This is a genomic window from Mucilaginibacter gossypii, from assembly GCF_900100945.1.
GTDB classification, from domain to species: Bacteria; Bacteroidota; Bacteroidia; order Sphingobacteriales; family Sphingobacteriaceae; genus Mucilaginibacter; species Mucilaginibacter gossypii.
On sequence record NZ_FNCG01000020.1, the window covers coordinates 57,672 to 115,168 of the forward strand.

General features: G+C 42.1%; 56 protein-coding genes and 1 tRNA gene (2 of these 57 cut by a window edge). 27 read left to right on the plus strand and 30 right to left on the minus strand.

From position 1 onward, the window contains the following. A protein-coding gene (locus BLS28_RS26385; protein WP_091174826.1) for a gamma carbonic anhydrase family protein crosses the window boundary here: on the plus strand, positions 1 to 70 show its 3' portion. Its footprint begins 443 nt before the window's first position; only the last 70 of its 513 coding nucleotides appear in the window; the start codon falls outside the window, past its left edge; the stop codon is at positions 68 to 70. Here BLS28_RS26385 and BLS28_RS26390 read toward each other — a convergent pair. The 5 genes from BLS28_RS26390 to BLS28_RS26410 form a co-directional block, all read right to left on the minus strand. Beyond that, on the minus strand, positions 60 to 1,700 hold the full coding sequence (locus BLS28_RS26390) for an Ig-like domain-containing domain (protein ID WP_091174828.1): 1,641 nt from the start codon (positions 1,698 to 1,700) through the stop codon (positions 60 to 62). The two genes, BLS28_RS26385 and BLS28_RS26390, sit on opposite strands and share 11 nt — an antisense overlap. A gap of 115 nt (positions 1,701 to 1,815) precedes the next feature. Next, positions 1,816 to 3,678 (minus strand): tRNA uridine-5-carboxymethylaminomethyl(34) synthesis enzyme MnmG, encoded by a 1,863-nt coding sequence (gene mnmG / locus BLS28_RS26395; RefSeq protein WP_091174830.1) that lies wholly within the window; start codon positions 3,676 to 3,678, stop codon positions 1,816 to 1,818. Between the two features lie 185 nt (positions 3,679 to 3,863). Beyond that, on the minus strand, positions 3,864 to 4,109 hold the full coding sequence (locus BLS28_RS26400; protein ID WP_208057695.1) for a CBU_0592 family membrane protein: 246 nt from the start codon (positions 4,107 to 4,109) through the stop codon (positions 3,864 to 3,866). Further along, positions 4,109 to 5,974 carry an ABC-F family ATP-binding cassette domain-containing protein gene (locus tag BLS28_RS26405; protein ID WP_091174832.1) on the minus strand — a complete coding sequence of 622 codons (1,866 nt, stop codon included), beginning with the start codon at positions 5,972 to 5,974 and terminating at the stop codon, positions 4,109 to 4,111. Before BLS28_RS26405 ends, BLS28_RS26400 begins: the two co-directional genes overlap by 1 nt. Further along, positions 5,971 to 6,627, minus strand: coding sequence for an oxidoreductase (locus BLS28_RS26410; RefSeq protein WP_091174834.1), 657 nt, complete (start codon positions 6,625 to 6,627; stop codon positions 5,971 to 5,973). Before BLS28_RS26410 ends, BLS28_RS26405 begins: the two co-directional genes overlap by 4 nt. An 83-nt stretch (positions 6,628 to 6,710) precedes the next feature. Here BLS28_RS26410 and BLS28_RS26415 point away from each other — a divergent pair, with 83 nt between their 5' ends. The 4 genes from BLS28_RS26415 to BLS28_RS26430 all read left to right on the plus strand — a co-directional run bounded on the left by BLS28_RS26415 (position 6,711) and on the right by BLS28_RS26430 (position 9,919). After that, positions 6,711 to 7,421 (plus strand): pirin family protein, encoded by a 711-nt coding sequence (locus tag BLS28_RS26415; protein ID WP_091174836.1) that lies wholly within the window; start codon positions 6,711 to 6,713, stop codon positions 7,419 to 7,421. Positions 7,422 to 7,519: 98 nt separating this feature from the next. Beyond that, positions 7,520 to 8,299: an MlaE family ABC transporter permease gene (locus tag BLS28_RS26420; RefSeq protein WP_091174839.1), complete on the plus strand. Its 780-nt coding sequence runs from the start codon at positions 7,520 to 7,522 to the stop codon at positions 8,297 to 8,299. A 1-nt stretch (position 8,300) separates the two neighbouring features. Continuing rightward, on the plus strand, positions 8,301 to 9,092 hold the full coding sequence (locus BLS28_RS26425) for an ABC transporter ATP-binding protein (protein WP_091174841.1): 792 nt from the start codon (positions 8,301 to 8,303) through the stop codon (positions 9,090 to 9,092). Next, entirely contained in the window at positions 9,089 to 9,919 is an 831-nt protein-coding gene (locus tag BLS28_RS26430; protein ID WP_091174844.1) for an MlaD family protein, read from the plus strand. The genes BLS28_RS26425 and BLS28_RS26430 overlap by 4 nt, the downstream gene beginning before the upstream one ends. 307 nt (positions 9,920 to 10,226) lie before the next feature. Here BLS28_RS26430 and BLS28_RS26435 read toward each other — a convergent pair whose 3' ends face one another. The 4 genes from BLS28_RS26435 to BLS28_RS26450 form a co-directional block, all read right to left on the minus strand. Continuing rightward, entirely contained in the window at positions 10,227 to 11,120 is an 894-nt protein-coding gene (locus BLS28_RS26435; RefSeq protein WP_091174847.1) for a hypothetical protein, read from the minus strand. A 65-nt stretch (positions 11,121 to 11,185) separates the two neighbouring features. Then, on the minus strand, positions 11,186 to 12,415 hold the full coding sequence (locus BLS28_RS26440) for a family 16 glycosylhydrolase (RefSeq protein WP_218134513.1): 1,230 nt from the start codon (positions 12,413 to 12,415) through the stop codon (positions 11,186 to 11,188). Positions 12,416 to 12,456: 41 nt separating this feature from the next. Next, positions 12,457 to 14,334, minus strand: a complete 1,878-nt coding sequence (locus tag BLS28_RS26445) for a glycoside hydrolase family 30 beta sandwich domain-containing protein (RefSeq protein ID WP_091174850.1) — start codon at positions 14,332 to 14,334, stop codon at positions 12,457 to 12,459. 858 nt (positions 14,335 to 15,192) lie between these two features. Continuing rightward, a complete protein-coding gene (locus BLS28_RS26450; RefSeq protein WP_091174852.1) occupies positions 15,193 to 17,445 on the minus strand; it encodes a transglycosylase domain-containing protein in 2,253 nt (750 codons plus the stop codon). 115 nt (positions 17,446 to 17,560) lie between these two features. Here BLS28_RS26450 and BLS28_RS26455 point away from each other — a divergent pair, with 115 nt between their 5' ends. The 3 genes from BLS28_RS26455 to BLS28_RS26465 all read left to right on the plus strand — a co-directional run bounded on the left by BLS28_RS26455 (position 17,561) and on the right by BLS28_RS26465 (position 19,709). Then, positions 17,561 to 18,649: an Mrp/NBP35 family ATP-binding protein gene (locus tag BLS28_RS26455; protein WP_090532765.1), complete on the plus strand. Its 1,089-nt coding sequence runs from the start codon at positions 17,561 to 17,563 to the stop codon at positions 18,647 to 18,649. A 31-nt stretch (positions 18,650 to 18,680) separates the two neighbouring features. Beyond that, complete coding sequence (locus BLS28_RS26460) at positions 18,681 to 18,959, plus strand: NifU family protein (RefSeq protein ID WP_090532767.1); 279 nt, start codon at positions 18,681 to 18,683, stop codon at positions 18,957 to 18,959. Between the two features lie 120 nt (positions 18,960 to 19,079). Beyond that, positions 19,080 to 19,709, plus strand: coding sequence for a hypothetical protein (locus BLS28_RS26465; RefSeq protein ID WP_091174856.1), 630 nt, complete (start codon positions 19,080 to 19,082; stop codon positions 19,707 to 19,709). 78 nt (positions 19,710 to 19,787) lie between these two features. Here BLS28_RS26465 and BLS28_RS26470 read toward each other — a convergent pair whose 3' ends face one another. The 4 genes from BLS28_RS26470 to modA form a co-directional block, all read right to left on the minus strand. Continuing rightward, a complete protein-coding gene (locus BLS28_RS26470) occupies positions 19,788 to 20,273 on the minus strand; it encodes a hypothetical protein (protein ID WP_091174859.1) in 486 nt (161 codons plus the stop codon). A 146-nt stretch (positions 20,274 to 20,419) separates the two neighbouring features. Beyond that, entirely contained in the window at positions 20,420 to 21,046 is a 627-nt protein-coding gene (locus tag BLS28_RS26475) for a sulfate/molybdate ABC transporter ATP-binding protein (RefSeq protein WP_091174862.1), read from the minus strand. Then, the gene (modB, locus tag BLS28_RS26480) at positions 21,043 to 21,714 is read right to left on the minus strand and encodes a molybdate ABC transporter permease subunit (protein ID WP_091174864.1); all 672 of its coding nucleotides are present in this window, start codon (positions 21,712 to 21,714) and stop codon (positions 21,043 to 21,045) included. Before modB ends, BLS28_RS26475 begins: the two co-directional genes overlap by 4 nt. Positions 21,715 to 21,729: 15 nt before the next feature. Then, complete coding sequence (modA, locus tag BLS28_RS26485; RefSeq protein WP_091174955.1) at positions 21,730 to 22,506, minus strand: molybdate ABC transporter substrate-binding protein; 777 nt, start codon at positions 22,504 to 22,506, stop codon at positions 21,730 to 21,732. Between the two features lie 522 nt (positions 22,507 to 23,028). On the opposite strand from modA, the gene BLS28_RS26490 reads away from it, so the two are divergent. Continuing rightward, complete coding sequence (locus BLS28_RS26490; protein ID WP_091174867.1) at positions 23,029 to 24,930, plus strand: 7TM diverse intracellular signaling domain-containing protein; 1,902 nt, start codon at positions 23,029 to 23,031, stop codon at positions 24,928 to 24,930. Positions 24,931 to 24,993: 63 nt separating this feature from the next. On the opposite strand, the gene BLS28_RS26495 is transcribed toward BLS28_RS26490, so the two are convergent. Then, positions 24,994 to 26,004: a LacI family DNA-binding transcriptional regulator gene (locus BLS28_RS26495; protein ID WP_091174870.1), complete on the minus strand. Its 1,011-nt coding sequence runs from the start codon at positions 26,002 to 26,004 to the stop codon at positions 24,994 to 24,996. Between the two features lie 208 nt (positions 26,005 to 26,212). Between BLS28_RS26495 and BLS28_RS26500 the strand changes: the two genes are divergently transcribed. Then, the gene (locus tag BLS28_RS26500; protein WP_091174872.1) at positions 26,213 to 26,578 is read left to right on the plus strand and encodes a response regulator; all 366 of its coding nucleotides are present in this window, start codon (positions 26,213 to 26,215) and stop codon (positions 26,576 to 26,578) included. A 96-nt stretch (positions 26,579 to 26,674) separates the two neighbouring features. After that, complete coding sequence (locus tag BLS28_RS26505) at positions 26,675 to 26,929, plus strand: hypothetical protein (protein WP_223266306.1); 255 nt, start codon at positions 26,675 to 26,677, stop codon at positions 26,927 to 26,929. A 192-nt stretch (positions 26,930 to 27,121) separates the two neighbouring features. Here BLS28_RS26505 and BLS28_RS26510 read toward each other — a convergent pair whose 3' ends face one another. From BLS28_RS26510 to BLS28_RS26550, 9 genes are all read right to left on the minus strand, one after another. Then, positions 27,122 to 27,856 carry a heavy metal translocating P-type ATPase gene (locus BLS28_RS26510; RefSeq protein WP_091174874.1) on the minus strand — a complete coding sequence of 245 codons (735 nt, stop codon included), beginning with the start codon at positions 27,854 to 27,856 and terminating at the stop codon, positions 27,122 to 27,124. Between the two features lie 727 nt (positions 27,857 to 28,583). Further along, complete coding sequence (locus BLS28_RS26515; RefSeq protein ID WP_091174877.1) at positions 28,584 to 29,144, minus strand: helix-turn-helix domain-containing protein; 561 nt, start codon at positions 29,142 to 29,144, stop codon at positions 28,584 to 28,586. A 13-nt stretch (positions 29,145 to 29,157) separates the two neighbouring features. After that, the gene (locus tag BLS28_RS26520) at positions 29,158 to 30,228 is read right to left on the minus strand and encodes a serine hydrolase domain-containing protein (RefSeq protein WP_091174879.1); all 1,071 of its coding nucleotides are present in this window, start codon (positions 30,226 to 30,228) and stop codon (positions 29,158 to 29,160) included. Between the two features lie 55 nt (positions 30,229 to 30,283). Continuing rightward, complete coding sequence (locus BLS28_RS26525) at positions 30,284 to 30,670, minus strand: DUF4890 domain-containing protein (protein ID WP_143020883.1); 387 nt, start codon at positions 30,668 to 30,670, stop codon at positions 30,284 to 30,286. A 5-nt stretch (positions 30,671 to 30,675) separates the two neighbouring features. Beyond that, positions 30,676 to 31,410 (minus strand): hypothetical protein, encoded by a 735-nt coding sequence (locus BLS28_RS26530; RefSeq protein ID WP_091174885.1) that lies wholly within the window; start codon positions 31,408 to 31,410, stop codon positions 30,676 to 30,678. Between the two features lie 44 nt (positions 31,411 to 31,454). After that, a complete protein-coding gene (locus BLS28_RS26535) occupies positions 31,455 to 31,655 on the minus strand; it encodes a hypothetical protein (RefSeq protein WP_091174887.1) in 201 nt (66 codons plus the stop codon). 59 nt (positions 31,656 to 31,714) lie between these two features. Further along, positions 31,715 to 32,530, minus strand: a complete 816-nt coding sequence (locus BLS28_RS26540) for a sterol desaturase family protein (RefSeq protein WP_091174889.1) — start codon at positions 32,528 to 32,530, stop codon at positions 31,715 to 31,717. Positions 32,531 to 32,693: 163 nt separating this feature from the next. After that, complete coding sequence (locus BLS28_RS26545; protein WP_091174892.1) at positions 32,694 to 33,473, minus strand: LytR/AlgR family response regulator transcription factor; 780 nt, start codon at positions 33,471 to 33,473, stop codon at positions 32,694 to 32,696. Next, positions 33,470 to 34,492, minus strand: coding sequence for a sensor histidine kinase (locus BLS28_RS26550; RefSeq protein WP_091174895.1), 1,023 nt, complete (start codon positions 34,490 to 34,492; stop codon positions 33,470 to 33,472). Before BLS28_RS26550 ends, BLS28_RS26545 begins: the two co-directional genes overlap by 4 nt. Before the next feature lie 203 nt (positions 34,493 to 34,695). Between BLS28_RS26550 and BLS28_RS26555 the strand changes: the two genes are divergently transcribed. Together BLS28_RS26555 and BLS28_RS26560 are read left to right on the plus strand one after the other, a co-directional pair. Beyond that, the gene (locus tag BLS28_RS26555; protein WP_091174958.1) at positions 34,696 to 35,658 is read left to right on the plus strand and encodes a heme-binding domain-containing protein; all 963 of its coding nucleotides are present in this window, start codon (positions 34,696 to 34,698) and stop codon (positions 35,656 to 35,658) included. Positions 35,659 to 35,662: 4 nt separating this feature from the next. Further along, complete coding sequence (locus BLS28_RS26560; RefSeq protein WP_091174897.1) at positions 35,663 to 36,139, plus strand: hypothetical protein; 477 nt, start codon at positions 35,663 to 35,665, stop codon at positions 36,137 to 36,139. Between the two features lie 112 nt (positions 36,140 to 36,251). Here the strand turns inward: BLS28_RS26560 and BLS28_RS26565 are convergent, their stop codons facing one another. Then, the gene (locus BLS28_RS26565) at positions 36,252 to 37,745 is read right to left on the minus strand and encodes a nicotinate-nucleotide adenylyltransferase (RefSeq protein ID WP_091174899.1); all 1,494 of its coding nucleotides are present in this window, start codon (positions 37,743 to 37,745) and stop codon (positions 36,252 to 36,254) included. A 274-nt stretch (positions 37,746 to 38,019) separates the two neighbouring features. On the opposite strand from BLS28_RS26565, the gene BLS28_RS26570 reads away from it, so the two are divergent. The 6 genes from BLS28_RS26570 to BLS28_RS26590 all read left to right on the plus strand — a co-directional run bounded on the left by BLS28_RS26570 (position 38,020) and on the right by BLS28_RS26590 (position 40,541). Beyond that, a complete protein-coding gene (locus BLS28_RS26570) occupies positions 38,020 to 38,340 on the plus strand; it encodes an ArsR/SmtB family transcription factor (RefSeq protein ID WP_090532792.1) in 321 nt (106 codons plus the stop codon). Between the two features lies 1 nt (position 38,341). Beyond that, on the plus strand, positions 38,342 to 38,668 hold the full coding sequence (locus BLS28_RS26575) for an SRPBCC family protein (RefSeq protein WP_256337543.1): 327 nt from the start codon (positions 38,342 to 38,344) through the stop codon (positions 38,666 to 38,668). Beyond that, positions 38,614 to 38,808 carry a hypothetical protein gene (locus BLS28_RS31430; protein ID WP_256337544.1) on the plus strand — a complete coding sequence of 65 codons (195 nt, stop codon included), beginning with the start codon at positions 38,614 to 38,616 and terminating at the stop codon, positions 38,806 to 38,808. Before BLS28_RS26575 ends, BLS28_RS31430 begins: the two co-directional genes overlap by 55 nt. Positions 38,809 to 38,816: 8 nt before the next feature. Next, the gene (locus tag BLS28_RS26580; RefSeq protein ID WP_256337545.1) at positions 38,817 to 39,206 is read left to right on the plus strand and encodes a DoxX family protein; all 390 of its coding nucleotides are present in this window, start codon (positions 38,817 to 38,819) and stop codon (positions 39,204 to 39,206) included. A gap of 9 nt (positions 39,207 to 39,215) precedes the next feature. Continuing rightward, on the plus strand, positions 39,216 to 39,797 hold the full coding sequence (locus tag BLS28_RS26585; protein WP_176844573.1) for a YdeI/OmpD-associated family protein: 582 nt from the start codon (positions 39,216 to 39,218) through the stop codon (positions 39,795 to 39,797). A 192-nt stretch (positions 39,798 to 39,989) separates the two neighbouring features. Then, a complete protein-coding gene (locus BLS28_RS26590; protein ID WP_091174907.1) occupies positions 39,990 to 40,541 on the plus strand; it encodes a DUF4256 domain-containing protein in 552 nt (183 codons plus the stop codon). 56 nt (positions 40,542 to 40,597) lie between these two features. Here the strand turns inward: BLS28_RS26590 and BLS28_RS26595 are convergent, their stop codons facing one another. From BLS28_RS26595 to BLS28_RS26605, 3 genes are all read right to left on the minus strand, one after another. Next, a complete protein-coding gene (locus BLS28_RS26595; RefSeq protein WP_091174909.1) occupies positions 40,598 to 41,107 on the minus strand; it encodes a DUF695 domain-containing protein in 510 nt (169 codons plus the stop codon). A gap of 293 nt (positions 41,108 to 41,400) precedes the next feature. Further along, entirely contained in the window at positions 41,401 to 41,844 is a 444-nt protein-coding gene (locus BLS28_RS26600) for a hypothetical protein (protein ID WP_091174911.1), read from the minus strand. A gap of 816 nt (positions 41,845 to 42,660) precedes the next feature. Continuing rightward, a complete protein-coding gene (locus BLS28_RS26605) occupies positions 42,661 to 45,084 on the minus strand; it encodes a TonB-dependent receptor (RefSeq protein ID WP_091174913.1) in 2,424 nt (807 codons plus the stop codon). Positions 45,085 to 46,285: 1,201 nt separating this feature from the next. On the opposite strand from BLS28_RS26605, the gene BLS28_RS26615 reads away from it, so the two are divergent. Next, a complete protein-coding gene (locus tag BLS28_RS26615) occupies positions 46,286 to 47,020 on the plus strand; it encodes a polysaccharide deacetylase family protein (RefSeq protein WP_091174918.1) in 735 nt (244 codons plus the stop codon). 375 nt (positions 47,021 to 47,395) lie between these two features. Here the strand turns inward: BLS28_RS26615 and BLS28_RS26620 are convergent. Beyond that, positions 47,396 to 47,469 (minus strand) — tRNA-Pro (locus BLS28_RS26620). 374 nt (positions 47,470 to 47,843) lie between these two features. Between BLS28_RS26620 and BLS28_RS26625 the strand changes: the two genes are divergently transcribed. Together BLS28_RS26625 and BLS28_RS26630 are read left to right on the plus strand one after the other, a co-directional pair. Beyond that, entirely contained in the window at positions 47,844 to 49,577 is a 1,734-nt protein-coding gene (locus tag BLS28_RS26625; protein ID WP_143020884.1) for a SprT-like domain-containing protein, read from the plus strand. Positions 49,578 to 49,584: 7 nt separating this feature from the next. Continuing rightward, complete coding sequence (locus BLS28_RS26630; RefSeq protein ID WP_091174922.1) at positions 49,585 to 50,064, plus strand: hypothetical protein; 480 nt, start codon at positions 49,585 to 49,587, stop codon at positions 50,062 to 50,064. A 408-nt stretch (positions 50,065 to 50,472) separates the two neighbouring features. Here BLS28_RS26630 and BLS28_RS26635 read toward each other — a convergent pair whose 3' ends face one another. Then, positions 50,473 to 51,186: a hypothetical protein gene (locus BLS28_RS26635; protein ID WP_091174927.1), complete on the minus strand. Its 714-nt coding sequence runs from the start codon at positions 51,184 to 51,186 to the stop codon at positions 50,473 to 50,475. Positions 51,187 to 51,675: 489 nt separating this feature from the next. Between BLS28_RS26635 and BLS28_RS26640 the strand changes: the two genes are divergently transcribed. The 5 genes from BLS28_RS26640 to BLS28_RS26660 all read left to right on the plus strand — a co-directional run bounded on the left by BLS28_RS26640 (position 51,676) and on the right by BLS28_RS26660 (position 57,051). Beyond that, positions 51,676 to 52,113: a hypothetical protein gene (locus BLS28_RS26640; protein WP_091174930.1), complete on the plus strand. Its 438-nt coding sequence runs from the start codon at positions 51,676 to 51,678 to the stop codon at positions 52,111 to 52,113. A gap of 201 nt (positions 52,114 to 52,314) precedes the next feature. Next, complete coding sequence (locus tag BLS28_RS26645; RefSeq protein ID WP_091174933.1) at positions 52,315 to 55,644, plus strand: coiled-coil domain-containing protein; 3,330 nt, start codon at positions 52,315 to 52,317, stop codon at positions 55,642 to 55,644. 1 nt (position 55,645) lies between these two features. Then, a complete protein-coding gene (locus BLS28_RS26650) occupies positions 55,646 to 56,068 on the plus strand; it encodes an ATP-binding protein (protein WP_091174936.1) in 423 nt (140 codons plus the stop codon). After that, positions 56,068 to 56,493 carry an rRNA maturation RNase YbeY gene (gene ybeY / locus BLS28_RS26655; RefSeq protein WP_091174938.1) on the plus strand — a complete coding sequence of 142 codons (426 nt, stop codon included), beginning with the start codon at positions 56,068 to 56,070 and terminating at the stop codon, positions 56,491 to 56,493. Before BLS28_RS26650 ends, ybeY begins: the two co-directional genes overlap by 1 nt. A 42-nt stretch (positions 56,494 to 56,535) precedes the next feature. After that, positions 56,536 to 57,051, plus strand: coding sequence for a glutathione peroxidase (locus tag BLS28_RS26660; protein ID WP_091174940.1), 516 nt, complete (start codon positions 56,536 to 56,538; stop codon positions 57,049 to 57,051). Between the two features lie 394 nt (positions 57,052 to 57,445). Here BLS28_RS26660 and BLS28_RS26665 read toward each other — a convergent pair. Next, positions 57,446 to 57,497, minus strand: part of the annotated coding region (locus BLS28_RS26665) for a sensor histidine kinase (RefSeq protein ID WP_143020885.1) (this coding region is incomplete at its 5' end). The annotated region continues 755 nt past the right edge of the window; 52 of its 807 annotated nt are in view.

Below are 57,497 nucleotides of genomic sequence, written 5' to 3' on the forward strand. Positions count from 1 at the left end.
TGAGCAAAGGGCTATGTTGAAGCAGTTGCCTCAAAATTATATCATGTATTCGGGCTGGTTTAAGGAGTAACCCTTTCTTTTGGAATAGTCACCGGCTCCTCCGCTTCCCAGTTTGGCCTCAGGGTGATGAGCTTTTCATTTAGCCAGATATTTTCGGGTTGTCGCTTCAACCTCACGTTCCCGCTATCCCATTTACCGTTTTTATTTTCGTCGTAAATAATCCTCACATAGTATTTAGCGGCCAGAATTCCTTTATATACCAATGAAGTGTTTTTGGTTATAGGGTCGCTTTGAATTAACTTTTTGTCTTCGCTTAACAACTCAACTACATATGCTTTGGCCGTGTCGGGTACAGTTAGTTTTACTGTGAGCTGGCTGTAATTATCCAGTTTATTGATCTGGAATTTTTTGGACAGGCGTTTGTTTTTATCGCCATAAATATCCGTCAATGCGCCTTCATTCAATACCAACTCATATTTACTGCTTTCCCGCCATCTGTATTTTAAATTAAGCAATTTGTAATTGCCCGTATCTTTTTGGATGGTGTAATCGCTTGTAGCTACAGAATCTTCGTTTAAGGTAATTTGCGATTGGTCGAAGTTTTCGATAGGGATGCTTGCCGTGATCATCAAATTGCCGCCGGGTTTTAATTTACTGTCATTACCCATGTTATAGCTTGTTGTTACAACACGTGTAAAGCTTTCATTTTTACGTTTAAGCTGATAGATGGTATCTATAGGCTTGCCCTTGTCAAATATGGCTACACGCAGGGAGTCGAAGTTCATATTACGCAGATAAACAGATGCTGTATCTTTTGTACGTGAAAACGATACCTGTTTTCTATCATCCACATTGGCAGGGTAAATCACTTTAATGGCCGGCTGTGTTAGCCCCTTGTTAAATACCAATAATAGCTTACCATCAGTATCAAAACGTTTTTCGGATACCCTGAATTTTTCAGGATCCTGTTTGAATAAGTTTAACTGGACATTAGAAGTATCCGCCCGAAGATGAATGGGTTTTTTCAGGAAAGCGATCAACTCTTCGTCGCGGTTAAAAATTTTATCCGGACTTGCTTCTTTTAGGGCATAGATGCGATAGTCATCTTCCCTTAAATTATTCAAAGCGAAATTTCCTGATGAATCGGTGAGGGCAAAAATAGACGGCTTCTTTTTTCCGAAGAGAGTGTCCTGCTTCACCGGGAAAATAAATACCAGTACATCTTTCTCTTTTTCCTGGGTGAGCGTATTGGTTACCGTACCGCTGATGCTTAATGAATCGATATGGCTGCCGGTAGAAAAAACATAAGTGAAATTTTTCAGGATGTTACTTTCATTCACATCTTGTATTGACTTTCCAAAGTTGATAACGTAGGTAGTATTTTTTTGAAGGCTGTCTTTAAACTCAATTTTTAGTTTTCTTTTGTTTGATGAATACTCGGGGGGCTTCTCCATGGCCGGGCTCATGCTGATCTCCTGGTAAGCGTTAGTAAGTTTGATGAATTCGTCAAATTCCAGGTCGATTTGTTTGGCGACAAAATTCCGGGTTTTATTTCCGGGAATTGCCTTCACCAATTTTGGCGGGGTTTGGTCGCGTGGCCCTCCTTGCGGTGGTTGTTGGGCTGCGCATCCAAAAATGAATAAAACAATAAAAATCAGTATTGAATTTTTGTAAAAAATAGCCGTTTTTGTGTTTAACATAGTTTTTAGGCGATATAAGCGATTTTTATGTTTTTATGAGAAGTACTATTAAAAATTAAAAATAATTGATTTTAAAGGACTTTTTATAATTAATTAATTATCAGATATTTACGTTTTATCTCGATACATGAACCATCAAAACTGAAATATCGGAGGGTGAAACGCCCGAAATTCTTGAAGCCTGGCCCAAAGTGCGTGGTTTTATCCTCATCAATTTTTCGCGTGCTTCTTTGGAGAGCGATACCAACGTGTGATAATCAAAATTTGGATTGATCTCGCGGTCTTCCATTTTTTTCATCCGGTCTACTATCTCCATCTCCTTGATGAAATAACTCTCATATTTGATTTTTATTTCAGCCTGCTCAATAGTTTCTTTATCGTAGGCCGAAAGTAACTCGGCTAAAGGGGCGTCGGCTTTTTTAAGATCATTAAAGGTTACCTGTGGGCGGCTCAGCAAATTGAATAGTTTGGTGCTTTGCGCAAGCGGACTCGTACCCAACTCTTCCATCAGGGTATTAACTGTTGATGGATCGATGGACTTGCTTTTGGTATAAGCCACAATATCATCAGAGTTTTTTATCTTTTGATTTACTTTTTCTAAACGCTCGTCGCTGATCAATCCTAATTCATGACCCATAGGAGAGAGCCTGATATCTGCATTATCCTGGCGCAATAACAGGCGATGTTCTGCCCTTGATGTAAACATGCGGTAAGGTTCTTCGGTACCTTTAGTTACCAGGTCATCTATTAAAACACCGATGTACGATTCTGCTCTTTTCAGGATCAATTCATGTTTATCATTAATTTTTTGGTGAGCGTTGATGCCTGCAATGAAGCCTTGAGACGCCGCTTCTTCGTAACCGGTAGTGCCGTTGATCTGGCCGGCGAAGTAAAGGTTGCTGATCTGTTTAGTTTCTAAGGTTAAACCTAATTGTGTAGGAGGGAAGAAATCGTACTCAATGGCGTAACCCGGCCTGAACATTTTAGCGTTCTCAAAACCCGGAATCTTGGTGAGTGCTTTGTATTGTACATCCTCAGGCAAGGAGGTGGAGAAACCATTTACGTAGATCTCAACAGTATTTAAACCTTCCGGTTCAACAAAAATCTGGTGGCGATCTCGCTCGGCAAACCTGTTAATTTTATCTTCAATTGAAGGGCAATAACGGGGACCTAAACCTTTGATCCGACCGGTAAACATCGGTGATCTTTCAAAGCCTTCTTTCAACGTTTCGTGTACATCGGTATTGGTATAGGTGATCCAGCAGCAGCGCTGTTCTTCTATACAAGGTACATCGGTAAAGGAAAATTTGCCTCTTACTGGGTCGCCCCACTGCTCTTCCATCAAGCTGTAGTTAAGGCTTCGGCCATCCACGCGGGGTGGGGTACCGGTCTTCATTCTACCTGCTTCAAAGCCCAACTCAACCAATTGCTCGGTTAAACCGGTAGCAGCTTTTTCACCTGTACGGCCTCCGCCAAATCTTTTTTCGCCTATATGGATCACGCCATTCAGGAAGGTTCCATTAGTTAATACAACAGCATCCGCTTCAATTTCGATACCGATAGAGGTACGAACACCTGCTACGGTATTGTTTTTTACAAGCAGAGAGGTTACGGTGTCCTGCCAAAAATCAACATTAGGGGTGCGTTCTAATGATAAACGCCACTCTTCGGCAAACCGCATACGGTCGCTTTGAGCACGCGGGCTCCACATTGCGGGGCCTTTTGATTGATTAAGCATCCTGAACTGGATAGATGTTTTATCAGTTATAATGCCCGAATATCCACCCAAAGCATCTATCTCCCGCACTATTTGTCCCTTAGCAACACCACCCATGGCGGGGTTACAACTCATCTGTGCAATGGTACCCATATTCATGGTTATCAGCAAAACTGATGAACCCAAATTAGCAGCGGCAGCGGCAGCTTCACAGCCTGCGTGCCCGGCACCTACTACTATTACATTATATTTCTTAAACATTTTATCCTCCTTGTTCCACTTTTGGTAAGTCTTGAGTCGCAGATTTTAAGTATTATGTTGACTTAATGGTTCTTCAATTCAAGATTTGTTCCACGTGGAACTTTAATTTTATTTTCGCCGATTTTCTCGTTGGCGCTTTTAACTTACTGCTTAGAATTTTAGACTTAGATACAAAATTACCTTAATTAAACAGATGTTCCACGTGGAACTCTGAATAATGATATTAAAGCCACAAACCCCCAAACGCCCTCTAATACCACGAAAGGGTAGAAGTTTACTATGTATGATGCATAGCAACAGGTGCCTGCGCCAATAAGGTTTAAAAGGCTGTAAAGCTTGCTTTCGGTAGGTAGTTTCTTAGTTAAATTTAACAGAAACGCTATTAAAAGTATAATTACACCTATTGATGCTATAATATCCGATGCTTTCATTATCCTTCGTTTAGCTCCGTTAATTCCATCCAACGGGCGCTTTTATCGTCCAGTTGTTTATTTAAAATATCTATTTGCTTTAATAAATCATCAAGCTTTTTAGGATCGATGCCTGAAGCGTTTAATTGTTCGTTTTTGTCTTTGATTGTTGCTTCAATAGTGTTGATTTCGCCTTCAATACTCTCCAGTTCCTTTGTTTCTTTAAAGCTCAGTTTACTTTTTTTAGCTACGGGAGTTTGAGTTTGTGCAACAGGAGCGGGTTTTTTTGCTTGTTGTTTTGCTTCTTCCAGTTCAAGCCTGTATGACGAATAATTACCATTAAAGATGCGTACATGGCCCTTTTCTTCCATAATGAAAAGCTGGTCGGTTAGCTTATCTAACAAATACCTGTCGTGCGATACCATCATCAATACACCTCCGTAGTTGGTTAAAAATTCTTCCAATACGTTTAAGGTATCGATATCCAGGTCATTGGTAGGCTCATCCAGTATGAGGAAGTTAGGGTTCTTCATCAGGATGCTCATCAATTGCAGGCGTTTCTTTTCACCGCCGCTTAGTTTGGATATAAAACCATACTGCTTGGCAGGAGGGAAGAGGAACAACGTAAGTAATGCGGAAGCCGAAATAGTTTTACCGTCGGCCATGGTAATAAATTCTGCTACGTTTTTTACAATATCAATTACACGCTCATCTTCCTTAAAAGTAATCCCTGCCTGGTGGAAATAGCCTATTACTGTGGTTTCTCCTTTAACTACAGTTCCTTTATCTGGTTGTAAGGCACCGGTAATGATATTTAACAGGGTAGATTTACCGCTGCCATTTTTCCCGGCCAAACCAATTCTGTCGCCTTTTTTAAATATATAACTGAAATTATTGATATAAGTGTTACCGTTGAATGATTTATACAGGTGATCCATTTCCATGATCTTATTACCCTGGCGCGCTGTTTTAACGCTCAGCTCGACTTTGTCACGGATTCCGCCCTTCTTTGTTTTTTCTTCCAGGTCGTAATAAGCATCAATACGTGCTTTAGACTTAGTACCACGTGCCTGGGGCTGGCGGCGCATCCATTCCAGCTCCTTCCTCAAAAGGTTGGAGTTTCTTTGAAATGCTGCTTCGTCTGCCGCTTCACGCTCGGCTTTCTTTTCAAGATAATAGCCGTAGCTGCCATTGTACGGTTGAATTTTGCCCCTATCAATCTCTAATATCTCATTACATACGTTATCCAGGAAATACCTGTCGTGCGTAACCATCAATATGGTTTTGTTGCCTTCGGTCAGTAATTTCTCCAGCCATTCTATCGTATCAATATCCAGGTGGTTGGTAGGCTCATCCAGTATATAAACCTCTGGGTCTTCAATAAGCAGCTTGGCTAAAGCTAAGCGTTTCTTTTGCCCGCCCGATAGGGTAGTGATATGCTGATTGAGATGATGTATATCTAACCTGCCTAAAATAGTTTTGATCTTGTACTCATACTCCCAGGCATCAACCTCGCTCATCTCTTCCATTACCTTTTCAATGGCTTTGGTATTTTCCGGATCGTTCTCCATCAGTTCCTCATACCTGCGGATGAGCTGCTGCTGTACATCATCAGCATGAAATATATAATCGCTGATAGTAACCGCGTTTTTAAAGTTTGGGTCCTGCTCCAGGTAACCCATATTAAGGTCACGGGCTTGCACTACTTTACCTTCGGTAGGCTTTATAGTGCCTCCTAATATTTTTAGAAGGGTAGATTTGCCGGCACCATTAACGCCTACAAGCGCAACCTTACGGCCACGGTTAATACCTATGGTTACATTTTTAAATAACCAGTTGTCATGAAATTGATGGCCAAGGTTCTCGGCAGAAAGATAAGTACTCACGATAGTTGTTTTATTTTATCCGACTCGTATATAAATACACCAGTCGTTTGTTTTTTTGATTGTAGATACATGGCCATGGCAACGGTTGAGGCATCAATGCTGTGGTATTTTTTCCAGCTTCCAAAAAGCAATGGATTTATAACTTTCATTAAGCCGTTTAAAAACTTTTCCATTGGTCGGCTTTCCTGCCTGTCGCCGGCTAAAAAAGATGGCCTGTAAATATGAATAGCGGGGATACCCGTAGCTGTGATATCAGCTTCAGTTTCTCCTTTAGTTTTCGTATAAAAATTAGCACCATTTATATCGGCTCCAATGGAGGATACCAAATGATATTGTTCAAGCCCGTTTTGCTTAGCCAATTGTGCCAGTAATAACGGATAATCATGATCTATCTTACGATAGACAGCTAAATCAGGAGTTTTCTTTTTAGTTGATCCTAAACAGCAGAACAAAGCATGGCCGTTCAGCTCGTTTTTATAGGTTTCGGGCTGTTCAAAGTCGATAACAAGCTGTTTTAATTTATGATGCTGTAGTGGTAGTTTTTTTCTTACCAGGATCAATACTTCATCATAATAGGCTTGTTCCAATAAAATTTGCAGGAGATGACTGCCAATAAGTCCGCTTGAGCCTGCAATAACAGCTTTTTTTGCCATTACTTATTGATTTTTTGCAAAATTACGCATAATTAAATTGTGGAATAAATATTGTGTGTTTAAACATATAATTATATAGTGACATGAAAACAATATTTTATCCAGAATCAGAACGGGGACATAACGATATAGGCTGGTTAAAGGCCAATTTTTCCTTCAGTTTTGCATCTTATTATAATCCCGAAAAAATGAATTTCGGAGCGCTGCGCGTTTTGAATGATGATATTATTGCTGCGGGCCGCGGTTTTGGAAGCCATCCGCATGATAATATGGAAATTATCACTATTCCTTTAAAAGGAGGGTTACAGCATAAAGATAGTATGGGTAATACCGGGGTAGTGAATGCGGGAGAGGTGCAGGTAATGTCAGCCGGTACCGGTGTATATCATTCAGAGTATAATGCATCGCATAAAGAAGCGGCAAATACGCTGCAGATCTGGCTTTTTCCTAAAGAAAGAAATATCCAGCCCCGTTACGATCAGATGAGTTTTAAAGACCGTTTTAAATTGAATGAGCTCACTACGCTGATCTCGCCGCATAAAAGTGAAGACACCCTTTGGATAAACCAGGATGCCACATTTTCGATGGGCGAGTTTGAGGCAGGGCAAACAATAAATTATGATATTAAAACAAAAGGCAATGGCGCTTACGTTTTTGTGTTGGATGGGGCGGCTAAAATAAACAGCCAGGTTTTAAACAAAAAAGATGCGCTGGGCGTTTATGATACAAGTTCACTTACAATTATAACCGAAGAGCCCTCCCGTTTCCTGGTCATTGATGTACCGATGTCATAATCAGTATTTAGCCTGAATCCATGAAGTGAATATTATTGAAAGTTCAAAAACAATTGAGCGTTGCTTTGTTGTTGTTTACTATAATTTAAGATTCACTGATGGAAGCACAGCAGGAACTAAGCGGATGGAGGAAATGGCTGGAAGGCATGGGCGACTATGTATTGTTCTTCACACGCTTTTTCCGCAATATATTTACCGGCGGCTTTGAATGGTCGGAATTTGTAAGGCAATGCTACGAAATAGGCTACCGGTCTATGATGCTGGTGGGTATCACCTCCTTTATTATGGGTCTGGTGCTTATTTTGCAGCTCAGACCGTCGCTGGTAGATCTTGGCGCCGAAAGCATGTTGCCTAAAACATTGTCGGTAGCCCTTGTACGCGAAATTGGGCCTGTTATTACGGCTATTATCTGTGCCGGCAAAATAGCATCGAGTATTGGGGCCGAGCTGGGCAGTATGAAAGTTACCGAACAGATTGATGCCATGGAAGTATCGGGCGCAAACCCCGTCCAATATCTGGTAGTAACGCGCATACTGGCAACCAGCTTTATGATTCCACTATTAACCGTTATAGGCGACGCCATTGGGCTTTTTGGTGGTTTCCTGGCGCTTAACTTCACCGATAGCATTAGTTTTTCCCTCTATTTCAATAAATGTATAGCCTCGCTCGATTTTTCGGATCTGCTGCCTGCAGTTGCCAAAACGGTGCTTTTTGGGTTTGCGGTTGGTTTTGTGGGATGTTATAAAGGTTATCACTCTGATAAAGGCACTGAAAGTGTAGGCATAGCTGCAAACTCGGCCGTGGTAACTGCTTCGTTGTGGATTTTTATTATTGATGCTATAGCCGTTCAGATCACCAGTTTGTTATTTTATAAATGAGATGAAAGAAACAAACCAACATAATGAAGCCGAAAAGGAACTATCCCCTCAAAAAAAAGAAGTGGTGATCCGCGCTAAGGGGATCAAAAAATCCTTTGGCAAAAAGCAGGTGCTTAAGGATATCAGTTTTGACTTAAAAAAGGGTGAAAATATCGTTGTACTGGGGAAATCAGGACAGGGAAAATCGGTTACTATTCAGTGCGTTGTGGGTATGTTACAGCCCGATGGCGGCAGCCTGGAAGTATTTGGTGAAGATATTACCACGATGGACGATGATGAGCTTAAACAGCTTAGGATAAAGATAGGCTTCCTTTTTCAGGGCGGTGCCTTGTATGATTCCATGACGGTTAGGGATAACCTGGAGTTTCCGCTTACCAGGGTGTTGAAGCTAAAAGACCAGAAAGAAATTAATAAAAAGGTTGAAGGTGTATTGGACGCTGTTGGTTTGTTAGATGCGATAGATAAAATGCCGTCCGATTTATCAGGAGGGATGCGGAAAAGGGTAGGCCTTGCCCGTACCCTGATTGTTAACCCCGAAATTATGTTGTACGATGAGCCTACTACGGGGCTTGACCCCATTACATCACGCGAGATCAGTGAACTGATTAACCGGCTGCAACGGAAATATGAAATTTCATCTGTCATTATTACCCACGATATGGAATGCGCCCGCATTACGGCCGACCGGATCCTGGTAATGGATGATGGTAAATATATAGCCGAGGGCTCGTACAAAGAGCTCGAAAAATCAGACAACGAAATGGTCAGATCATTTTTTAACGTATCAGCATGAAAACCACATCATCTCAAAAAATAAAAATAGGCCTGTTCACCTTTTTAGGATTGGCAGTGCTGTTGGTAGCTATTTTTTTAATAGGTAACCAAAAAAGCCTGTTCAATTCTACCTTTCATGTTTATGGCCGGTTTAAAAACGTAAGTGGCCTGCAGGTGGGTAATAATGTACGCTTTGCGGGTATTAATGTGGGAGTGGTACAATCTATTAATATAGTAACCGATAGCTCGGTACGGGTTGACCTTACACTGAATAAAAGCGTTAAAAAGTTTATAAAAAAAGATTCGAAGCTGAGCATAGGCAGTGATGGTTTGATGGGGGATAAGCTGGTAGTAATAGCACCCGGTGGTATTGTTAGCCACGAGGAGATTGAAGACGGCGGCCGTTTAAGTTCGATAAATCCGGTTGACGTAGACAAGATCATTAATAAACTTACCCGCGTGGCCGATAATGCCGAATCGTTAACCGAAAATTTAACCGGCATAGTCGCCAAGATTAATAATGGACAGGGTAGTATTGGCCGTTTGTTGAACAGCGATAAAATGGCGCGTGACCTGGAAGGCACTGTTAAACAGGCCCGTACTACTATCAAAACAGTCCATACTACAACCAACACGCTTAATGAGGACCTTACCGCAGCTCAGCATAACTTTTTGTTGAGAGGTTTCTTTAACAAGAAGAAGAAACGCGAACAGCAAAGACAAGACAGTATTAAGAAAGCGCAGGAACAGATTAAAGAAGATAAAGAAAAGGCAGCCAAAGAAGCCCAAAAGCAAAAGGAGAAAGCAGCTAAGGATGCTGCTGATAAGCAGAAGGATAATAATTAAGTTATTGATAATAAGGTAATTAAATTAAAATTGTCATCGAGATAGCGTGATGCGGATGTCATTTGTTTAGTTCATCCGCCGCCACCACCTATGCCATTTAGATGATAAATACCATCCTTACCAAAAGCAAAATAAATATTTAATTTATGCCCGTAATTGCACCAATGTGCCACGTGGAACCTTTTCGGCGGTCTATAGCCGCGCCGGCGATATAAACCGGGGGGAGGTAGTTGTATGTAACATTTAATTAACTGTAATATAGATATTTATATTAATTCAGCACCGAACGACGACGATTTTTAAATAATTAAAAAGAAATTTTCAAGCCCCCAAATGCCCTAAAGCCATTTCTGTACGCCCCGTTCATCTGCGTTTTATCCACCTCGCCACTATTGAGATAAAGTTCATCGGTACCATTACCTGTTTGCCAGTGCAGATATCCACCACCGGCCTGAATGGCTATGTGATTTGTGATTGAATAAGCCAATGAGCCGTTCATATTTAACCCATACCCGTTGGCATGGTGCCGGTAGCTAACCGGGTGTTGAAAAGTGGTAATGAGGTTCCAGTTGCCCCAGGCATTATAACCTACCTGGTTGTAGGTGATATCGGCATTAACTTTCAGCTTTTCAGTAAGTTTTAAAGATGCAATGGCTTTAATGAATACGCCTTTCCATTTAGTTTGGTAGCTGCTGTTCAAGTTCGGAAAGCGGTTACCGATACCATATAAATAAAGGGACTGCCGATTATAGCTGTATCCTGCATAAGGACTAAATCTAAATAGCTCATTATCAATTAGCTTGTACCCGACACCAAGCGCCAGGCTCTGTGTATTCCCTTTGCCAGCATCAAATGTTTCATTATAGGTATTACCGGTACGGTTATCAGTGCTATAGTCCGAATCATTTACCGAACCCGAGGTGATAAATTGCCGGGCGTAATCTGAATAAATGTTAAATCGTTGATATACATTATATTGTAATGAAGCTCCAACACTTTGCCCGCTCAGCTTTGTCCATTTCAGTTCTGAAAAAACATTGGGGCTTTGACCATTGCTATTGCCAGCTATCGACCAGTGAAAATTCTCGCGCTGATAGCCATCGGTAAGATTAAACTCCAATTTGCTCCCGGCCGACTGAGCATATAACTTATGCAAGCCTATTATTAACCACAGAAAGCAAAAGCCGGTGAATTTTTTCATGGCAGGTTTATATAGCAAGTAAGCCTGCCCTTTTAAAAAGAGCAGGCTAAATATATCATTTTAAATTATTGATTTACACCGAAAGCCTCCCAGCCCGATGCTGTTGCACGGTTACACGTCATGGGCTGTGTGCCGTTTTCGCTGGAAATAAACTTGCCGTTGTTGCCCCTGAAAGTAATTTTACCATCGGTGGTAGGCACCCAGTCAAATTTTTCCCAATCGCCTATGGTAGTGCGGTTACAGGTAATGGCTTGTGTACCGTTTTCGCTTGATACGTATTTACCCATCGCCTGAAGAGCTACCTTACCGCCCCCGGCATCAACTACAGTAAATTGCTCCCATGCTGATGCAGTGGCGCGGTTACAATTCATGGGTTGTGTGCCATTTTCGCTGCTAACATATTGGTTATTAAAACCTTTTAAAGTGATAGTTTGACCAATAGGAGGGTTTGTGCTGCTGCCCGACAGGTCATAAACCCGTACATAATCAACCACCATGTTGCAAGGCAATGCACTATCATTGATGGTATTACCCGGCAAATCTCCGCCTATGGCGAGGTTAAGGATAATAAAGAACGGATTATGAAATGCGCCGGTATTGTTGATATTATTGGCAATATTACCGGTTACATACAGCGTATTATCCACATACCAGCGGATAGAATTGGTATCCCACTCAACCGCGTAGGTATGGAAACCTGTTGGCGTGGTGGTAGTGCTGCCTCCATATTGTACGTGGCCGCCGTTGTTGTACCAGTGCATAGTGCCTAAAATAGTACTGGAGGTGTTTACCTGCTCCATGATATCTATTTCGCCGCATTGTGGCCAGCCTACGGTTCCGATGTTTGCGCCCAGCATCCAAAATGCCGGCCATGTACCTTGTACCGCCGGCAGCTTAATACTTGCCTCAATACGACCATAGGTAGGCTGGAATTTGCCTGCTGTAGTCAATTTGGCTGATGTATAGGGCTGGCCTCCAACGGATTGCTTGCGGGCAGTAATGGTAAGGAAACCGCCTGATACCGTGGCGTTTGCCGACTGGTAATATTCTTTTTCGTTATTGACATTGGGGTTGCCGTTATCAATGTTCCAGTTGTTGGTGTTAACGCCGGTGCCGTTAAACTCATCGCTCCATACCAGTGTGCCTGCCCTTGGCGTGGTTGTTGATCCTGCCGTTTCATCGGCTGTTTTAATGGTAGGTGAGGTTTTGTTCAGGTCCTTGCTGCAGGACGAAATTAAAAGCATTAATGCCGATGCAGTAGCGGCACTCTTCGCAAAATTTAAAAGTTGTTTCATAATGATAGTATTGGTAAATAATTGATTGGTTTCGTAAGTAATTATTGGTTTACACCAAAAGCTTCCCAACCTGATGCTGTTGCACGGGTACAGGTCATGGGTTGTGTACCGTTCTCGCTGGATATAAATTTGCCGTTATTGCCGCGGAGGGTAACCTTGCCATCGGTTGTGGGGATCCAGTCAAATTTTTCCCAGTCGCCAAAGGTTGTGCGGTTGCAGGTTATGGCCTGTGTACCGTTTTCTGACGATACGTATTTATTCATGGCCATCAAGGCTATTTTGCCCCCACCGGCATCAACCACTGTAAATTGTTCCCATGCTGAGGCGGTAGACCGGTTGCAATTCATGGCCTGCGTGCCGTTTTCGCTGCTTACGTACAGGTTATTAAAGCCTTTAAAAGTGATGATTGAACCTATGGGCGGGCCTGATGCTGAACTTTGGGTGCCGGTCCATTTAAAGGTTGCTACAGCGCCCGCGGCTAAAGTGTAAGTAAAAGATTCCGCACCCCATTTAACTTTAAAGCTTACGCTTGATGAACCATTGTTAAGCGCGATGAGTACCTTGCTGCCATCGGAATTTTTGAAGGCCACGGTTTGGATACTGCCTGATAAATTGGAAGAAATCCGCACAGCTCCGGGCCGTACAAAACGCGATGCGTGACCAATAATGTAATAACCAACATTACGGGTGATAGAAGTACCGCTAATAGTGATACCACCCAAACAGGTACTGCAACCACCCGGTGTATGCGGATTGTTGTTTGGGTCGGAGGCCAGGTTCCACTCTAAAACATTGCGGCTCCAGTTGCGGGTAGCGCCAATAATGAGTGTATTAATATGCCATGACAAATCGCCGCCAAAATTGCTTGGTGCGCCAACCCATTGCTCGGTGAAATAAACGTTTTTGTTGGGATAGGAGTTGTGTACATCAGTCAGGGCGCTGATATTGCCCGCATACAGGTGAAAAGCTGAACCGTCAACATAAGGATTTGCGCCGCCATCAGCTAACACGGTTTCGGGATAATCAATCCTGTCGGTATTGTGGTCATAGGCAATGATTTTGGTTTGAAAGCCTGCCGCCCTGATTTGCGGGCCGAGGTTGTTTTTAATAAAATTGGCCTGCTCATCCGGCTGCATTACCATACTTGGGTTGTTGTATGGGTTAAGCGGTTCATTTTGAGGGGTAATGGCATCAATGGTAATCCCCTGTGCCTGCATGGCCTGCAGGTATTTTACAAAATAGCGGGCATAGGCGTCATAATAACCTGCTGCTGTATTGAGGCTGCCGCCGGTATAGCCGTTATTGCCCGTGGTGTTTACCTTCATCCAGGTAGGGGCTGTCCATGGAGTGGCTATAATTTTAATAGACGGATTTATGGCTATGATCTTTTTCAGGATCGGTAGCAGGTCCTGGTTTTCGGCGCTGATACTGAAGTTGTTCATGTTAAAATCGCCGGCCGTTTGGTTGTAGGTGAAATCGCTTGAGCTAAGATCGGAGGCACCGATGCTGATCCGGATATAGCTGATCCCGATCTGGCCGTTAGCCGTGCCGAAAAGCTCGTTAAGCACATTGGTTTGGTTGGCGCCAAGGCCGTTAAGTAGTCCGGCACTGCCCCCGGTTAAAGTAAAGCCGAAACCGTCTATTCCCTGGTAGGTTTGGTTTTCGTCTACTGTAATGGTTGTTGCATTAGTGCCGGCATCGGCAGCGAAATTGAAACTGGCTTGTGCCTGTAAAAGCTTTGACTGATCGGCTGTGGTAACCCAGGCATTCACTACTTCGTTAGCGGCCCGTGCTACGGTGCCGATTGTTTTTTGATTGGGTGCTTCGTTGTTGTTCACATTCTTTTTACAAGAGTAAAAAGCAGCGGTGGAGAGCAGGGTGAGGACTGCGAACCGCTTTAATTGGTAATTGATTTTCATTGAGTTGTTTATTTAGTTGATTGATATTCAAAAAAATATCACATAAGCCCCCTATGCAACAATTCAATATTTGTAACAATATTTAACTGTTGCTTAAGAATATCAAAGCATTGGTCAGGGTAAATACGCCCGACCGTTACTGTTTCACATGAAGCAGGTTTATGCGTAGCTTAAAATTGGCATTACAAATCTACAGTAATTTAAACGGATCAATCAAGAAAAATGTTCATAATTAATTGATTTATAGTATATTATGTTTAATTTAATACGCTTGCATCACAGTGTTTAAAAGGACAAAAATTAGTTTAAATGGCCTGTGCAACGTTTCTGTTGCGATGAATTTTTTTTGGTGATACGCTTATTTCGCAATTAATTTTAAGGAAAAAATAGAGGAGGGTAGCCCCGGGCTATATATGCGCGTATATATTTAGACACGAATAGATTTAAAACGATGATATTATCGTTTTGTGAATGTTATTTATGTGCCTATTAAAATAAAAACTATGGGCCTTAATATAGGCTAAAAGCGAAGGCGCTTTACGGCAGCGAGCACTATATATGCGCGGATATATTTAGATTGAATTAATCTGTAAACTTTTTTAGTACGGTACCAGGTGTGGAGGGATTGGCATTCTGAGTGATTAATCCATGGACTCTGAAGGTGAAATGACAAAAGAGGGGCTGTCAGTCTGAGCTTGTCGAAGACTCGCGCGCAGAGGCCTACCCACCATGCTTCGACGGGCTACCCATTTTTTAATTATGTTATGGGTAGCTCAACGCGGCAATCGCATACGATACAGGACGAATATGCTTCCGTGCGATTGCCGCGCTGCGCAATGACATCTTGTTTACTGTCTCCTACGGCATCTTATCTTTCAATTCTTTTTCCTTTTCCCGTTCTTCATCCTTCAGCCGCCGTTTTTCCTGCCGTACGTCTTTTCGTGTCCGGCCGCCGGTGGTATCAACAGCGTCAATCTTGAGTTTATATTCAGCTTTAAGTGCTTCTATCTGGGCTTTGATCTGCTCTTTTATCGTTTGTTCTTTTTGTTTCAATTTTTCCTCGGCCTTTTCTTCGGTGGTATCTTTTTTACCAAAAAGGCGCTGGAAAAAGTTAGGCCTTTTTACAGGCTCTTCAACAACTGGCAAAATACCATCGTCATCTGCTCCGCCTTGTTTCATAAGGCTATCAGCAGTAGCAGTATCAACAGGGGCAATCTGCCGGCGCAGACCTTCCCTTAACCGCACTTCGTAAAATCCATAAGCATTGGTATCCCGGGCGGTATATCCCTTCATCGCCATCAGTTTACCAATCAGGTTAAAGTATCCATGCAGTCCCGGTCGTAAGGTACCGTCAGGCTGAAAGGCGTATAAACCGCCTTTAGGGTAGGGGACAATGCTGGCCAGGTAAATACTTTCTCCCAAACTAAGCTCAGACGGCGATTTGCCAAAGTAATAATGCGAAGCCTCGCCAATACCGTAAATATTACGGCCCCATTCAATAATGTTAAAGTAAACTTCCAGCATCCTGTCTTTGGTCATGATGCGGTTATTTTCAATAAGCCATACAATCAGGATCTCCTCTATTTTGCGCGACAGGGTTTTCTCCCGGCTCAGGTAGGCGTTTTTAACCAACTGCTGCGATATGCCGCTGCCGCCGCGTTTGTATTTTTTTGTTTTAAAATCGGTAGCTATTGATTTACGGATGGCCTCCATTACAAAGCCATGATTGGTGTAAAAAGATGGATCTTCGGCCGTCATTACCGCGTTTCTCAAATTAGGTGAGATTTGCTGCAGCGGCGTAAACTCCGGGTTTTCGGGGCCTATCAGGTGTGGGGCCATTGGTTTGCCCTTTTCATACGGTGTATATACAAAGGGGCTGTTAAGCTTGGTTAAATCGGTGCGTCCAAATTTCAGGATCCGGAAGTTATCTTTATCCATGCCCGAATCAAATATCAAATCATCGGGTTTTGATGAATCCATGTAAAAATTCATGTGATAATTCAGCTTGCCCGCAACCTGGATGCCGTCAAGGGCGTCAAACATCCCCGTAGGAAACGAATCGAAAATATCGGCCGCATTAAGCCAGCCGGTATTGAGCTTCAGCTCATAAATTTTTACCGGGTTAAGCGTATACTTAATGTATGGGTGCGCCGTTAATTTTTTAATATGGATAAGCGAAGTACTATCGATGGATATGTAATTAGTGCCTACTTTAACATCGGCATCAATAGCAGCCGCCGGCAACACAATATCAGTAGATGAAATGCCCGGATGGCGAATAAGCAGGTTTTTAACCGACCATGAACCCGAGATCCTGGTTTCACCGCTGCTGTGGTCTTCCTCGGTTAGTTTTGTTTGCAGTGTATCAAAATTAAGCTTCAGGTTAAATTTCTTTTCAATGATAGGCAGCTCTACTTTTTTGCCATCGGCATAAAGCATTACGTCGATATCCTTATCCGAAGGGTGCATTTTGCCGGCGAAATGCCAGGTGGCTTCCCCGTCATTAACCTTTATGGTTGAGCTCAGTTGCCCGTCTTTGATCAGTGCTGTTTGCGCTAAAAGTTTAAGTTGATCGCTGTCGCTCTTAAAACTGATCCTGAAATTATGGAGCGATAAGTTATCCGGGATCTTATAAAGCAGCTGGTTGATCAGGTTATCGGCAAGATGGCTCAAATCGGCTTTGGTATCGGTGGCTGTTGAGTCCTTTTTCTTTTTGAAAAGAAAATCGAAATTCTTGACCCCGTTTTTATTAACAAGGCTAATGAAGCCATCCTGCAATACCACATCTGATAGTTTTACCTCACCAAGCACCAGCGGCATTATCCGTACACTTACCACAAAATTTTTGATGTTCAGTAAGCTATCGCGGCCATCCGGTACGATGCTGATATCCGAGAATGAAACGGTGCTGAGGCCGGTAAACTTAGCCGATCCTATTTTTACATCTAAATTATAATCCCTCTTTGCTTTTAATTTAGCTTTGTCAATGGCTTTTTCGAGCAGGGCTCCACGTTTTGAGTAGGCAACATATCCGCCGATAAGCAGAATAAGAATTAAGGGAACGAGAATGTATGCGGCTATGCGTATATATTTAGGATTAAGGCGCTTCATTTGTTAATTTTATCCAAAACTAAACTAAATCTTATCCCCTGCAAACGGTTGTTTTTGCAAATTGTTTCCTGATAAACTTAATCAACCACCTGTTTTCATAAATTTGCCTCATATTATGACAATTACTAAAGAACAAGTTTTACAGGCACTGGGCAACGTTGAAGAACCGGATCTGAAAAAAGACCTGGTAACGCTTAACATGATCCAGGATATTCATATTGATGGCAACAACGTTAGCTTCTCGGTGATATTGACTACGCCGGCCTGCCCGCTTAAAGCCATGATTGAGAATGCCTGCCGTAATGCTATCCTGCATTTTGTAAGCAAAGAGGCCGTTATCAATATCAACATGACCTCGCGTGTAACTACTCAAAAAAATACCGGGGTTCCGGGTGTAAAAAATATCATTGCCGTAGCTTCGGGCAAGGGTGGTGTTGGTAAATCAACGGTTGCGGCAAACCTTGCTTTGGGTCTGGCGAAATCTGGCGCAAAGGTGGGAATGATCGATGCCGATATTTACGGTCCATCGGTACCCATTATGTTTGGCCTGGAGGGTGCCCGCCCAATGGCCAGCCAGGTTGATGGCAAAACCCGAATTGAGCCGATTGAAAAATACGGCATCAAATTACTGTCTATCGGTTTCTTTACCGATCCTAATCAGCCGGTGCCATGGCGTGGGCCAATGGTATCTACCGCTGTAAAACAACTGTTCAATGATGCCGACTGGGGCGAGCTGGATTACCTGGTGATCGACCTGCCGCCGGGTACAGGCGATATTCACATCACGGTAACGCAAAGCTTCCCGGTAACGGGCGCTGTAATTGTTACCACGCCGCAAAATGTAGCCCTGGCCGATGCTAAAAAAGGTATTGGTATGTTTATGATGCCGGCTATTAATGTGCCTATACTGGGGGTGGTTGAAAACATGTCATACTTTACACCTGCCGAACTGCCCGAAAACAAGTATTACATATTTGGTAAAGGCGGTGGACAAAAACTGGCGGCACAGCTTGATGTTCCGTTCCTGGGCGAAATCCCGCTGATTAAAGGCATCAGTGATTCGGGCGATGCCGGTAAGCCAACGGTGCTTGAAGAAGACGGCCCAATGACCGCTGCTTTTGTGAAAATGGCCGAGCGTGTTGCCCAGCAGGTGGCCATATCAAATGCCAAAGCATTGAGTGCAGAAAATATTGTAAATAATTAATAACTTTACATAACGTTATAAATTAATAAAAATGAGTTTATTAAATCAGGTTGAAGCAGCTTTAGATACTATCCGTCCGTATTTGGAGGCTGATGGGGGGAATGTTTCTGTTGAGGAGATAACTCCTGAAAATGTCGTTAAATTAAAGCTGTTGGGTTCATGCGGATCATGCCCAATGAGTATCATGACCCTTAAAGCAGGTATTGAGCAGGCTATTAAAAAAGCTGTGCCCGAAATTACCGCCATTGAGGCCATAAACCTAACGGACATTGATGACCCCAATGCCGTGCTTCCCGAAAATTTAAGGTAGTTGTTAAGATTTGTTAAATCCCCGGTTCAATTGGGGGATATGACTTATTTTTGATGAAGTTTAAAAACTATTTTGACCCTCGCAGCGTAATATATGTTGAGCTAAGTAGTTAATGGTTTTATGAAATATTTATTTGGTTTACTGCTGTTATTTGTTTCAATGGGCGCTTTTGCACAAAGCAAAGATCGCCCCGTTGTGCAATTTACCGGTATTACACATAATGCCGATAGCGTAAAGATCACTATCCCTTATGTAACCATTACCAATACTTCGGCACATAATATTATTAACGTATCAAACTATAAGGGATACTTTTCATTTGTTGTACATGAGCGCGATACCCTTCGCTTCACCTGCGTTGGCTATGCCCCGGTTACCGTGGTTATCCCGTCCAATCTGCCAAATGAAAGTTATACTACCCAGGTATCCCTGAAAGCTCAGATCATCAACCTGCCTACATTTCACGTGTTTCCATGGGCAACTACAGATGAGTTTAAAAAAGATTTCCTGGCTATAAAACTTGCTGATGACGATTTGGAGATTGCCCGCAAAAACATCAGCAAAGCAACCCTATCGGCCTTGTATAACACTTTGCCCCGCGATGCCCAGGAAATACAATCGGCCAATGCGCAGGCTATGCACACCAGCATCCTGAATTCGCACTCGCTTACACCCAATCCGCTGTTAAACCCGTTGGCATGGGGTAGCCTCATTAAGTCGATATCTGACGGAGATAAGAGTAGTAAGTAATCAAGATTTAAACGTTACCACCCGGCTGGAGCTAAGCGGCGGCGGAATTATTCCATGACATAAAGCTCCTTTTGGTAATTATTGAGCGGGATAAAAATGATTCTTTATTTCATTCACAAAACTTTCGGCCACAGCTTTATTAATCATCGCTATTGCTTGTTTGCTTGAATAATTCCCGGTTAAAGAAACATGCCCCATGGTAGTAAGCTGCACCGGAGCTTTAGATTGTATATCATTCAGATTACCTACGGCGGTATAATCAATTGATTTATAAAAAGGTACCCATAAGGGTCCCGTTTCTAACGAATTGACGTTGATGATAATGGGTGCTGCTTTATTAATTTCTTTATAAAGTGTATCCTTTTTAAATAACACAATTACGGATAAATCGCCTTTGCTCCCTTTTGCTGATATTGCCGAATCTTTTCTAAATCCCTCCGGCCAATTAGCCATAACACTGTAGCTTCCTTCGGTCTTATTATAACTAAACGTCGTATTCTTGAATATGACAATGATCAAAAGGAATCCAATTGCTATAAAAATGTTTTTTTTACGAGATTGCATAGTAGATACGGTTTAAGTAAAAAGGGGTATCCCTTATAACTCATAGGATGGTTTGAAATAGAATTTGTTACAGGATCCTGTAGTATAATCTGAATAAAATCAGCACAAGCAATACCTGGATGATCAGAACAATTTAATCTGATATATCAAACCAATCCCTCAAAATCCATCACCTCGCCCTCAAACATTTCCAACTCCTGCAAATTATGACTTACAATAATAGTAGTGATACCCATTTGCTTAATTAAATATCTAAGCTCAGCTATCAGGCTTGTTTTTACTTTATTATCCAGTGCCGAAAATGGCTCATCCATTAAAAGCAATTTAGGTTTAATAGCCAGGGCCCTCAAAATGGCCAGTCGTTGTTGCTGTCCTCCTGAAAGATGATCTGGTTTGTGATTAGTAAACTTATCCAATTGACCTAACGACAATAACTGCTTTATCCAATCTGTATCATTTGTGGCATATTCCAGGTGTTGTTTTGCGGTCATGTTCGGAAACAGGCCATAGTTTTGAAACACAAAACCAACATTTCTTTTTTGAGGAGACAGGTTGATTTTTTCCCTCGAATCAAACCAGGTAACACCATTAGCCATGATCACCCCATTTTCAGGTGTCCCCAATCCGGCTATCATTTTTAATAAAGTGGTTTTTCCTGAACCGGACGGCCCTAAAATTTTTATGATACTTCCTGTATTAAATTGCCGGTTTATTTTCAGCAATTGTCCGCCATGATAGGCTTTCAGTTTTATTTCAATATCAATGCTGATCATGCTATGGGGCCTTTCGCCTGGTATTTATTGAATATAAAAACAGCTATCACCAAAATGAACGTAATGGAGAATAAAATCAACGAATAATTATTGGCCGAGGCATAGTCCATCTTCTCTACCGAATCATATACCGCAATAGAAGCTACACGGGTAACACCGGGGATATTGCCGCCAATCATCAGCACAACACCAAACTCGCCCAGCGTATGGGCAAAGGTTAAAACCGCGGCGGTTAATAATGATGGTTTGATGTTGGGCAGCAGTACATACCTGAACGTTTGCCATTCGGTTTTTCCCAATGTGTATGACGCTTCGGCTAATGAAACCGGCAATTGCTGCAGAGCAGATTTTACCGGCCCCACCATAAAAGGCATACTATAAATTACCGAAGCCAGGATCAGCCCCGGAAAGGAAAAAACCAGTTGTACATCAAAAGTATCATGCAGCCATTTCCCTAAACCATGCTGCGGACTAAAAGCCAGCAGCAGATAAAAGCCCAGTACCGATGGCGGCAATACCAAAGGCATAGTAATAATTGCTTCGGCAATGATCTTGATAAAAGATCGCCCCCTTGAAAGCCACCAGGCAAATGGCAGCCCGATAAGCAGTAGCAAAAGCGTGGTGATGCCTGCTAATTTTAATGTGAGCCATATGGGCGATAGGTCCATCGATAAAAATACAAATTATTGTACCCTATAACCATACGCTTTAAAAATACTTTTAGCCGCCGGGCTTAAAATGTACCGGTAAAATTTTCCGGCCGCAGGATTAACCGCTCCGTGTTTCAGGATCACGATGCCCTGCAGTATGGGGTCGTAGGTTTTGGGATCGACGACCATATAAAACAGCGGTGTTTTATTTCTCAGTTCCTTTACCAGCGATTGGGTAGTGAAACCGATATCGGCCACGCCTGTGGTAATGTAAGTATTTACCTGCGATATGCTTTCTCCATAAACGGCCTTCGATTTGGCATCATCCAAAATCCCCTTATCCCTGAGCGATTGCTCGGCGGCTCTACCATAAGGCGCTATAGCCGGGTTTGCTATGGCGATTTTTTTTATCCTTGCCGAAAGCAGCAGGCGTTCCCAGTTTTCAAAACCAATGTTTTGCGTACTGCAAATGATCAGGCTGCCCGAGGCATACACTACCGGTTTTTCCTTTGCAAAACCATTTTTAAACAGCATTTCGGGAAAAGTCATATCTGCCGATAAAAACACATCAAACGGCGCGCCGTTGCTGATCTGAGCTACCAGCTTACCCGATGAACCGATAACGACATCAATAGTAATTCCTGTTTTTTGCTTAAAATCTTTTTGTAAAACCGCCATTACCGGCTGCAGGTTAGCAGCGGCCGCCACCCGGATATTTTGGGCGTTTACGGTTAAGCTTGCTGTAAATAGCAGGGCGAATAAAAAAAGAATGCTTTTTTTAAGCCCGGCATTGTAATGTTCGCTTTGCATCTGTTTTATAGTTTTTAGCTTGCAGGCAACAGTTTTCGTTTTGGTAATGAAGCACATCGTGATTTTTAAGAAGCGATATTTTAATGCCCTAACACTACAAATATACGCTTGTTATAACCAATAGCGGTTCATATATTAGTCATGTTAAGTTATCTGATAAATCAAATTTTAACAATGATAAAACGGTCAGGCGCCGTGCGCACCGGCTTTAAAGATACGCCTGAAGAGAAATGCCATTGTTGTTTTTTAGGCGTAGCCCTTTAATATGAAATAGATGGAAAAACCGCTTCGAACACTTTAGTAAATGGGCTTATCACTATTTATGCATAGTAAATCCCGGATATTAACAACAAATAGCTAAAAATTAACATTTTAAATAACTGTTTAATGTACTTTTAATAGGAATAGAAAAATAAAAATATTATAATTGTATCCGGCCTGACGCTAACCAAACAACCATTTTTTTCGCGCCTGTAGTGAAACCACCATTACAGGTGCGGAATACATCCATTTCCCAAGCCTATGTTTAAACTTTTACTGAGATCTTTTATCGGTATTATATTGTTTTGCTTATGCTTTTCAACAGGCATAGCTCAAACCACGGTTCAAATAAACGACAAAGTAAACCAGCACATTTTTGAATATAAGCAGATAGTTTATTTTGAGGACACAACCGGAAAACTCGGCCTCGATGATACTCGCGATGCTTACTTAGCAGGCAAATTCGCAGTTAACCATGAACCTACCCCGGTTACCCATCACAACAATTCGGCTTACTGGTACCGCATAAAAATTGGCAAGGCCAATGCCACCAGCAACAACTGGATCCTGGAGTTTTTTGATCAAACTATCGACAGTATTACCGTTTATTCGCCCGTTAAAAATACTTACAGGGCAACGTCGCTTGGCAGTAGCCGTCCTTTTGCCGCGCGCTTTTACAAACACAAAAACTTTAGCTTTAATATCAACAGCAGCCAGGGGCCCGATGATGTTTATTATATCCGCATCCGTTCGGGGCATTCGGTTAATGTGATCATGGTATTGCGTACGGTAAGCCGCTTTATTGGTTACGCGCTCGACGAATATTTTTTCTTTGGTGTTTTTTACGGTATGATCCTGGTTTTTGGCCTGTACAATTTCATGATGTTCATAGCCATGCGCCAGGTACAGTACTTGTATTACATCATTTATAACTTAAGTATTGGCCTTTATGAAATGTGTGCCGATGGCATAGCTTACCAGTACATCTGGCCAAACTATCCGGGCTGGAACAATTACGCGTATGGTATCGCCCTGTTTTCGGCCAGTATTTTTGCAATCCTTTTTGCCCAAAAGCTGCTCAATTTAAAAGTTAATGCCCCGCGATTAAATAAAGTGATCAAGTGGGTGATCATTTTCAGGTGCATTTATTTCCTGGCTTGCATTGCCATTAATATGGCCTGGTTTAACTACAAGATTATCGAGTTTTTGCCGCTGTGCATTTCTTTTTATGCGGGCTGTTATGTATTGATAAAAGGGTACAAACCGGCGCGGTTCTTTGTTATCGGATATACGTTTTTACTTACCGGCTTTGTGATTAAAAGCTGTATAGCACTAAATATTTGGTGGCTGCCCGTTACCGAGTTTGATTACTACAGCCTTAGTATTTGTTTTATTATGGAGATGCTGTTCATCTCTTTTGCTATAGGAGATAAAGTGCGGATCCTTAAAAAGGAAAAGGATGTTGCCCAGCAGGATATTATAGCCCAGATGAAGCAAAACGAAGAGCTGAAAGATATCCTGAACCGCAGCCTTGAAGCCCAGGTGCAGGAACGCACCCGCGAGCTGGTTGAAAAGTCATCAATGATAGCGGAACAAAATGAGGAGCTAAAATCAGTTAATGAGCTGCTGCAACAACAGGCCGAAGAGATCTCGCGCATGAATGTGCTCCTCGAAAAAGACAACATTATCCTGCATAATGATATTGAAAAAGTAACACACGATAGGGTAATGCTCACCGAAGTTGACTTTGAAGAGTTTAGCCGTATTTATCCCGACAGGGAAACCTGCTTCAAATTCCTGTCCGATCTGAAATGGGAGCATGGTTACGCCTGCCGCAAATGCAGCAATACGCATTACGGCAGCGGGCATCTGCCTTACAGCCGCCGGTGTTCAAAATGTGGTTATGAAGAGTCGGTAATAGCTTACACCATATTGCAAAACACCCGGATCCCTATCAATAAAGCTTTTTATATGATCTTCCTGATGTATTCAACCAAGGGTAAGATCTCGTCACATAAACTTTCCGAAATTCTTTCCATCCGCCAAAGCACCTGTTGGGCTTACAGCTCGCGCATTAAAAAAGTAATGGAGCAGCGTAAAAAAGAGATCAAAAACGCGGGGAATAAAGGGTGGAGTAAATTAGTGATCGACATGACTGCTTAGCAATCATGATCTTTGAACCCAATCGGGTCTTCTTTCCATTAATCATGACCTACGAACCATGATCTATGAACCCGACGAAGACTTCCTGATAAACAGTTTTGATTTCAATACATGTTGCTTTTTAGGGGCCAGGCCGTTGTTTTCCAGCACATCGAACAATAAAGTTGCAGCCTTTACGCCCATTTCGTAAGCGGGTTGCGTTATGGTTGAAAGAGGGGGGGAAAGGAGCGGGGCTACCCTGAGGCTTGAAAAGCTAATCACTTTCAGATCGTTAGGTATCGAAATGCCAAGGTCATTACAAACGTAGTAGGTGGCAAAGGCCAAACGTTCAACCGAACTGAAAATACCATCAGGCTTGATTACCTGTAAGGCCTTTTTCAAAATCTTATAATTTTCCTTTTCATCGTTGCTGCAATCAATAACAAGGGTATCATCAAACACGATCTTGTGCTTAGCTAATGCATCCATATAGCCCTGCATTCGCACCTTACCTATCGAAATACTTTTGTTAACCACCAGGTAAGCTATCTTTTTGCACCCGGTTTTAATAAGGTGTTCGGTTGCTGCAAAACTGGCGTCATAGTCGTTAGTAGTTACTTTGGCGGCCTCAATATCCTCGTAAACGCGGTCGAAAAAAACAACAGGCACATGTTTTTTTTCCAGTTGACGCAGATAGTTGTGGTCGCTGGCTTCGCCGGATACCGACATGATAATGCCATCGGCTTTGCCATTGTTAAGGTAATTTACAAACGATACTTCCTTTTCAAAAACGTCGTCGGTGCGGTAAAGTAAAATGTAGAACCCTTTTTTACGGGCAACCTCTTCAATGCCATTGATAGCCTGCGAAAAAAAGTCATTAGCTATTTCGGGAACAATAACAGCCAGGGTGTTGGTCTTTTTATCGCGGAGGTTACTGGCATAATGGTTGGGCAAATAGTTATGTTGTTTGGCGTAGGCTAAAATCCGCTCTTTAGTGTCTTTATTAATATCAGTGTTTCCATTAAAGGCCCTCGAGATGGTTGATGTGGAGATATTGAGTTCCTTTGCCAGTTTTTTGATATTGATATTGTCCATTTTCGCTCGCTAAATCTATTTCCTATAGGCCAAATGTAATAAAACAGATCAATTGTGTTTAAACATTAAGGCTATAATTGTCAAAATATCATTACAAAACAGGGCTCTATCAGGAATGGCCCCCGGACTGGACGGCAAGTAGTTAACTGTAAGTTAATCAGTGGCATGCGGTTTGCATAATATTAGTACAGAAAGCAGGGCAGGGTTTATGGCAAAACGAATTTTGATAGTTGATGATAACGAGCTGATGATAGAGGTAATGACCTACATCTTGCTGGGCAAAGGTTACGAAGTGGCCTCATCAACCCATGCCCATGAAATTTTTAGAACGATAAAAGCATGCCACCCCGACCTGGTGATTCTGGATATTGTTAATAAAAGCATGGATGGCCGCGAGCTGTGCCGGCTCATTAAATTGAACCGGGCCACTGAAAATCTCCGTGTAATTGTTTGTTCAGAAAACGAAGAAACCGAAGCACAGGAACCGCAAAAAGGGGCGCCGGATGATGTTTTGCACAAGCCATTTGGCATGAACAGCCTGATCCATAAGGTTCAGTTACTGCTGGCGGCCTGATTAATTGTGTAAAATAATGATCTGTAAATTAGCCTGTTAAATTAGAATTTAGGGTTGTCAGCCACCCTGTTGTTGCTTTTGTAACATGGGATACGTATGTTTACCGTAGAGAAGATAAAGATGGGATTGCCACTAAGAATAACTTTTAACGATACCGACCATGTGTATCAAATTAATACCTCGCCAATTACCCCAACCACCAGCGAACTTGAGATCCTGTTAAATGGCGAGAAAATAATCCTTCAAAAAGACGCCCGCCGTGTATGGGTACAAAAAGGCGAAGGCCCGGTAATTGACCCCGAATTTGCGCAAGCTTTGGGACGCTCGGTTGCCTTGCGGTTTAGGATGTAGGAGCTTAATAATTTCTTATTAAAGTTGTCATTTCGACGAACAGACGGGGAATTGTAATGGGAGAGAGGAGAAATCCTATACACCCTGCTTGCAAACTTTTATAGCGAACTTTCACAGCGTATAAGATTTCTCTTTCGCCCCGGTGCTCATGCCTCTTCCGCTCAATCGAAATGACACCCTGTTGAAGGTCTCTTACATTAACCCCAGCATCACTAAACCCATTACAATCATCAATCCATCTTCAATAATGGTAACTGTGCTCATGGGCAAATTAAATACCGCGCCAAGACATGCACAACGGATCTGCCTTTTGCTGAAAACACTTTGCAGCACACCAATCAGGCTTATGCTCATTAACGCAACCATAATGGCGTTAACCGTTACCGGCGCAATATTAAGCGCAAAGGCAAGACCTAAGCCCAGTTCAACAAAAACATACACGTAACCCCATCCGCGCCAGCGTTTGGCCACCACATCATACATGGCATAGCTATCGGCAAAGCCCGCGAGATCCAGCAGTTTAAAAAAGGAAAATACCAGGAAAAAGCCGCTCATGAAAACGCGCATGACCGTAAAGATGTTAAATCCGCCTGTATGGCTTCCGGCAATTATTGCTGCTGCTAAAATATAACCAAAAATGAGCAGGATCGGCTTGTAGGTTTGCAGCCAGGTGCGGTTTTCAGCAGCATCTGTCGTACTCATATGGTGATGATGTGCCTCTGCTTCGCTAAGCTGGTATTTAGGATAAGCGGCAAGAGCTTGTTGAAGGTCGCCTGTTGATACGTGCTTTTTCATCGTGATGTCGGCAGTACCTTCGGCTAATGAGATCTCAACTTTTTCGATGTTGGGAACCTGCTGTAACAGGCCTTGCACTTTAGCCAGGCAACCGCTGCAGGTCATGCCGGTGATATTATATGTATGTGTCATGATAATTTGTATTTGCTGATACAAAATTACCATGAGCCGGCAGGGAAGGCATTACGGTATTATGGGTATGATTTATAAGATTTACAGGTTAGCACGAGTGCTACCCATTACAACGAAAAAAAAATGGGTGTCATACTGAGTGATTTAAATCCGGTGGCCTCTGAAGGTAAAATGACATCTGCGTCACGTCATTGCTGTAAGGAATGAAGCAACCCCCGACAGGCTGGTAACGGGCTTCATTGGTATTTGACTTACATCGTCGCGCTCCTGGCCGCGCGGGGCCAATTACTTTTGTCGCCACAAAAGTAACCAAAAAGGCTTGCAGCAGAGAGGCTTCTTTGCGCACAATCTGGCCCCATAGCCATCGGCGCGGCCTTCACCCTGCAAAACGAACAGAACCACGGGCTGCAATTATTTTGCCCCGATTCGCACGCAATGCCTCCGCTTCTGCAAAAACTTGCCATGCCCCTGCAGCCGCACCGCCCAGCATCGTTCTACTCGTTTTCACCCGAAGCTGATCTGCTGTGAAAAACCACATTTTTTATCTTGTCATGGGTAGCCCGTCGAAGTATGGCGGGCAGGCCTCTGCGCACGAGTCTTCGACAGGTTCAGACTGACAGGTGCTCTTTGTCATCTAACCTTCAGAGGCCCCGGATTTAAATCACTCAGCAAAGCCGGGCACAATTTGATCGGGTTATACAAACCATTGCAGAATAAAATTCGTGCTTTATATATCTTCCAGGTTTGTGCGTTTACTACCCTGAAGGGCTTTAAAGGCAGATGGTGTCATCCCGGTTATCTGTTTAAACTGGCTGGATAGGTAGGCAACGCTGCTATAGCTTAATTGAAATGCGATTTCGGAAAGACTAAGTTCATTATAAACCAGGAGCTCCTTCACTTTTTCAATACGCTGGGCTATGTAGTATTTTTCGATGGTTGTACCTTCTACAGCCGAAAAAAGGTTGCTCAGGTACCCATAATCATAATTAAGTTTTGAAGTAAGCAACGCCGAAAGCTTCAAGGGCGATTGTGTTTCGGCGTAGTGCACATGCTCAATGATGAGGGTTTTGATCTGTTCAATAATACGGCTCTTTTGATCATCGATGAGTTCAAACCCAAGTGCATTTAACGATGTCTCCAATTGTTTGAGCTGAGCCGGGTTAGGGCCTTCTTTAATCTCTACCTCACCAAGATCAACAGAAACAGGCTGCAGCCCGGCTTTTTCCAGCTCGGTTTTCACCATTATTTTGCAGCGGCTGCAAACCATGTTTTTTATATACAGCTTCATGGCTGCAAAACTACTATTTTACTGCTTCATCCACCAGTTGTTTCAGTTCGCGATAACGCTGTTGCCTGCCATCGCTTTTAATATAAAAAGTCATCATAAAGGCGGCGTACTTTTTATCCTTGTCTATCCACGGAAAGCTCCCGAACAACCCCGGACTGCTTACGGTATGGGCATCAAACACCCACTCGCCGTAACCGTAACCTAAACCTCCGGCCTCGGCAGGTGAATAGGCGATCTTAACGTCGGCGGTAATCCTGTTTTCCTGCATCCGGGCTATACTATTTTCGCTCAGGACACGCTTTCCGTTAAAAACGCCCCGGTTCATGATCATGGTTAAAAAGCTCAGGTAATCCTCGGTAGTACTGTAGGCCCCGCCCGCGGGCAGGGCTACTTTGGCATTTCCAAAATCAGTATGCTGCATATTAAGCGGCCTGGCAATACGTTCGGCAAATAAGGTTTCAAAATTTTTGCCGCTGATTTTTTCGATGATAGCCCCGGCAATTTGCAAGCCGGCATTGCTGTAGTGAAAAACCTTGCCGGGTGTACCTTCCATCGGTAAGGCTGCTATATCGGCTATTGCATCATCCATCGAGTTGTCCTGGCGCATATCTTCTAAACTTTCTTTTAATGGCGGCGTCTTGATCCCGGTTTGGTGCGACAGGCATTGACCAATGGTGATGCCCCCCTTGCCATGTTGCGATAGTACAGGCAAGTATTTGCCGGCTGTATCGGTCAATTTTAGCTTTCCCTCATCAACAAAGGTCATCACTAAAGCGGCACTAAGCCATTTGCTGCAGCTGGCAATAGCCACCTTTGAGGTAGACGTATAATCATCCAGATCAGCCTTTTTGCCTTGTTTGCGGGCTATCATGCGGCCAACAAATTTTTGCCTCATGTTCATATCATTAACTGCGTGATTGTAAACCACCCTGCCATCTTTATAAACAACAAGCACCACCCGGCCACCCATTTCGGATGCGTGGTCATTTAGCCAGTTATCAACTTTGGTAAAATTGTATTGAGCACTGGCCGGGATAGCGCAAAGGCTGATAAGCGTTAGAAGTAGGAAAAGTCTCGTTTTCATTTTTGGATGATTTTTAAGGTGCGTTAGGAAAAAATTGCGTCCTGCCTTTTAAACCTTACTGTTTTGCCTCTTTTTTCTCCTTCATCTTATCCCGCATCTCTGCTTCAAAGTCCTGGTACTGTTTAAACTGGTCAGCGGTGAACACGCCTTTCAGTTCGGTATCCTTTTCCTTTAACAATGCTTTCGCCTGCTTAAATTTAGAGAACCGCCCGGCATCGCTTTTAATGATCGGATCCATTTTTTGTGCGTATTTTAAATTGATGGCCTGCACTTTGGAGGTTTGATCGGGACTAAGCTCGAGCTTAGTCGTCATCATCTCGGTTTGAAATTGTGCACGCTGTTCGGGTGTTTTATTTTTCAGATCGGCACCGGTTTGCGCAAAGACAGATCCAATAAAAAGTGTGAAGGTTAAAACCGTTATTAAACTGAAGAGCTTTTTCATATTGTTTACCATTGAATGTTGTAGGATGCACCGCTGTTTAATAACAGTGTTGCTTTGTTATTGCCATTAAACGTAATAGTACCATTAAAGTTAAAGCTTTTGCCTGATGATGAAGCGCCGCTAATGGTAACCGTTGCTGTTCCGGATAAAATTTTGAGACTGGTTTTATCAACCGTGATATCTGACGATTTAATAATTAATTTGCTGCTGAAAGAATAATTGCGGCCGATCTTCGATACCTGGCTGCCATCACGGGTATAGGTAGTATTAAGCACGTAAGCAGGTGCCGTTGGGGCCAGTCCTGTTAATACAAAACCTCCGGAACAGCTATCCTCTGATGACATACGTGGCCCGTCATATTTGCTGCTGCCGGTAAAGTTGAAGGTAAGATCGTTAGGAACAACGCCCGAACAGTTGAGCAGGTAATTCCAGCTCAACGTATAATTATATGATGGGCTTACTCCTGTTGCACTTGATTTGGTAATAGATGAGTCTTTTGCAATGCCGCAGCTTAGCTTTACGGTTTTATAAACGGTTACTGAGCTGTTTACCTGTACCGCAAAGCCACCGCTTGATGGCACAATGGCATTTGTAGTCAGCTCGGCTGCATCGGCCTCGGTGACCGTTGTATTTTCTGTGGTTGATGCGTTATCCTTTTTACATGATGATATGATCACGGCCAGGCCGGCAGTTACTGCCAGGCTAAATAATATTTTTCTTGCTTTTAAAGAGGTTTTCATAACGTTGTTTTTTTGTATGGTTTATGATTTGATTTTATACTGATTTAATGGTGTACCACCACCACCCGGCGGCGGGTTACAACAACCGGGCGGGCAACAACAACACGCCTTACGGGTCTAACAATAACTGTATGTGCCGGTGTTACCACCACCCGGCGTACCGGGCGCATTACAATTACCGTTTGAGCATTTGCATTGGTGATGCCTGCGACAGCGAGGCAAAGGATTAAAATGATCTTTTTCATGATTTCAATGATTTAAATTTGATTTTTACAGGTATGACTATTGGGTCGGTAACGGGTTTTTACTTTTGGGGTGAAGCTTCCAAAGGCAGCGTTGAACTTTCTTTTACCGCGGATGAACTTGCTGGTTTAAACCAAATGACAAAACCCTGCAAAACCAGTTTAAATGGGTTATAGCTCAAAAAACCGGTCGTTAAGCCGTACTTTACAGGTTCGGTTTCGGGTTGATAAGTGTTAAACAACCTGTCCCAGATGATAAATACTCCCCCAAAGTTTTTATCGATATAGATTGGATTACTCCCATGATGTACCCGGTGCGATGAAGGCGTATCCATTACCCGCTCAATAATGCCGAGCGTGCCTACAGCTTCGGTATGTAAAAAGAACTGATAGGCCAGGTTCAGCACGTAGGAGATCACGATGAAATCGGTAGGTAAGCCCAGCAATGCAGCAGGTATGAAAAACAGCGGACTGATAATTGCCGAAAACCAGTTGAGCCGGTAAGCTGCCGTTAAGTTCATGTGCATAGCCGAGTGGTGTATAAGATGAAATGCCCAAAGCGGTTTCCAAACATGCGAGATGCGGTGGAACCAATAATAAATAAAGTCGACTGTGATGAAGGTTAATGAAAATATCCAAACGTTATGCGGCATTTTTAGAGGTGAAAGGCCGGCGAAAAACCCTAATACAGCTAACTGGTAACCGGCAAAAAGATATTTGGAAAACTGGAAGCCGGCAAATACAGCCAGGTTGGCAAACGTTTCTTTAACCTCGTAAGCGCCCCGGTCTTTTTTCCAGCTCCAGATAATTTCGATTGTAACCAGTATCAACAGAAACAGCAGGATGTAAATTCGGTATGGGCCAATTTGATGTTTCATTTTTTAATGTTTTAAAGTTTGTGTGAGACACGTAAACAGTGACTTGACTATTTTGATATCCGCCGACACATATCTACCCGCGTCGGCATTACAAAAGTGGAAGGAAAAATGGGGGAGGGCAGGGCAAATCCAGGTGAAGCTGCAAAAGCAGGGGGCGAAGTGCTTAGCGGTTCATCCAGCTTTTAAATTCGGGAACGCGGGCCTTGCTGATAAGTATGCTTTCGGCCGGTTCCGGCTTTACTTTGATAGATAATCGGCCGTTGAAATAGAAATCTACCTCGGTTATAGCATCGCGATTAAGAATAAATTGGCGGTTGGCGCGGAAAAACTGCTGCGGATCAAGCTGCAGTTCCAACTGTTCCATGGTGAACTCCATAATGTATTGACGGGCATCTGAAGTATGCGCATAAACAATTTCGTTAGTGGTATAAAACCAGGCTATTTTAATAGCTTCAACCGGGATCAGTTTTTCACGAAAATGGATGAGGAACGATTTTTTGTAGGAACGAGTAAGAAGGCTAATCTGCTGAAGCATTGCTTCAACTGCCAAAGCAGGAGCTTCATCCCGGTTCGATGCAAAGAAATCATTATGTTTTTGCAATGCGCGGGCTATTTCCTGCTCATCAAATGGCTTTAGGATATAATCGATGCCGTTGTTTTTAAAAGCAGGAAGCGCATAGTCATTATAAGCAGTAACAAAAATTACAGGTTTGGTAATAGCCACCTGCTTAAAAATATCGAAAGATATGCCGTCGGCCAGGCGGATATCCATAAATATGAGGTCATAACTATTTGCCTGATCACTGAACCAGGTCACACTTTCTGCTACTGATGGGAGCGTGGCAGCTATAGCTATTTTATCATCTATTGCAGTTAATAAACGGGCGAGGTTGCGGGCTGTTGCCGCTTCATCTTCAACTATAACTACACGTAGGGGTCTCATACTTTCAAGGGCAATTTAACAATAAACCGGCCGGCCGTTTTTATGATCTCTATCTCCCGGCCTGTCATGATCCTGAAACGTTCGTTCAGGTTGGCCAGCCCTATGCCGTTACTGTTTTCGGGCGAGGAGACCTCTTGTAAATTATTACTGATAACGAGCAGATCACCCTCCATATAAATGCTAACTGTTAGTGGTTTTGTAATGGTTGCCGCATTATGTTTTACGGCGTTTTCAAGCAGGGGTTGCAAGGAGAGGTGAGGGAGTTCATTATTGAGCCGGGCGCTATCAACATTGATATCAAGCTTAAAGGCATCTTCCAAACGCAGGGTTATAAGCTGTGCAAATGAGCGGAGCATTGTCAACTCATCCTGCAGCGTTACGAGGTTTGTTTTTCCCTTAATAAGCGCATAACGAAAAACGGCGGATAATTCTTTTACATATTGCTGTGCTAATGCCGGGTTTTCGCCAATTACTCCCGATAAGCTACTTAATGAATTGAACAGGAAATGCGGGTTCATTTGTTCTTTAAGCAGTTCAAGTTCGGCCTGCATCCGCGCGTTTTTTAATAGTTGGTTTTCTGTTTCCCTCATCCTTGCTTCGCGCAGCAATAAAATTATTTTTATAACGATGCTAATCAGTATGATGCTTAGGGCAAAGCGGGTAAAATACCCAAGTGCAAGGCCGCCCGGAACACTTTGATAAACAAATAAAACGCGTTGTAAAATGACCCCGACGACAATGGATGGCACCGCAATAATAATATTGGCCAGCACATACATCACATGCTTTTTTTGATTGCGGAATACAGAAAGCGTACCACCTTCCTTTAAATTCAAATAAAACATCAAAAAACAGAAAACGATGTTATACAGAAGCTGGAAGCTCCATTCGCCCAGGTTGAAATGCCAGTAGCGGGCTATGATGCCGTTTTCGCGCAGGGCCAGCAGTTTGCCCGAATTCATCATGAGTCCGACGAGCAGCGAGCTATACAAACAAATGCGTTTTTCGGTTTTATCCATCAGGTAAAGCTAATTTAATATTTATTGGTGATACTCATATAGCAGGGCGAAGCTGAAATATCAGGAGGTGAAGCATCAAAATGACATGTTTTGTAGTCTCAACTTCCTTTTTTCCTTATTTAACGATTATTTGCACTCGCCCAACTAATTGTTACATTTATTATAAAGGATTGTCGTTTTCTTTGCATTGCAAACGAATGGCTATGAAAACCAACAGAAAACCCTTGTATCGACGAAAAGCGTTCCTTATCATCCTGATTTTATTTGCAGGCTTTTTGTGCATCCAGTTTATGCGCCCGGATGTTCCTAACCCGCCGGTAACGGGCGACCTGGAAGCCCCGGCAGATGTTAAGGCTGTTATTCAACGTGCCTGTTATGATTGCCATTCAAACAATACCAATTTACGCTGGTACGATAAAATAGTTCCTATTTACTGGGGGGTGGCATCCCATATCAAACAGGGCAGGGCCGACCTTAATTTTTCCGAATGGAATAGGCTCGCGCCGGCCGATCAGAAAGGCAAACTCTGGGAGTCGGTAAATCAGATAATAGCCGGAGCAATGCCTTTGCCGGGTTATACCGCTGTTCATACCGGCGCAAAAGTATCTGCAGCCGATCTTGCTGTTTTGAAGAACTATCTTGCTTCAATGGTGCACAGCAAGCCTGCCGATACGGCGGTTATCAATGCCGCCGACAGGCAATATCAGCATTGGCAAAAAAACAAAACAGCAATAAGCAAATTGCCAACAGCAGCCAACGGCATCTCTTATATCCCCGATTATAAAAACTGGCAGCCTATCAGTACAACTGAACGATTTGATAATAATACCCTGCGTGTAATCTTCGGTAATGATATTGCCGTGAAAGCAATCAAAGAAAACAAGATCCACCCCTGGCCAAACGGCGCCATATTTGCCAAAGTGGCCTGGGCACAACTACAGGATAAAGACGGGACCACCCATACCGGCGAGTTTAAGCAGGTGGAGTACATGATAAAAGACGATAAAAAATATGCATCTACCTTTGGCTGGGGATGGGCGAGGTTTAAGACCCCGAAAATGGTGCCGTACGGCGGTGCAAATGTCATGTTTACCACAGAATGTACGAATTGCCACAAACCGATGGCTGCCGAAGATTTTGTATTTACCCAACCAATTAAACACTAACCCCATGAAAGCATTATATAGTTTATTTGCTGTATGCAGCTTAATGTTTGCGGCCTGCTCCGATAACAAACCGGTTGAATTATACAATACCAAAGCCGCGCTGCCATCATCCCCGAAATATAACCTCGATGGTTTGAAGGTAATCACTTCATTTGTTAATAAGACCAAAGGAACAGCCTCAACACTTTACGGGAATGACCAGGCTTTGAAATCGGCAATTGATGGAAACAAAACAGTTGGAACTAACGAAGTATTTACATTAGTAACCTGGAAGCAACAGGATGACGATCATTGGTTTGGCGCGAAGATCCCTTCGGATATTGAATCGGTGGAAGTGATTAAAACTACATCGTCTGGTAATAGCGTCGCTGTTAATTATCAACAACTTAATGGCAAGTCTCTCGACTTAAAAGCAGATACTTCGGGCCAGTCTGAAAGGATTAAATATATTCTTGGGCAAAAGCCTTCTGTTTTGCCGTAGTAATTCAGGATACATGAGTAAAGTGAAAAAAGGGGGCTGTGAAATAATTCACCAGCCCCTTTTATATAGAGCAAGCTCCGGGCCCTTGGCTTTTCGCCTTATGCTTTTAGCTTTAAGCTATATCTATTTCTGTACGATCACCATCCACCGGAGGCACATCAAGTGTTTTTACCGGTTCTAACCCGGAGGCATATCCAAACAGGCGGCGTTCTTTGATTATGGTAGCAACTTCGGGCGGCACAAACTCTTCCCAGCCATCGGCGCCCAGTTTTATCAGCTCAAGCACATTGTCGGTTTCAACGTTGAGGTTGTTTTCGTTATAATGCCTGATGTCTTCTATCTTATTGTTGGCTATCAGGTAGCGGTACAGGTCAATCAGGTGTGGCGGAAGGTAAAAACGCAGGCAATTCCAGATCACGCCATCGCGCAGGGTAGGATATATAAACAATTTTACCTTACGACTGAACAACGTAGCGAACGATTCCAAAATGCCGCCCGGCAAATCTTTATAATGTTCTTCCGAGAAAATGTACTCCAGGTTAGGGAAACCAAGTACCACGCCCATTTTAAGTTTGGTGATCTTTGAAAGATAGGCCACCAATTTATAATACTCGTGAAAATTAGAGATCATCACCGTTTGGCCCAGTGAGCCGAGGATGTCTACACGGTCGAGAAAGTCCTTCTCGTCTATATCGGCATTGATATCGGCGTTACGTTCTTTCAGGGCCTGGAGGGTAAGCTCGGTAACAACAACAACGTTTTCCTTATCAACATCCGATTCCTGTAAAAACTGTTTAACACCGGTGTTCAGCATATCCATATGTACGTTGATAACCGGGCGGAAACGGCCGCGCACCATTACGATATGCTTTTTGTATAAAACTTCGGATGGTTGCAGGTTTTTACCATCGGGCCCAAACAGCGCCGCATCCGAAAAGCCGTATTTTACCAGGTGAAGGCTCATGAGCCGGTTATCAACTTTGGTAAAGTTTGGTCCTTCAAAGCGGATCATGTCTATCTGGATCCTGTCGCGCGAGAGGTTATCCATCAGCGAAAGCAGGAATACCGGTGGAATCTCATTATAATAAAAGCAGGCATACATCAGGTTTACACCTAATATCCCCACAGCTTGCTGTTGCAGGTTATTATCGTTATCCAGCAGCTTAACATGGATCACCACATCATTGTACTGCCCGTTCGGCTCAAGCTGAAAGCGTACGCCCATCCAACCGTGGCCTTCATTTGTTTTGTTGTAATTGAGGGCCGATATGGTATCCGCGAAAGCAAAAAAAGTTGAAGTGTCACCACGCTGCGTACCAAGGCGTTCAATGATCAGGCCATATTCATGACCAAGCATGGCCATCAGCCGCGGTTCGCTTACATAACGGCGGGTTTGTTGTACCCCATAAATGGCATCTGAAAAAAGCATGTCATAGGCCGACATGGTTTTGGCTATGGTACCGGATGATGCCCCGGCTTTAAAAAAGTTTGCTGCTACGTCCTGTCCGGCACCTATTTCGGCAAATGAGCCATAAATTTCGGGGTTAAGATTAATGGCCAGCGCTTTTTGTTTGGTCCCAATATCTTTATTGTGAATGGCATTCATACCCATTAAATTATTATAGTTTACTGTTACCAGTAGTATAACCTTGCTAAGAAGGTATAAAATTACACTTTTTTAAGCGAAGGCGTGTTAAGAATGTATTACAAAATAAGCAATCGGCTCGTTTTATTACGTTCAGAAAATAAATTAATGTGTTTTTGACAGATATTCAGGCTTGATACTCAGGGCCATCAGATAAAGGTTCAAGTAAAAAAATAAAACAAAAACTTGCGTAGTTAAATGGCTACATTTATATTTGTAGTCAAATAGCTACATGATGAATTTAAGACGAGATGTATTTCAAGCCATAGCCGACCCAACCCGAAGGGCCATCCTTTTACTAGTTGCCACACAAGCGATGACTGCTGGTGTAATTGCGTCAAACTTTGACACCGCCCGGCCCACCGTTTCCAAACACCTGCAAATACTTACCGAGTGCGAGCTGCTTAAACAGGAGCAAAACGGCAGGGAGATTTACTATCATATCAATGCAGAAAAAATGAAAGATGTGGCCGACTTCATCGAACCGTTCCGCGCAATGTGGGAAGACAGGTTCAACAAATTAGAAACTATTATGAAAAATTATAAAGGCAAATAACATGGAACAAAAAACAAAAATAGACGCTGAAAACGGCAAACAGGATTTAACCATTACAAGAGTGTTTGACTTACCGGTGGAACTGCTTTTTAAAGCCTACATGGAGCCCGAAATTGTTGAGCAATGGATGGGAACAAAAGTGCTGAAGCTTGAAAATAAAAAGCACGGCAGCTGGCAATTTGAAACAAAAGATCCGCATGGGAATGTAGTGTTCAAAGCCAACGGAACAATTCATGAGTTTATCCCCGGCAAAAGATCACCCGTACGTTTGAAATGGATAACGCGCCTTTTGATGTACAACTCGAGTTCCTGGAGTTTGAAAAACTAACTGACGATACCAGCAAGCTCAATATGCATGTGGTTTACCGAACGCCCGAACTGAGGGACCAAATGCTTAAGCTGCCTTTTGCCTATGGTATAAATATGGCCCATAACCGCCTGCAGGAAGTAGTAAACAAATTGAAATAACACATATCATGAAACGGAATAAAATTATCTATTGGATAGCTACCATCTGGCTTGCTTTAGGGATGATATCAACAGGAATGGTACAGTTATTAAAAGCGAAGGCCGGGGCAGGAGGGGCCGACAGTTTGACGCATTTAGGCTATCCGGGTTATGTTTTAACTATATTGGGCACCTGGAAAGTTTTGGGTGTTATAGCAGTATTGATTCCTAAATTTCCGGTGGTAAAGGAATGGGCGTACGCGGGTTTTTTCTTTGCTATGTCGGGCGCGATTTTTTCGCATATCGCAGCGGGGAATGCTATAGCTGAGATATTTCCCGCGCTGCTATTACTGGTACTTACTGTAATATCATGGTATTTCAGACCTGCCGAAAGAAAAGTAATTTCGGGAAACCAATAAATGAACGATATGAACCCCAAAGTTGATTTTTATTTTAATAAAGCCGGGAAGTGGCAGGAAGAAGTAGAGCAATTAAGATCGATTGTTCTTGATTGCGGATTGACCGAAGAATTAAAATGGGGCTGTCCCTGTTATACCTTTCGGGAAAGCAACATCGTTTTGATCCATGTATTTAAAGAATATTGCGCGCTTTTATTTTTCAAGGGAGCTTTATTAAGTGATACCCATAACATCCTTATTCAGCAAACCGAAAACGTACAAGCTGCGCGGCAAATCAGGTTTACCAATGCCGGTGAAATAGCCGGGCAAAGGAGTATCCTGAAAGCGTATATTTATGAAGCCATTGAGGTGGAAAAGGCAGGACTAAAAGTAAATTTAAAGCAGACGAAAGATTTTGCGGTCGCTCAGGAGTTTCAACAAAAATTAAATACCATACCCGCCCTTAAAATCGCATTTGAAGCATTAACACCCGGACGGCAAAAAGCGTATCTGCTTCATTTTTCCCAACCCAAACAAGCCTCAACCCGCGAGGCAAGAGTTGAAAAATGGATGCCGCAAATCCTTAACGGTAAAGGATTGAATGATTTGTAATACAGCCCGTTTTTAAGAATAAAAAGCGGAGGCCTGTGCGATTCCCCTCTCGAGAGGGGTGTAGGGGTGTGTTGCTGCTTTGAAAAGGCAATCGCATACACACCCCTGCCACCGCGCTGTCCTACGCGCCCCCTCTCAAGAGGGGAATTGAAAAATTACCTAAAAACCAATAAACCATAACCTGCAATAAATATGAAGCTATCACCAGAACAACAGAAAGAACTTATCGGCATACTAAAAACCCGTTTTGAGAAAAACATGAATCGCCACACCGGCATAGAATGGGCCGGGGTACAGGCAAAGCTGGAAGCCGATACCGAAAAACTATTGCCACTTAATGAAATGGAAATAACCGGCGGAGAACCCGATGTTGTTGCTTACGATAAAAATACGGACGAATATATTTTTTTCGACTGTGCTGCAGAAAGCCCCAAAGGCCGCAGAAGTGTTTGCTACGATCATGAAGCGCTGGAAGCCAGAAAAGAACACAAGCCCGGAAACAGCGCTGTTGAAATGGCGAAGGATATGGGCATTGAACTTTTAAATGAAGAACAATACCGCGAATTGCAAAAGCTTGGAACGTTTGATACCAAAACCTCAAGCTGGATCAAAACACCGGCCGATATTAGGGAGCTCGGCGGAGCCATTTTTGCCGATTTTCGTTATGGCACCATATTTATTTACCATAATGGGGCGGAGTCATATTATGCTGCCCGGGGGTTTAGAGGGGCGTTGAGGGTTTGAGTTTTTCTTTTGCACTGTCGCTTGAGTTGGGAACTCAAATATAAGAGGTCATGTACTTACTCTAAAAACGGTTTAACCTCTACCCATTCTTTATCCTGTTTTATTTCAAATGAAAACTCTCGCTTTACATCGGGCGCTTTTGTTTTTTTCTGAAGATATTCGTTTGCTTTCTCGGGATGATCAATATAAGCATAAACATCTAAGAAGGAATCGTTATAGACATGGCCAATGTAATGCAGGGTTACTACTTTACCCGTTTCATTGATTAATTCGTCCTCAAGCGTATTAGCAACGTCTATTTCTGACTCAAGCGGTAGCCCATTTTTCATAACACTATCATGCTTAAGCGCAACGTGAATTTGCAGGCACCACGGATAGCTTTTCTTTTCGCCGTAATTTTTATAGGCGGTGTTAACAGATCCAACAACAGGCCTCCCGTCTGGTAATTTTGCTTCAATAACTGAAAAACTTTCGGGAGGAAAAATGGTATGCTTGTTCTGGGCCTTACAACCCAATATTAGTAATTGTAGTAAAATAACTATGATAAGGCGAAAGTAACGTAGCATGGATAAGGTTAGTATTATGCGATGCTAAAATAGATATTCAATGTGGCTAAAACAAGTGGTATTGAGTTCCCGACGCATTATATGGTTTAAGTTCACTGGTTGAATTTATGGTATAGTAAGGCTTTATTTTTATCTGGCGGAATCTCCGGGTAATGCTTCAGATTTCAAGCAGGATGCTTACTTTATTGGGGGACGAAGTTACGCTGGCGCTAAACTTCGACCAGTAGGGTGCTTTGAGGGTTTGAGCGCATTAGCCATAATGGATGCCGGCGGGATCTAATGATTGGCCTTATCTATATCTTATATTTTAATCTTCCGGTGTTAAAATCAGAAGGGCGGGTAGGTGTAAATAAAGTAAATTGCCGTGATTTAACATTTGGATTAAAAAGGTTTTCGCCCAGGTTTTTTACGTCTTGTTCTGTAAGCATATTGGGTTTGCCTTCCCATTGCCGGCAGCGCCGGTTTTTAAAATCAATATGAAAGCTACCCAAATAATAGTTTTCAAAATTCTGACCTAAATTAAGTATATAATCATCTGTTTTAAACTGGTGCCTCATCGGCTCAAGAGCCAAAGTTGCTTTATAAGCATCGTCATTTAAATCTTTATAAAAATAAAGTTTCTCAATAGTTCCAGACTTAAGATTGGGCGGCTCTTCCGATTGTAATAAAAAAGGACTTATATAAATTTCTTGTTCCCCTATTTCTGTTTCAATAGTGATAGTTGAAGAATTGAGCATTTAGTTAGATGTTAATAGTTTAATCCTAATATAACAGTTTTGATGAGTACAATCAATACCATGCTGTTTACAAGAGCATTGCCAGCGTACATCCTTCAACATCCAATGAAATCTTTCCTCAGCTTTTTCTTCAAAAAATACGGGTTGTAAATCCCGAACTACAATTTTATACCTTTTTGGTTGCGCTTATTTGTATTTCAATTGCCTGTTATTTTTTCATTGAAATTCCAGCAAAAGATTGGATAAAAGGCTGGAAAGACCGGAAACGTTTAAAATTACAACCAGTAGATGATTCCGTAAATTTCTAATTATCAATTACGGCATATAAGCATTTGTTTAAATAAAAAAAGCATATCCAAACAGTAAAACTACTGTGCAGATATGCTTTTTTGTTGTTTTCAAGTCGGGATGAGGAGACGATTACCCCGGCATTTATATCTATGATATTCAGGACGGGCGCCGTATAGGGCACATATATTGCGCTTCGGTTTGATGGCCTTTGATACTTATTTATGCTATAGTTGATAATCAATGAACTTGTTATAAAACATAATGAATGTCTGTTACAAATAAAAGATCTTGTAGTTATGGCTCCTCTAAAGACGAACAAATCCGCCCGCTTGTATAGCCTTTACTTTTTATCCCGGCGGTGGGCTAAACTCGCGAAATTGGTGAATAGGAAAAGAACAATGGCGCCCTGCCGGTCTAAACTATGTGGTTCGCATTTTAGCAATCTTGCAAGCAGGCATACGAACTATTGGTCGGCGGAGATAGGTTGGACATCGATTGTTCAAAAACAGGATTGATATCCTGCTGTCAGAATTTAGCACCTAATGTAACATAACATGATCTTCCGTCGCCGGGTAATATACCATTGCCAAGGTAAACGAGCGTTTCTGTTCGGCGGGTAAAGTATTTATTATCTGTCAGATTATTGATACCGATCCTGATGTTGTACTTGTCGGAAAACTTATAGCCCAGGGCAAAATCGGCCACGTGATATCGTGGGACATAGCCTATATTGGGACTTGTTTTGGTAGCAGCTGTATTATTCGCATCTGACCATGATCCGCCAACGTATGAATAATAAAAGGTAGCGGAGAGGTTATGTACAGAGCCATTTATGCCCGAGCGGCTAACAAATTGAGGAACGTCTTCCAACGTTTTTCCAGTCAGATTAACCACGCCTGCTTTGCCATTCAAATACCTGGCGTGATTATAAGCGTAAGAAGAAAATATGGAAAGATCACTGTTAGTGTCCTCGGTATTGAAATTAAGCAGGTGAACCTCAACAAAAGCTTCCACTCCCTTGGTGAGCGCATTGCCGGCATTGGTGGTGTAGGTGTAGGGTTTTCCGTTGCCATCAGTCAGCGTTATATTTCCTATCCTGTTGTTATACTTCAGTTCAAATACGCTTAGATCAAAGTTCAATATCTTTTTAACCCCTCCCCGAACGCCAATATCTGCATTATGGCCGCTCGCGTCTTTCAAATTCGGGTCGATCACCGCTGTGCTCGACCCGATGATAAGATTTGCATAAAGGATGGGCCTGTATGCCTGCGAGTAATTGCCATAAATATTAATGCTTTCAGTGATCTTATACTGCGCACCGATTCCACCCAGCACGATGTTCCTGGAGGTTGAAAGCGATACGGGGTTGAAATTTTTGTATACTTTATATTCCGTTCCGTTTAAAGTTGATTTGAGGTTATCATACCTGATGCCGGGGGTAACGGATAGCCTATCGGTGATGCGGAAAAGGTTTTCAAGAAACGCGCCGTAGTTTATTGTTTTAAAGAGCAGGGCAATACCGTAATTGCCGGTTTGGGTAAGGTCAAAATTAGTTCCTGTACTTCCCTCTCCGTTTTGTTTTCTGTTTGTAGCAGCGTTGGAATATTTTAAGCCGCCCGATAGGGCACTCTCATGGCCTAACAGATCGTATTTTTTTATCATTCGTGCATCAACAGTATAGCTGTTGTAAAAGTCCCTGTTTATCTCTCTTGGCGCGTAGGAGCCTGTAGCTTTGCTGATGGTATCTGCATTGGTGGCTAAGCCCGGGCTGGCAATAACCATGTTTCTTTGCCCAAAAAAAGTATAGGCTTTTACATTCAATAGTGTTTTATTATTGATGGCGTAATTAAAAAGTAAAGCGGGGAGGTTGATTATCGGGTTAAAATAATTTCTGCTCCTGGTTGATTGGCGCGGATCGGCAGCAAACATCGCGTCGGTAAGCCCGCCAGCAAATTTCTGCATATAGTTTTCTCTTGAGTATTCAAGGCCAATATCAATTTTAGCTGTTGGCTTATAGTGCAAACTTGCATAAGCATTCAGGAAATTATAGTTGGAGTTAAGGCGCCATCCATCGCTGCTACGGTAATTAAAGAAAGCATAAAAAGTGAGCTTGCCTTTTTTTCCACCTACCGAAGCAAAGGAATTTGAGGTATTGAACGAGCCGTACGTTTGTTCGGTTTCAATGCTTAATGACTTCGTGGTATCGGGTTGTTTAATTACATAATTGAGCATCCCTCCAAACTGAGGGCCATATTGAAGAGCGGCTGATCCCCTGATGAGCTCAATTTGCTGTACGGCTTCCAACGGCGGGTTATACATGGCCTCGGGATAACCATACAGATCGTTATTAACATTGTAGCCATTCTGGTTCACATTGAACTCCCATGATCTGTGCGGACTTAATCCTCTTGCCGCTACACTGGTTTGAGTGCCAGAACCATCCAACTCCCACGACGTGATACCCGGTACTTTTGCAAACACATCGCGGGCTTTATTTTGTGCGATATCTGCATTGACGCTGTCAACCAAAACAACTTCATTTTTTTTGCCCGAATAAATATTTGTTCCGCCGATCTCGGGTAACGCTTTGATGCTTCCTACGCCTCTTTCGCCTTGTACTTCAACAGCAGATATCTTAATAACGCCGGCCTGAAGCGTATAGGAAAATTCAGTAGTGTCATTGTTTTTTACGAGTATATGCTGTTTAACAGATTTATAGCCGATGTGCGAAATAATGACCTGGTAGTTTCCGGCAGGAATATTATTGATGCTGTATTGGCCTTTATTATTTGTGGTGGCGCTGAAATTTGTTTTGTAAAGAATAATATTCACCAGCTCCAACGGGGCTTTTGAATTGTCGGTGATGCTACCTTTAATATTGCCGGTTGATTGGGAAAAAGCCTGGGTAAGCATTAAGAAAAGGAGAAAGGTAAGGAAAGCTTTTTTCATAGAATGATCGCGTTTTTTGACATGTCGGTTTGTTTTCGACCATCGTTGTGTTTTTAAAAATATAACGCTAAGCTATAAAAAAGATCTTTTTTTATTTTTATTTAAATAAAACATGCCTGATTGAATTGCTCATAAAAGAATTGCATTTAGGAAATTTCGCCCCGGTCTGCGGCTTAATCTATAAAATGCACCCGTCCTGAAGATAACACCCAAAGGTTTTGTTTAAACTTAGTTGCAGGAACATTCAGGAGAAAATGTTGTATATCTAATATAAAATCGTTTCTGATTTCGGTAAATTAAAGCTAATCGATAAGTGAATAATAAGTATATGGCAAAGGCAATTTGATCTCAAGTAATAATATCTACAGTGCGTACTGGTCTGAATTTGCTTGAATTGATATAGCAAGTATCAACAATTATTGATGCTAGTTATCAAACTGACTTACGAGCTTTTCTAATATAAAATACGACCCCAATAAGTGTGCATATTACTATAAGTGTTTGCATAATCATTGTAATTAATTAATATTTTTTGAAATATTTCTTTCCTGTTATTACGGTAAAGATTTTTACCTATTTTAAAGGTGATATATGTAATAATCATGTATAAAGGAACTAACAGATAAAAGCCCTTTTTATAGGTAATTACGACTAATAATGTGGAGGCAAGGTGGCCGAGAAATGAAGTATTACCTTTCATTTGGAAATATGACCCAACTTTAATTGGAAAAAGTGTTGACCATATTAGGAAAAAGCTCATTAAAATAGATAGAGATGTTAGGTAAAAGACGATACAGAAGATGATATTGTTCGGGTTGCTTAAAATAACAATCGGCATCGTAACCACCAAATCCAACGCAATTGGGATAGAGATTACCCGAATCATAGTTTTTATTAAGTTAGAATATTCACCAGTTCGAATATCGTAATTTATAAGTACACCTTTCCAAAATTCTTAAGAATTATTGAATATATAGGTGAAAATTATTAATGGTGATACGAATAGCCAGTAGACTACCGGTATTTCAATTAATACTCTTCCTTTGAAGTTAACAAAGTAGAAGTTTATTGAAACGACTATTGTTTTAAGTACGACACCTACAATCAATGGTATAAGAGCTTTTTTGTTGTTTAAAATTAACTTAAGCTCTAACCATAATTAACTTTTGCATCCGTCAAAACGAAGTTTATTTTTACATTCTTGAAAAAATTAAGCGCCCTACTTTCCCTATTAGTATGCTGCCTTTGCGGATTTGCCCAAAGACAAATCCCGATCCTTTGTTATCACCAGATCCGGGATTTTAAAGCTAAAGACAGCCGGACGGATAAGCAGTACATTATCCCGCCTGCCGTTTTTAAAGCGCAAATGAAAATGCTGGCGGACAGTGGTTATCAGACGGTTTTACCGGATGGGCTATTATCTGGTAAGCTGCTGCCTGCCAAACCCATTATGCTGACTTTTGATGATACCAATGCCGACCAGTTCAAAAACGGATTGCCGGTGCTGGAATCTTACGGCTTTAAGGGAGTATTCTTTATCATTACCGGGAAGATCGGCACGCATCCCTGGTTCATGAATGCCGCGCAGATTAAACAGCTTTCAGCTGAAGGGCATGTAATCGGCTGCCATACCCAAAGCCATACGGACTTCAGGCATTTGAAGCCTGTGGAATTTGAGCCGCAGATCGCAGCTTCGAAAAAAAATTTGGAAGACATAACCGGAAAAGTTGTGGATTATTTCGCTTTTCCTTTCGGTTACTGGAATAGTAAAGGCTTGCCCGAGCTAAAAAAGATAGGGTTTAAAGCGGCTTTTCAGCTGGATGCGCCACGTGACAAAACTTATCCGAACCTGACTATGCGGCGGATCATTGCCAGTGGATTATGGACATCTCGCGATCTTTTTAGAAATATAAAAAGCGGCTTTACGGGCCGCTAAGTTTTACTATAGGACATAAATCAGATAGTTAGGAAAGTTAATTTTGGCTGTCTTTCGCATCTTTCTTTCCTTTACCCGTCTCTCCAGTTTTTGCAACAGTCGTTTTCTTCACTACATCCCCTACTGGTCGAAGTTTAGCGAAAGCATAACTTCGTCCTAAAATAAAGCAAGCATCATGCTTGTGAAGCATTACAATCCCGGACGAAACGATCATCGGGATTTTTGTGTAAACGGGCAGGCAAACCTATTTCATAACATAATCTGTTATGGCAGTAATACTAATATCAAGGTCTATAAGAAGGTCAACAATCAAAAAAGAGCATATTCAATCAGTAAAAAACTGCTCAAATATGCTCTTTAAAGCTTGTGTTCAAGTCGGGATGGCGGGATTCGAACCCACGACCTCCAGCACCCCATGCTGGCGCGATACCGGGCTACGCTACATCCCGAAATAAATGTATGGCCGGGCTGCAAATATAATTGTTGGCGGGATATTTCAAAATGTAAATGTGGCTTTTAAAGCTATCTTGGCGGCAACTGCGGATTTAAAGGTTTTCTGTCTTAATAAGATTATGGTTTCAGGAGAAAAAAGTCCAATAAGATCATTTCATTTTAAGTAGTCCCGCTATTACTTAATAAGCGCTATCTGATTCGCTGTTACATTCACGGACTCCACGATAATTGACTTTCTAATATCTCGGGTTCAGTTATTTTCCCTTAGGCTTATAAATGAAATATTTTATAGTAATAGGTAATATTTTCTTTACGTACTATAAACTTTAAATATAATTTCAATATTTGTTCAAAGCCTGAACCGCGTAATATGAAATACCTTAAACTTAAATCTTTTCCTAAAGTCTTGTACCCAATCGCTATTGTTTCTGCGATTATTCTATCCGTAAATAGTTGTAAAAAAGACCGCCATGAAGATTCCACCGTTCAAATAAGCGACCCGGCGATTGTTCGGGCTAAGGCCTGGTATGAAAATGCATTCCCGGCGAATAGCAAAATGGGAGTTCAGTCAATACAAGATAGTGCGGACATTAGTCAGCTAATAAGACCAGTATGGCAGAATGGGAGTACGTACCTGCGTACAGGGCAGCAAGTCCTCGAAATCCCGATTGATCCGAGTGTACAGTACCATGCTGAACTAAAAAACATGAATTCCGGAAAGGCCACCGAGCAGTTCCAAAGCCACAGCTCCTTCTTATTATTAAAAAACGGAGAAAGCTACGATGCTTATGTGATGACTGTGATCGCAGACCCAGCTTATTTAAAGAATGACCTGAGCAAACTTGACAGGAACAGATATAACAAGCGCGACAGTGATTTTTCCGGAACAGTTTTATACAGTACCCCAAAAGGTAAATTTATAAGCGGTTGGTTTTATAAGAATGGCCGAATCCTCAAAGCGATGTCAACCACTTCTGGTCCATTATCTCAAAAGGGTAGCCAGGCTGTTCAAAGCTTACAAACTAATAAATTACAACAGGATTGTACTGATTGGTATCAGATATCGGAGGTAAACGGAGAGGTTGTAGACGTTAAATATTTAGGAGCGACTTGTGATTGGGTAGATGGTGGCGGGGATGGGGGGGCACCATCAGGTTCCACAGGAAGTGGTAGCGCTGGTGGCAGCAATCCACCAAGCCAGCCTTGCCCAGGAACGAATGCTACCAAATTACAAGTGCAATCGACAGGTGATCGTTTAATCCTTGATAAAAATGTACAGCAGCCTCCTGGCGATGGCGATGGAACTTTCCCCCCGCCAACATATCCCCCGGATCCACCGGCTTCGCCATGTGTAGTACCACCGCCACCGGTGCTTTTTACAGTGAGAACTGACAGCCTTGCGAAGTATTTCCCATGTGCTACTAAATTGATTATTGATCAACTGGCAAGTATCGGCGTATATACCAATCTGGTGTCTCCATTTATAACATCGCAAAGACCTGATCTGGTTTGGCAAAACGCTAACCTTGATTGGGCCGTTTCTAAGCCCAATAGCACTGAGTTAACCTATAAACTTGGGCAAACCCAGCCTCAGTCTTCCGGTATCGGTCAAAGCGCGACCATCACATTAAATACAAAGATGCTTCAAAATAGTTCGAGGTTATTGATTGCTGCAACAATTATACATGAAACTATGCATGCTTATATCAACTACGGACTATCGACTGCCCAAGATAATGCGTCCCAGGGATATACCGATTTCACAAACAACAACTGGCTTTTATCTATAGATCAATGGTGTACGCTGGATGGTTTGCCTGCCAATTACAGCAACCATCTGGTCATGCTGACCAATTATTTTGACCAAGCGGTCGGCGCCTTGAAAACATGGGATAAATCAGCCCATACGGACGCAGAATATGCCAGCGCAATGTTATATGGATTAAATACTTCCGATCCATCAGCAACAGCGACGGAAACAGCTACTTTACAACAGGCGTATAATGCTATTAAAACAAAATACTCGCTAACAGATGCGCAGTTAAATAATTTTTATAACAGTTCTTTGAACTCAAATGATAAATTACCCGGAAATTGCAACTAATTAGTTTATGAAATACTTTTTGATCGTAATACTTTGGCTTAACATTTATAGCGCTTCGGCTCAAAAGGTAGCCAACAATATCGACACGGTTTATTATTTGCTGGATACTGCTAATACAATGCCGAAAGATAGGATGTGGGATGTTGGGATAGAATCACAGTACAAATACTTTACCGTAAAATGCCCATGTCTCAAATACAATAGCGAACCAACTTTTGTATATAATTTAAAGGATTCTGGCCAGAGTGTTAGTAATGCTTCACTATCAAAGATCAAGATGGTCAGTCTTCCCACGCTGATCGATTTTGCGAAAAAAACAACAGATCTCACTGCTCAAACGCTTTATGTATTCTATATAATAGAGATAGGGAAGGACAATGAGTACATTGTGCACAAAACAAGATTGTTAACTCCGCGAAAAAGAGAGGCCAGTGTAGATTTTGAAAATGTAACACCAACGCCGGATAAAAAACGCAGAAATAAATAATGATGTTTTAGTGATAATGACATGAAGCTGCAAATTATAACTACAGCGGTTAAAAGAATTAATAAGGCGCTGAACAACATTCAAAAGACTTAGCGCTTTAAACGGATTGAAGTGTAAGTGCCAGGCTGATTAAGCCGGTTACTTAACGGGCTAATCCCTCCCAATAAACTGACAGGATCTTGTCAGTGTTCAATTTTTGAAAACCGGGTGTTCAATGTTTGGAAATGAAAATTTGTAACTTGTTGATTATCAGCGCTTGTTTGTTCAGGTCGGCTTTTAAAGCATTTTAGCGAAAACGCAAGTGTCTGACAACCAGCAATGTTTTTTTATGGAAAGAAGGCGGGCGTTCACACTTTTAAAAATTGAACACTTGCAGATCCGCCCGGAAACGGAATCTGTAAAGCACAATCACCTCTTCATCAGTGGCTCGGTATGGGTAATTGAAAATTTCCCGGATAGTTTTAGGGGTGTTTCGTGCTCGTTATAATACACCCTGCCCGCTGCCTTTATTTCTTTTGACTGGCTACCATTTAATGGATGAACGAGGCAGGTGATTGAGAAGTCGGCACCGGTTTTAAATGATTTTTCAACAGCATCCATAAGTGCCGTCTGGTACCGGGGATCAACAATATGGATAGCCTCATTTAAAACGGGCTTTGTATTTTCCGGAAAGCCGAAGAGCTTTAAGCCATATTCGGAAAGCGTAATCTCTTTGCTGCTGAAATCCAGCGACCAATCCCAAAGGGTATGATCGTAGGCCATTGTTAATTCAACACTATCCAATATTTCCGATAACTGGCCATTAAGTCTTTCCGATTTCATGTACGAAAGCTCCAATTTTTCGCCCAAAGCCAAAAGCTCGTTTCTTAGTGTAGCTGTTTCATTATTTAAAGCGGCGTTTGTTTTGAGCCCGGTGCTATCTGCCGTCGTCAGCGCAGACTCGTCTTTTTCGTCAGGTAAGTCCCCAACTGGCTGCAGCTTATAACTTTTCTTTCGACGGGTTAACAAAATGTTAATATATAAAAGGCAAAGTATAGTGGCATAAAATAAAATATTTTGCCAAACGCCACCTACACTAAAGTAGTCCAATATGGATTTATTGAGTTGGATCGGAATGGTCATGATAGGGCTGTGGCTAAATTGATGCAAGGTAATAATTAACTATACGCTTAACAATCCGTGAAAACACCCTTTTTTATGGTAATTTATATTGCGGCAATTAACCCGGGGTTAATTTAATGTAGAAATTTAAAATAAATAATCGTACTTGTTATTTGTGGCCCAAATCCTACGTTTGTTCCCCGAAAGTCGAAATTTTTGTTCCGCTATTTTAGGAGAGGGTTTTCTGCTGTTGCAGATATAATTTTTGGATAAAAAAACAGTTCTATATTTTAATGTAAACCTTTTAAATTAAATGGCGTGGCCTTTAAATCAGTGTTGTTTTCAAATCTGCAAGTATGGAAGCGCAACGGCTGTATGTAAAAAAAGCATTTTCCGGGTTATCACGATTATAATTGCGGTGTTAAATAATAATCGGATACCGTTTACGAACCCGGGTAGCCTTGTTATTTTATTGACTGCTATGTATCTTGTTAGCGCGCTTAATAAATTATGAACAGGTCATTTATATACAGTTTAAAAGTTTGGTTGCTGATGGTAATCATTGCGCCATTGCTCCACCTTGTGCTGTCATGGTTTATTATCGAAAATCCTGAAATAAGCCTTATTGCAGAGATCCAAAAAGACTACATCATTTTTGCAGATATGGTTCTGCTGCTTACTATTCCTTTCGCCTTTGTATTTTGGGGGGCAGTATACTCTTTATCAAAAAAGAGAGAGCCGTTTTATGTAAAACAGGTTTTAACCATAGCTATATTGATAATTACTATGCTCCCGTTTTTTGAATTACTTTTTGAAAAAAAGGTTTCGGCTGTATCTTCTATAGCAGTAATTATATTTCCATATTCAATTACGGGAATAGCCGGTATTTGGCTGCATAAGCTGGAATCCCCGGAGCCTGAGGAAGAAACAGTTGAGGAGCAGGAATAAGATTTTCCCAATTTTGCCCATTATCATTGTTTTAAACCATGTATTTCCCAATAAAGAGCGGGAATCAATTTTAATTGTCATAAACAATTAACATTTTATTATTATTGCTTTAATTTTTAACTTAAACCAACACGTGTTATATATAATACATGGCTTTTGCGTTTAATAAGGCGTGTTTATTTAACGTTTTCCACATGTAGTATGGCCTCGACAGAAAATTATGAACTTTTGCTTGGCAAAATCAATACTTTCACCCGGAAGTATTATTTCAATAATTTTTTGCGTGGATTAATATTTTTAGGTGCCGGTCTTTTCTCAGCTTATGTAGTAATTACCCTAAGCGAATATTTCGGCAATTTCAGTATCCTGCTGCGTACCATTCTTTTTTACTTTTTTATCCTGTTTAATACAGTGCTTGTTTGCTGGCTGGTTTTACCATCATTGCTGGCCTGGCTTAAGCTGGGCAAAACTTTAACGCATGATGAAGCTGCCGAAATTATTGGCAGGCATTTTAACGATGTTCATGATAAGCTGCTCAATACCCTGCAGCTAAAAAAGCTTGCTGCCGAAGATGAAAGTCACCGTGCACTCATCGAGGCCAGTATCGACCAAAAGATAGAGGCGCTTAAACCGGTAAGCTTTCCATCTGCTATCAACCTTAAAGAAAACACCAAATATTTAAAATGGGCGCTTGGTCCGCTGGGGGTAATTATCATCATTGCATTGGCGGCGCCTTCTGTATTAACCGAAAGTACTAAAAGACTGATCAGGCATAACGAATATTTTGTTCCTGCTGCTCCGTTCAGGTTTATTGTATTGAACAAAACACTCTCAGTTGTGCAGGGGAGTGATTTAAAGCTCGACCTTAAACTGGAAGGCGATAAGCTGCCCGCAGATGTTTATGTTGAAACAGGGGAGAATACGTTTAAATTGGATAAAGATAACATCAGCCGTTTTCATTACCAGTTCAGCAACCTGCAGCAAAATACCCGCTTTAAGTTTTCTGGCAATGGCTTTAGTTCGGCTGTTTACGAAATCAAGGTAAATCAAAAGCCTGCACTGTTACACTTTGACGTTGACCTAAATTATCCGGCCTACCTCCATAAAAAAAATGAAAGGCTGCTAAATGCCGGCGATTTGACTATTCCTGCCGGTACAACTGTGAACTGGCAATTGCATACCCAGTATGCCAGTACATTGATGTTTGACATAAATGGGCAAAGCCACGTTACGGTACAAAATGGGCCAGACCTGTTTGAACACCGTGAGCGGATATTGAAAACGTCGGTTTACAAACTTTTACCGGTTAATGCACAGGTAAATCAGAGTGATTCGGCTACATATCGCATCAACGTTGTTACTGACGAAGCGCCATCCATCTTTGTTGATGAAAAGCCAGATTCGGTAAGCATGAAAGCGTTTTATTTTAATGGCAAGATCCAGGATGATCATGGTTTTTCATCGCTAACGTTTCATTATACCATCGCGGCTACAGGCAACAGCAAAGAAAGGGAATTTACCAAAAAGGTTAATGCAGACCTGGCCCAAACACAAGCCGATTTCTTTTATTATTGGAACTTAAAGGAAATGGGCATTAATCCCGGCGACCATGTAAGCTACTTTTTTGAGGTTGCCGATAACGACGAAGTGACCGGCCACAAAACAGCGCGTACAGCAAAACATACACTAAATGTGCCTGACAACAAGGAGATTAACCAACAGTTAAATGCGGGCTCAAAAGCTATAAAAGAAAAAATGGCTTCGGCTATAAAGCTGGCGGGACAGGTTGAACGCGACGCGCAAAAGCTTAATCAAAACCTGCTGAACAAAAATACACTCTCGTTTGATGAGAAAAAGCAGATAGAAGACCTGATGCAAAAGCGTAAAGACCTGGAAGATTTGGTAAAAGATATCCAGGCCGATAACAAAAAGAATTTATACAATCGCCAGGAAAACCAGCAGCAAACCGAAGAGATCATGGCTAAGCAAAAGCAGATTGAAGATTTGTTTAACAATGTACTTGATCAAAAAACAAAAGAGCTGCTTCAAAACCTGCAACAACTGTTAAACGAGCAACAAAAAGATGCTACCCGCGATGAATTATCCAAAATGCAGATGGATAATAAATCGTTAAAAAAGGAGCTCGACCGGGTGCTGGAACTTTACAAAAAGCTGGAGTTTGAGCAAAAGCTCAATCAAAACCTCGATCAGCTGAATAAGCTGGCCGATGAGCAGCAAAAACTATCTGATCAAACCAAACAGCCCGGTGCCGACCAGAAGAACCTTCAGCAGCAACAGGATAAGCTGAAGCGGGATTTTCAGGATGTGAAGAAAGGCTTCGATGAGTTGCAGAAGGTCAATGAGCAGTCCGAACGTAAATCAGACTATCAAAATCCTGAAAAGGAAACCAAAGATATTGAGCAGCAGATGGATCAAAGTGCCGGCGATCTGCAAAAAAAGGATAATTCAAAAGCCTCAAAATCGCAGCAGCAGGCAGCAAAGCAAATGAAGGAGCTTGCTGCAAAAATGCAAAAAGATAGCGACGAAGGCGAATCAAAAGAGAATGCTGTTGATGCCCAGCAGTTGAGGGAATTGTTAAAAAGCCTGGTTAACAGTTCGTTTAATCAGGAAAAGCTGATGCAAACGCTTAAAAACACCAATCCTACAGATCCGTCATATGTTACGCTATCGCAAAATCAAAAGGATATAAAAGACAACTTGAAAACGGCCGAAGACAGCTTGTATGCCATCAGCAGGAGGGTGCCGCAGATCCAGTCGACAGTTAATAAGGAGATTACCAGTATCAACGAGCATATTGACCAGGCTCTTGAGTTTCTGGGCGACAGGCGTACGCTTGAGGCAAACCGCAACCAGCAATACGCTATGACATCCATGAACAACCTTGCCTTGATGCTGAGCGAAGCGCTTGAGCAAATGCAAAAAATGATGAATAAGGGCGGCAAAGGAGGCAAGGGAAAGCAGCAATCCATATCGCAATTGGCAAAAATGCAGCAACAGCTTAATCAAAATATGCAAAAGGCCCGCGAGCAGATGCAGCAACAAGGCAACCAGGGTAAAGGCCAGCAGGGCAATAGTGGTAATATGAGCGAGCAGTTTGCTAAAATGGCACGTCAGCAGCAGATGATACGGCAGGCTTTGCAACAAATTGACAGGGACGAAAATAAAGACGGGACAGGCGGATTGGGCAATTTGGATAAAATTTCGAAAGAAATGGAACAAACCGAACGTGATCTCGTAAACAGGAAGATTACAGATGACGCGCTAAAAAGGCAGCAGCAAATTCAAACCCGGTTATTAGAGGCCGAAAAGGCCGAGCAGCAACGAGATCAGGATCAGCAAAGAGAGAGCAATGCAGGTAAGGATTTGCCACCGGGATACATAAAGGCACTGCAGGGGTACCAGCAACAAAAAGCAAAGCAGACGGAGCAGATCAGAACGGTATCTCCGGCACTTAATTTGTATTATAAACAAAAAATAAAATCTTACTTTGATCAACTTAATGCCAAATAATATGGAAGAGGCAAATGTTCAAACCAGCGAGCTATATACGTTGCAGCTGCCGTCAAAACCGGAGAGCATAACGTTGCTTGAGCAGCTGATAGAAGAAATTGCTGATAAATATCATGTTGAGGAGGATACCTTCGCCAATATGATGACCTGCCTTAATGAAGCGGTTATTAATGCCATTATGCATGGTAACAAACAGGATGAAACAAAAAAAGTGATTGTTAATGCCGAAGTGGAACCGAAGCGTATCATCTGGACTGTTACAGATGAAGGCCCGGGCTTTGACTATAATAACCTTGCCGATCCTACAGCTCCCGAAAATCTCGAGAACCTCACCGGCCGCGGTGTGTTTATCATTAAACACCTTGCCGACCAATGTATTTTTAATGCCTCGGGTAATGAAATTGAACTTCACTTTAAGATCTGATGCCCACGATTAATTTTTTTGAAGAAGACACAACCTTTAAGCCGAAACAAAAAGCGCAATTAAGACAATGGATAAAGGAAACGGTAATTGCCGAGGGCTTTAAACTGAAAGAGCTTAACTACATTTTTTGCTCAGACGCATACCTGCTGCAAATAAACCAGCAATATCTTGATCATGATACTTTTACCGACATTGTAACTTTTGATAATTCGGAAGTAGAGGGGGATATTGTTGGCGATATCTTTATTTCGATAGACCGCATCCGTGAAAATGGCGCCAAATTTAAAACCGGCGAAACCAATGAGCTGCACCGTGTTATCATTCACGGCGCCCTGCACCTGTTGGGTTACACGGATAAAAGTGTTGTTACAAAACAAAAAATGACACAAAAAGAAGATGAGTACTTAGCTAAAAGAAATTTTTAGCCTTACTTTTATAGTGGATTATAAAAATCAATTGTAAAAACCATGAAAACACTGGCACTCATCATCGCCTTATTATTTGCCACCGCACCATCTTCAGTATATGATTTTAAACTGAAAACCATTGATGGCAAAGATTTTAGCCTGGCTAAATACAAAGGCAAAAAAGTATTGATCGTAAATACGGCTTCAAAATGCGGCTTCACCAAACAATACGCCGACCTGGAAAAACTATCTGAACAATACAAAGGCAAACTGGTAGTAGTAGGTTTCCCGGCCAATAACTTTGGCGGCCAGGAGCCGGGCACTAATCAGGACATTAAGACCTTTTGCAAAGAAAACTTTAACGTAAAATTCCCGATGAGCGGTAAAGTAAGCGTTTTAGGTTTGGATATCGATCCGTTGTTTCAATACTTAACAACCGCTCCAAACCCTGATTTTACCGGTGACATCAAATGGAATTTCGAAAAATTCCTCATAGACGAAAACGGTAAACTGATCCACCGTTTCAGATCGCAAACTACCCCGCTATCTGAGGATATCACCAAATATCTGAACTAAGAATTTGCCTTTAAGGCACAGGCTGCCGGCGGTCGTTCCGGTTGCGCAGGATAGGTTTGAACAAAGTAAAGGGGCAAATGACCAATTGGTTGTTTGCCCCTTTACTGTTAAAGCGGGATTGATCTTTTAGGCTGGTGATTATAATTGTGCGAAGGTGAATAACAAGTGCCGCGAAGCCGGGCGGCAACGAATTATGGTAATGATAAGGTTAGGCTTTAAAGATCACTAACAGGGGAGTTATTTTAACGAGGCCTTTTAGTTTCTTCTGTTCCAGCCCGCGCGGGTAGTGTAAATTATCCTTTAACAAAATTATCTGGAGCGTGCTTTGCAGTAAATATAAAATGCTAATTCCTAAATTATCCCGGGTTTCTTAATACCTATTATGGGGTATACGCTAAAGGTTTAGTTTAAGACTGATGGATGTGCCTTTACCGTGGGCGGTATCA

What these genes read in the sequence shown, in the direction of transcription:
- BLS28_RS26390 (WP_091174828.1), bottom strand. Translation starts at nt 1,700, where the DNA reads ATGTTAAACACAAAAACGGCTATTTTTTACAAAAATTCAATACTGATT.
- mnmG (WP_091174830.1), bottom strand. Translation starts at nt 3,678, where the DNA reads ATGTTTAAGAAATATAATGTAATAGTAGTAGGTGCCGGGCACGCAGGC.
- BLS28_RS26400 (WP_208057695.1), bottom strand. Translation starts at nt 4,109, where the DNA reads ATGAAAGCATCGGATATTATAGCATCAATAGGTGTAATTATACTTTTA.
- BLS28_RS26410 (WP_091174834.1), bottom strand. Translation starts at nt 6,627, where the DNA reads ATGGCAAAAAAAGCTGTTATTGCAGGCTCAAGCGGACTTATTGGCAGT.
- BLS28_RS26415 (WP_091174836.1), top strand. Translation starts at nt 6,711, where the DNA reads ATGAAAACAATATTTTATCCAGAATCAGAACGGGGACATAACGATATA.
- BLS28_RS26420 (WP_091174839.1), top strand. Translation starts at nt 7,520, where the DNA reads ATGGAAGCACAGCAGGAACTAAGCGGATGGAGGAAATGGCTGGAAGGC.
- BLS28_RS26425 (WP_091174841.1), top strand. Translation starts at nt 8,301, where the DNA reads ATGAAAGAAACAAACCAACATAATGAAGCCGAAAAGGAACTATCCCCT.
- BLS28_RS26430 (WP_091174844.1), top strand. Translation starts at nt 9,089, where the DNA reads ATGAAAACCACATCATCTCAAAAAATAAAAATAGGCCTGTTCACCTTT.
- BLS28_RS26435 (WP_091174847.1), bottom strand. Translation starts at nt 11,120, where the DNA reads ATGAAAAAATTCACCGGCTTTTGCTTTCTGTGGTTAATAATAGGCTTG.
- BLS28_RS26440 (WP_218134513.1), bottom strand. Translation starts at nt 12,415, where the DNA reads ATGAAACAACTTTTAAATTTTGCGAAGAGTGCCGCTACTGCATCGGCA.
- BLS28_RS26445 (WP_091174850.1), bottom strand. Translation starts at nt 14,334, where the DNA reads ATGAAAATCAATTACCAATTAAAGCGGTTCGCAGTCCTCACCCTGCTC.
- BLS28_RS26450 (WP_091174852.1), bottom strand. Translation starts at nt 17,445, where the DNA reads ATGAAGCGCCTTAATCCTAAATATATACGCATAGCCGCATACATTCTC.
- BLS28_RS26455 (WP_090532765.1), top strand. Translation starts at nt 17,561, where the DNA reads ATGACAATTACTAAAGAACAAGTTTTACAGGCACTGGGCAACGTTGAA.
- BLS28_RS26460 (WP_090532767.1), top strand. Translation starts at nt 18,681, where the DNA reads ATGAGTTTATTAAATCAGGTTGAAGCAGCTTTAGATACTATCCGTCCG.
- BLS28_RS26465 (WP_091174856.1), top strand. Translation starts at nt 19,080, where the DNA reads ATGAAATATTTATTTGGTTTACTGCTGTTATTTGTTTCAATGGGCGCT.
- BLS28_RS26470 (WP_091174859.1), bottom strand. Translation starts at nt 20,273, where the DNA reads ATGCAATCTCGTAAAAAAAACATTTTTATAGCAATTGGATTCCTTTTG.
- BLS28_RS26475 (WP_091174862.1), bottom strand. Translation starts at nt 21,046, where the DNA reads ATGATCAGCATTGATATTGAAATAAAACTGAAAGCCTATCATGGCGGA.
- modB (WP_091174864.1), bottom strand. Translation starts at nt 21,714, where the DNA reads ATGGACCTATCGCCCATATGGCTCACATTAAAATTAGCAGGCATCACC.
- modA (WP_091174955.1), bottom strand. Translation starts at nt 22,506, where the DNA reads ATGCAAAGCGAACATTACAATGCCGGGCTTAAAAAAAGCATTCTTTTT.
- BLS28_RS26490 (WP_091174867.1), top strand. Translation starts at nt 23,029, where the DNA reads ATGTTTAAACTTTTACTGAGATCTTTTATCGGTATTATATTGTTTTGC.
- BLS28_RS26495 (WP_091174870.1), bottom strand. Translation starts at nt 26,004, where the DNA reads ATGGACAATATCAATATCAAAAAACTGGCAAAGGAACTCAATATCTCC.
- BLS28_RS26500 (WP_091174872.1), top strand. Translation starts at nt 26,213, where the DNA reads ATGGCAAAACGAATTTTGATAGTTGATGATAACGAGCTGATGATAGAG.
- BLS28_RS26505 (WP_223266306.1), top strand. Translation starts at nt 26,675, where the DNA reads ATGTTTACCGTAGAGAAGATAAAGATGGGATTGCCACTAAGAATAACT.
- BLS28_RS26510 (WP_091174874.1), bottom strand. Translation starts at nt 27,856, where the DNA reads ATGACACATACATATAATATCACCGGCATGACCTGCAGCGGTTGCCTG.
- BLS28_RS26515 (WP_091174877.1), bottom strand. Translation starts at nt 29,144, where the DNA reads ATGAAGCTGTATATAAAAAACATGGTTTGCAGCCGCTGCAAAATAATG.
- BLS28_RS26520 (WP_091174879.1), bottom strand. Translation starts at nt 30,228, where the DNA reads ATGAAAACGAGACTTTTCCTACTTCTAACGCTTATCAGCCTTTGCGCT.
- BLS28_RS26525 (WP_143020883.1), bottom strand. Translation starts at nt 30,670, where the DNA reads ATGAAAAAGCTCTTCAGTTTAATAACGGTTTTAACCTTCACACTTTTT.
- BLS28_RS26530 (WP_091174885.1), bottom strand. Translation starts at nt 31,410, where the DNA reads ATGAAAACCTCTTTAAAAGCAAGAAAAATATTATTTAGCCTGGCAGTA.
- BLS28_RS26535 (WP_091174887.1), bottom strand. Translation starts at nt 31,655, where the DNA reads ATGAAAAAGATCATTTTAATCCTTTGCCTCGCTGTCGCAGGCATCACC.
- BLS28_RS26540 (WP_091174889.1), bottom strand. Translation starts at nt 32,530, where the DNA reads ATGAAACATCAAATTGGCCCATACCGAATTTACATCCTGCTGTTTCTG.
- BLS28_RS26545 (WP_091174892.1), bottom strand. Translation starts at nt 33,473, where the DNA reads ATGAGACCCCTACGTGTAGTTATAGTTGAAGATGAAGCGGCAACAGCC.
- BLS28_RS26550 (WP_091174895.1), bottom strand. Translation starts at nt 34,492, where the DNA reads ATGGATAAAACCGAAAAACGCATTTGTTTGTATAGCTCGCTGCTCGTC.
- BLS28_RS26555 (WP_091174958.1), top strand. Translation starts at nt 34,696, where the DNA reads ATGAAAACCAACAGAAAACCCTTGTATCGACGAAAAGCGTTCCTTATC.
- BLS28_RS26560 (WP_091174897.1), top strand. Translation starts at nt 35,663, where the DNA reads ATGAAAGCATTATATAGTTTATTTGCTGTATGCAGCTTAATGTTTGCG.
- BLS28_RS26565 (WP_091174899.1), bottom strand. Translation starts at nt 37,745, where the DNA reads ATGAATGCCATTCACAATAAAGATATTGGGACCAAACAAAAAGCGCTG.
- BLS28_RS26570 (WP_090532792.1), top strand. Translation starts at nt 38,020, where the DNA reads ATGAATTTAAGACGAGATGTATTTCAAGCCATAGCCGACCCAACCCGA.
- BLS28_RS26575 (WP_256337543.1), top strand. Translation starts at nt 38,342, where the DNA reads ATGGAACAAAAAACAAAAATAGACGCTGAAAACGGCAAACAGGATTTA.
- BLS28_RS31430 (WP_256337544.1), top strand. Translation starts at nt 38,614, where the DNA reads ATGGATAACGCGCCTTTTGATGTACAACTCGAGTTCCTGGAGTTTGAA.
- BLS28_RS26580 (WP_256337545.1), top strand. Translation starts at nt 38,817, where the DNA reads ATGAAACGGAATAAAATTATCTATTGGATAGCTACCATCTGGCTTGCT.
- BLS28_RS26585 (WP_176844573.1), top strand. Translation starts at nt 39,216, where the DNA reads ATGAACCCCAAAGTTGATTTTTATTTTAATAAAGCCGGGAAGTGGCAG.
- BLS28_RS26590 (WP_091174907.1), top strand. Translation starts at nt 39,990, where the DNA reads ATGAAGCTATCACCAGAACAACAGAAAGAACTTATCGGCATACTAAAA.
- BLS28_RS26595 (WP_091174909.1), bottom strand. Translation starts at nt 41,107, where the DNA reads ATGCTACGTTACTTTCGCCTTATCATAGTTATTTTACTACAATTACTA.
- BLS28_RS26600 (WP_091174911.1), bottom strand. Translation starts at nt 41,844, where the DNA reads ATGCTCAATTCTTCAACTATCACTATTGAAACAGAAATAGGGGAACAA.
- BLS28_RS26605 (WP_091174913.1), bottom strand. Translation starts at nt 45,084, where the DNA reads ATGAAAAAAGCTTTCCTTACCTTTCTCCTTTTCTTAATGCTTACCCAG.
- BLS28_RS26625 (WP_143020884.1), top strand. Translation starts at nt 47,844, where the DNA reads ATGAAATACCTTAAACTTAAATCTTTTCCTAAAGTCTTGTACCCAATC.
- BLS28_RS26630 (WP_091174922.1), top strand. Translation starts at nt 49,585, where the DNA reads ATGAAATACTTTTTGATCGTAATACTTTGGCTTAACATTTATAGCGCT.
- BLS28_RS26635 (WP_091174927.1), bottom strand. Translation starts at nt 51,186, where the DNA reads ATGACCATTCCGATCCAACTCAATAAATCCATATTGGACTACTTTAGT.
- BLS28_RS26640 (WP_091174930.1), top strand. Translation starts at nt 51,676, where the DNA reads ATGAACAGGTCATTTATATACAGTTTAAAAGTTTGGTTGCTGATGGTA.
- BLS28_RS26645 (WP_091174933.1), top strand. Translation starts at nt 52,315, where the DNA reads ATGGCCTCGACAGAAAATTATGAACTTTTGCTTGGCAAAATCAATACT.
- BLS28_RS26650 (WP_091174936.1), top strand. Translation starts at nt 55,646, where the DNA reads ATGGAAGAGGCAAATGTTCAAACCAGCGAGCTATATACGTTGCAGCTG.
- ybeY (WP_091174938.1), top strand. Translation starts at nt 56,068, where the DNA reads ATGCCCACGATTAATTTTTTTGAAGAAGACACAACCTTTAAGCCGAAA.
- BLS28_RS26660 (WP_091174940.1), top strand. Translation starts at nt 56,536, where the DNA reads ATGAAAACACTGGCACTCATCATCGCCTTATTATTTGCCACCGCACCA.